The organism is Mesorhizobium sp. 1M-11, assembly GCF_001303895.1.
Taxonomy (GTDB): Bacteria; Pseudomonadota; Alphaproteobacteria; order Rhizobiales; family Rhizobiaceae; genus Mesorhizobium.
In genome coordinates, this window is record NZ_LJSD01000076.1 from 55,957 (window position 1) to 110,989 (window position 55,033).

The window sequence follows — 55,033 nt, forward strand, 5'->3', positions numbered from 1 at the left end:
ATCTGAAACCCGTTGCAGACGCCCACCACCATCACGCCCTTGGCCGCTTTCTCAGCCACCGCCCGCATCACCGGCGAGCGTGCCGCGATCGCGCCGCAACGCAGATAGTCGCCGAACGAGAAGCCGCCGGGAATGGCGATCAGGTCGACATCGGGGATTTCCGTATCGGTCTGCCAGACCGTGGCCGGTGCGGTGCCGGAAATCTTGGTCAGTGCCGCGATCATATCGCGGTCGCGATTGAGGCCGGGGAGAAGGACGACGGCTGTTTTCATGGTCTATCGCACAATCTGGGGAGCAATTTTCTGAAAAGCGAGGGCACCGACACGTTTGGCCTCTGCACGGCTGCTGGCAATGCAACGCATGAGCAGCAACTGGTGATCCTGATAAAGCGTGTAGGTGTTGGCATAGATGTTGTCGGAGATCTTCACGTCACTGACAAAACCGACGGCATTCTTGAGGTTCGATTTTTTCAAGCTGTAGCATTCAGTGCCGCTTTTGGCGGCATTTTTCTTGCATATGTCCAACATTGTCTGCGCCGTTGTCTTGCCGGTGCGGACGCGATCCTCCATGCCAAGCGGCGCTTTCGAGAGCTGGACATCGATTGCCGTGAACCCTTTGCAATCGCTGCAGGACAGGACGAGCCGCTTGCCCTGGGGTTTCGTCGACCATTTGCCGGCAAGCGCCTTGGTATCGACCTTGCTCAGGTCGGTAAGCTGCATCGCAATTGCCGGCCCTCCCAGCGACATCGATGCGAGGAGCGTCGTTGCGATAAGCTTCTTCATACGATTGCTCATCGCCACCTTTGTCACGGCTAGACGAAGCTCACCGAATAATTCTCGATCACAGTATTCGCCAACAGCTTGTCGCACATGGCCTTGAGTTCGTTCTCGGCCTTGGCCTTGTCGGTCCCATCGAGTTCGATGTCGAACACCTTGCCCTGGCGCACCTGGCCGACGCCGTCGAAGCCGAGGCCGCCCAAGGCATGTTCGATTGCCTTGCCCTGCGGGTCGAGCACGCCATTTTTCAGGGTTACGGTGACGCGGGCTTTAATCACGCTATGCAATCCTCGTTGTAGTCGTCCGGATGGTCGTTTGGTCGGCTCCGGCGGAAGCTGCCCCAGGAACCGGATGCGCCGACTTCGGGTAAGAGGCCGGCGCGGGGTGTCGTCTCAGTGCTTGGTGTCCTTCGGGCCGCTTGAGGCGACCAGAACCGGCCCGGTCGGGCGCATTGGCTCGTTCTCGTTCATGATGCCGAGGCGGCGCGCCACTTCCTGGTAGGCCTCGACCAGCCCGCCCATGTCGCGGCGGAAACGGTCCTTGTCGAGCTTGTCCTGGGTGGCGACATCCCACAGGCGGCACGAGTCGGGTGAAATCTCGTCGGCCACGACGATGCGCATCATGTCGCCTTCGAACAGGCGGCCGCATTCGATCTTGAAGTCGATGAGCTGGATGCCGACGCCGAGGAACAGGCCGGAGAGGAAATCGTTGACGCGGATGGCCAGCGCCATGATGTCATCGATTTCCTGCGGGCTTGCCCAGCCGAAAGCCGTGATGTGTTCTTCCGACACCATCGGATCGTCCAACGCATCGGCCTTGTAGTAGAATTCGATGATCGAGCGCGGCAGGACGGTGCCTTCCTCGATGCCAAGCCGCTTGGCCAGCGAGCCTGCGGCGACGTTGCGCACCACCACTTCCAGCGGAATGATCTCGACTTCCTTGATCAGCTGCTCGCGCATGTTGAGCCGACGGATGAAGTGGGTCGGGATACCCATGCGGTTGAGATGGTTGAAGATGTGCTCGGAGATGCGGTTGTTGAGCACGCCCTTGCCGTCGACCACTTCGTGCTTCTTCTTGTTGAACGCGGTGGCATCGTCCTTGAAGAACTGGATCAGTGTTCCGGGCTCGGGCCCTTCATAGAGGATCTTGGCCTTGCCTTCGTAGATGCGGCGGCGTGACTTCATCTGGTTTTTTCTCTGGTTGGAAGGGCAGGCGGCAATGACCGGTCCCTTTCTTTCGCGGCACGTGGCGGCGGCTATGGGTCTCAATCGCGGTCTCTACCGCAATCGTGGGCGTCGCTCAATCGGCAAATCGGTTGAATCACTGCTTTCCGGGCCGAAATGCCGCAACGCAACAAGCAAGCGATAGGTAAGATCACATATTGACCGCGCGCCAGCCATTTGGTTTGAGAAATCCCGATAGCGATATATCGACCACCAACCGAATCGGTTCCACCGGAGGATTTGCGATGAGCAGCATGAAGGACCGTGAAGAGGGCTTCGAGCGCAAGTTCGTCTTCGACGAGGAACTGCGTTTCAAGGCGAACGCGCGCCGCAACAAGGCACTCGGCCTGTGGGCAGCCGAAAAGCTGGGCAAGACCGGCGCCGATGCCGACGCCTATGCCAAGGAAGTTGTGGTCTCGGACATCGAGGAAGCGGGCGACCATGACGTGTTCCGCAAGATCCGCAAGGATTTCGATGCTGCCAATATCGACCAGTCCGATCACCAGATCCGTCGCACCATGGATGAACTGATGGCCCAGGCCATCGAGCAGATCAAGAACACCTGATCACCGGGCGCCGGAACGACTGGACCAATGGACCGCCCGGTTTTTCCGGGCGGTTTTTCTTTGCCTTTTCCGTCATTTCCGGCTGAAACTGGATTCAAATCGAGCGTTCCCGTTTTCACGGAAACGCTCCTGCTTTTTGTTTTTATGCAGTTCCGGACGCAAAGGCGCTTCGCGCTTTTGTTGGAATTGCTCTGGAGAGGAAATCGCCGATGTCCCTGAAAGCCCGCCTGGAAGCCGATGAAACGCTGTGCACCGCCTGGTCCGGGGTGCCGGATGCATTGACCGTCGAGATCGTCGCCAGGCAGGGGTTCGACGCGGTGACGCTCGACATGCAGCATGGCGGCCACAACGAGGACAGTGTGCTGCGCTCGATCGCGCCGATTCAGTCCGTCGGCAAGCCGGCCTTGGTGCGCATTCCGGTCGGTCGTTTCGACATGGCCAGCCGCGCGCTGGATTTCGGCGCCGAGGCGGTGATCGCGCCGATGGTCAATTCGGTGGCTGACGCCAAGTCTTTCGCCGCGGCGATGAAATATCCGCCGCTTGGCGAACGTTCCTGGGGTCCGACCTATGCTTTTCCGCGCCATGGCAAGGGCACGCAGGCCGACTGGCTGAAGGAGAGCAATCAACGCACGCTGGCTTTCGCCATGGTCGAGACGCGTGCGGCGCTCGCTGCATTGGACGGCATTCTCGAAACGCCCGGTATCGACGGCATTTTCGTCGGCCCCTCGGATTTCTCGATCGCCTGGAGCAATGGCGCGGTCGTGGACTCGACGCTCGAGGACATGATGGAGACCGTCGCGCTGATCGCCGAGCGCAGCCGCAAGGCGGGCAAGCATGCGGCGATCTACGTTCTGGATGCAGGCCTCAGCGGACGTCTCGTCAAGATGGGCTACCGGCTTCTCGCCATGGGGTCCGAACAAGCACTGGTTGGGCTTGGTGCCAAGTCGCTGCTTGCGAGCGTGAAAGCGTCGATCGGTGAATAGTGAGTAGCGAGGTAGTGAGTAGTGATAGGCTAATCCACTCACTACTCACTACCTCGCTACAATCTCGACAGGAAATGCGCGAAGGTCATCGAGCCTTCCGGCCATGGGCCGTGACCGGATTCCGAATTGAGATGGCCGGTTTCGCCGGCGTCGATGAACAGCGAACCCCATGCACCGGCAAGGTCCTCCGCGATCTCGAAATCGCAGAACGGGTCGTTGCGGCTGGCGATCACCATTGAGGGGAATGGCAGCGGGTCGCGCGGGTAGGGGCCGAAGGTCATCAGGTGCTTGGGCTTGATCTTCGGATTGGCGACATCCGGCGGCGCCACGAAGAAACCACCGGCAATCGGCTTCTTGCACAGCGGCAACGCCTGGATCGCGGTCGGCACGCCGAGCGAATGCGCGACCAGCACGATCGGCTTGGTAGCCTCATTGACCGCTTCGGCGACGCGAGCCGTCCAGTCTTCGCGAACGGGTTTCGACCATTCTGCCTGTTCCACGCGCCGCGCGGTCGATAGTTTCGCCTCCCAGCGGCTCTGCCAGTGGTCAGGCCCCGAATTGGTGTAGCCGGGTACGATGAGGATGTCGGTGTCCTTGACTTTCATGGCTCCGATGTAGCGAGCGGCGTCGCCCGGCGCAATGGTGCGGCATCGTCGTCGCCATGTGAACGACGTGTTCGATTTTTGCCGCCTTGTGTGAACGATGGAAATCTTCCATTTGCTTGGTGACACAATCACCGCCGCGTACCTTCGGAGATAGGATTTTGCGACTGACGCGACGTACAATGATGGGCGCAACCGGTGCGCTGGCTCTGGGAGCCATCACCGCTGCGGCTCGCTCGGAGACCAGGATGAGCACTTTGCCCTTTGCCGCCACCACACCGGTCAGCGTCGCTCGCGTAGGGTTGAAAGCCCGCGACGCCGACAGTCTCGCCGCGTATTACCGAACTGTCGTTGGTCTGGAAGAACTTGGCCGCGATGGAGAAACGATCACGCTGGGCGCGGCAGGCCGCCCACTCCTGGTGCTGGAGCGTGACCCGGCCGCCAAGCCGGATGATCCGCGCAGCGCCGGCCTGTTCCATACTGCGTTCCTTCTGCCCAGCCGCGCCGATCTCGGTCGCTGGATCAACCACGCCATCGAAAACAAGATCGCCGTGGAAGGCGCCTCCGACCATCTGGTCTCGGAAGCCGCCTATCTCACCGATCCGGAGGGCAACGGCATCGAGATCTATGCCGATCGTCCGCACGACACGTGGAAGTGGAACGGGCCGACCGTCGAGATGGCGACGATGCGCATGGACATCCCCGGCGTGATCGGTTCCGTGCCCGCCGGCGATACCGGCTGGAAGGGCGCACCGGAAAACACAGTCGTCGGTCACGTCCATCTGCGGGTCGGCGATCCGAACGAGGCCGAGGCCTGGTGGAACACCGAATTCGGCTTCGATACGGTCACGAAATACGGCTCGCAGGCGGTATTCCTGTCGTCTGGCGGCTATCACCATCATATCGGTGCCAATACCTGGCAGAGCGCGGGCGCCGGCAAACGTGACGCCGGCCGTTCGGGACTGTCCTGGGTCGAGATGCGCTCGTCGGAAGCCAAGGCGCCATCGACCTATGTCGATCCCTGGGGTACGGTGATCCGCGCAGTGCCCGGAGTTCCTGCATGAAGAGTTCCTGCATGAAATGCTGATCCGGTCGGAAATGCCCGCTGATCACGACGCGATCCATGAGCTTACATGGACTGCGTTCAAGCCTATAGCCTACAGCGACGACACGGAGGCCGATATCATCCGTGCGTTACGCGCGGACGGCGACCTGGCGATATCGCTGGTTGCTGAGGATGGTGGTGAGATCGTCGGCCACGTGGCGTTTTCGCCTGTTACGATCGACGGCGTCCACGACAACTGGTTCGGGCTCGGCCCGATATCGGTCAAACCCGGCAGGCAGCGCCAGGGCATCGGCAAGGCGTTGATTGCTGCCGGATTGAAGCTGCTGGATGAGCGGGGTGCCAGCGGATGCGCGCTGATTGGAAATCCTGACGTGTATGGCCATGCGGGCTTCGTGAGCGACGGACAACTGACATATCTGGGTGTCGATACCAAATATGTGCAGCGGCTCGTTCTGCGCGGCCCCGTGCCACGCGGTACGCTCAGGTTTGCTCGAGCTTTCGGAAGCTAGGTTCCCAGTCGGGGGCAGCCAGTCTTCCTGTGGCCCCCAGGGGCGGCCTGATTTAGTCAGCTATCGATGGCGTCGGCAGCGAAGCCGGTCGCAAGCCCATGCGCCCAATTGGCGAAGCCGCTGGCTTCCGCACGGCGCGCAGCCTCTGCCCAGTCATAATCGATGGCGCGCAGCTCGAACGACCACCTGCCGTTCTGGCGCGTGGCGATCGCATAGCGGGCATGCGGGCTGCCGGTCGCGGTAAGGCCAGGAAACGCCTGCACGCCGATGCTGCCCGGATTGAGGACTGTCTGGCGTTCAGAGACGAAGACGACGCGTGGCGTGTGTGAGTGGCCGCACAGCACGAGTTCCGCCGTGACATTGCCGAGCTTGCGCCGAACTTCTCTTTCCGTGGACGGGAAGAAGTGGTTGCCGCCGTCGTCCTCGACCAGGAATATTTCATCGCTCGACGGGCTGCCGTGGCAAAGGAAGATTTCCGACTCCAGGCTGATCGTGGCGGGCAATTCTCCAATCCATTCCTTCGCGGTTTTGGAAAGGTGCCTATAGACAAAGGCGTCAGGCTCACCAAGTTCGGCCACCGGTGTTTCGGCGAGTATCCGATCATGATTGCCGCGCACGGTCGGCCAGCCTTGGGCGACCAGATATTGCGCGGTCTCCTCCGGCCAGAGCGGGCCGGACAGGCAGTCGCCCAGATTGACGATCAGGTCGGGCGCGGCTGCCTTGATTTCACGATGCACCGCTTCCAGCGCGCGCAGATTGCCGTGGATATCGGAAATGACCGCCAGCCGCATGAACGTTATCCAAATACGCGCTTGAAGATCGTATCGACGTGCTTGGTGTGGTAGCCGAGATCGAATTTCTCGCGAATTTCGGCTTCCGAAAGTGCTGCCGTCACGTCCTTGTCGCCAAGCAGTTCCTCAAGGAAATCAGCGCCCTGTTCCCAGACTTTCATGGCGTTGCGCTGGACAAGCCGGTAAGCGTCCTCACGAGAAACACCTGCTTGTGTCAACGCCAGAAGCACACGCTGCGAGTGCACCAGGCCGCGGAACTTGTTGAGGTTACGGTCCATGTTTTCAGGATAGACAAGCAGCTTGTCGATGACGGTGGTGAGGCGCGCCAAGGCGAAATCCAGCGTGACGGTAGCATCCGGTCCGATCATGCGCTCCACCGAGGAGTGCGAAATGTCGCGCTCGTGCCAGAGTGCCACATTCTCCATCGCCGGCAGTGCCATGCCGCGAACCAGCCGGGCGAGGCCGGTGAGGTTTTCGGTCAGCACCGGGTTGCGCTTGTGCGGCATCGCCGACGAACCCTTCTGACCGGGCGAGAAATACTCTTCCGCTTCCAGCACTTCGGTGCGCTGCAGATGGCGGATTTCGATGGCGAGCCGTTCCACCGACGAGGCGATGACGCCGAGCGTGGCAAAGAACATGGCATGGCGGTCGCGCGGAATGACCTGTGTCGACACCGGTTCCGGCTTCAGGCCAAGCTTTTCAGCCACATGCTCTTCGACATAGGGTTCGATGTTGGCGAAGGTGCCGACGGCGCCGGAAATCGCGCAGGTGGCGATGTCTTCGCGCGCATGGACAAGCCGTTCGCGGCAGCGACTGAATTCGGCGTAGGCCTGCGCCAGCTTGACGCCGAAGGTGGTGGGCTCGGCGTGGATGCCGTGGCTGCGGCCGATGGTGACGGTGTCCTTGTGCTCGAATGCGCGCCGCTTCAGCGCTGCCAGCAACGCATCGATGTCGGCCAGCAGGATGTCGCTGGCGCGGGTGAGCTGCACGGCAAGGCAGGTGTCGAGCACGTCGGACGACGTCATGCCCTGGTGGATGAAGCGCGAATCCGGTCCGACGAATTCGGCGAGGTGCGTCAGGAAGGCGATCACGTCATGCTTGGTGACGCGTTCAATCTCATCGATCTTGTCGACGTCGAACTTCGCAGCGCCGCCTTTCTCCCAGATGGTTCTCGCCGCTTCCTTTGGAATGACGCCCAGTTCCGCCAGTGCGTCACAAGCATAGGCTTCGATCTCGAACCAGATGCGGAAGCGTGTTTCCGGTGACCAGATGGCGACCATTTCCGGCCGGGAATAGCGTGGGATCATCGGTCCGTCCTGATGTCTCGGGAAAACTTACGCCGCGTCCTAACAGAGCGGGAGAAAATGCTCAACGCGGCTGACGGACAAACCACAGCGCAGCGGCAAACAGCGCGACGAAGCCGAGTGGAAAATAAAAGCGAATGCCGAGAATGGCGAACTGGTAGAGAGCGCCGGCACTGGTGAAGGCGAATTGGAAGAACCAGCGCACGCTGAAAGGGGGGCCGTGCCATTCGGCATAGTAGGAGCGGTATTGCAGTGCGTAGAGCCCGCCGGTGAAGGCGATCGTCGCCGCGATGAGGCAGGCCAGAAAGGCAGCGAACGCGACTTCGCCTGATCGACCGAGGGCAATGAGCCGCGCCGTGTACAAGCCAAGCGGAAAGGCAAGCGCTCCTCCGGCGGTGAATAGCAGCACGACTGCCACGATGCCGCCGGGCGTCTGCCAGTCGGCAATCAACAGCCTGGCATAGGCGCTGGCACCCATTGAAAGAGCCCAGGCGAAGGTGCCGAGAAGGGCCGTATGCAATGCAGGGAGAGCCAGACGCAGGCGCGTCGCTGTTGCCCCGCCGGCGCGGACTGTCGAAGCTGGTGAAGCGGAGGCCGTCACAGCCGCCCGGTCACCGCGATCCAGCGATAGTCCGGACCTTCAAAACCGTAACCGCGTGTCCAGATCAGTACGGCGTAGGCCGACAGGCTGTCGCCAGCGTAGGTCTGCACCGCTCCAATGCCATAGCCATTGGGGCAGCCGCGGCTTTTCGGGATGGATTTGTCTTCATGCAGCAGCTTCGTCGTGCCGTTGGGGCTCGCTTCGATGCGCAGGAGACGAAAACCCTTGGTCTCGCCCTGGCTGGCGCAGACATCGTCACCACTCAGCGCGAACTCGTTCAGCCTGAACTCCAGCGCTTCGTCGATCGCCGGAAAGACCGGGCGTGGATTGACGACCATGCGCTGTGGATCGGCTGAGAGCTCGGTCGCCGGATTGCTGCCGGCCGTGAAGCCTGGATTGGCGTCAAGTTCGGCCTGCTTGACGATGGCTTCGCCTTGTTCGCGGGCCTTGCTGCGGGCCGCTTGCAACGTGGCGGCTTCGTCATCGAGCCGCACACGCACCGGCGTGCCTTTGACGAACGTATCGGTCGCCGTATCGATGTAGTAGCGGTTGGCATAGGGAAAACCGGAGCCATCCTGGACGCCATATTCTTCGAAGGCGAAGACACCGCCGCTCTTGCTGAAACCGAGGATTTGCAGTTGTGCGATATCGCCGGCCCATACGCCGCCCGCCGCGATGCACAGCGCGCTTGTCAAAGCTGTCAGTTTCACCAGCCGCATCATTCGCCCCCTCTCGAATTCCTCTGCCTAATATGCCCGCTAACTCGCTTCTGTGCACTCAGCCTTTCAGCGAAGACCAGGTGGGAAAAAGATCGCTTTCCGACGGCGTGGCTTCGAAGACGGCGCGAGCGATCGCCCGCGCCATGGTGGCGCCCGCAGCCGCATAAAGGTCTATGGCCTCGACCGGCGAGGGTACGATACCGCTCTCGCCTGTCGCCAGGCCGAACACGAGGTCTCCATCCACCGGCGTATGTGTCGGCCAGATGGCACGCGTGAAGCCGTCATGCGCCGCGATCGCCAGCCGCTTGGCCGCGGCCTTGGTCAGCACCGCATCCGTTGCAATGATTGCGATGGTGGTGTTGGCGCCAACCGGATTGTCGCGGAATTTCAGCCGGATATGTCGGCTGTCTTCGGGGAGAGGGGAAGGATAGCCCAGCCCTCCAAACTCATCGCCGATCTCGAAGGGAGCTGCCCAGAAATGCCGGCTACGGCCGACGGTCACCGAACCGGTCGAGTTGGCGGCGACCAGCGCGCCGACCGTGATGCCGTTGTCCAACACAGTCGAAGCGGAGCCGAGCCCACCCTTGATCCCCGAAGTCGTTGCGCCGATGCCGGCGCCGGCACTACCGATTTCGAAATCTACCGAAGCGGCACTCGTGGCTTCGTACCCAAATTCGCGATAGGGCGGATAACGCCCCCAATTCTTGTCGCCATTGTTCGGAAGGTCGAACAGAATGGCTGCCGGCACGATCGGAACGCGAAAGCCGGCCACCTCGAAGCCGATGCCGTGTTCGCGCAGCGCCGCCTGCGCGCCGGAGGCGGCGTCGAGGCCGAAGGCGGAGCCGCCCGAAAGCACCAGCGCGTTGATGGTTTCGACCGAATTGTGCGGCTCGAGCAGGTCGGTCTCGCGCGTGCCCGGCGCGCCTCCCAGCACCTGCACCCCGGCCACAGCCGGCCTGTCGCAAACCAGAACGGTGGTCCCCGATTTCAGCTTCGCGTCTCCGGCATTGCCGACACGCAGGCCAGTGACGTCGGTGATCAGATTGCGTTGGCCAGTACGGAACATCATTGCTCCTCGAGAGGCATGAAGCGTGTGCCGTCAAAGCGGAAGGCGCGATAGGGATTCTGGGTCAGGTCACCCTTGGCGTCGAAGGTGATCGGGCCGATGGACGTCGTGAAGATCCGCGCAGACAATATTGTCGCCATTGGCTTCCCGTCGGCTGCGGCCGCCTTCTTGGCTGTGTCCGCGATCTCGACCGCGGCAAAGGCAGGCAGCGCGTAACCCTCGGGGAGGATCTTGCCGACGGAAAAGAGGTCAAGCGTCCTCTTGTCCGCGACATCTGCCCATTCCGGCATGGCGATCATCAGCGTGCCTGCGGCGTAAGGTACGTCGTTTCCGGCTCCGCGCAACGCTTCGCCACCGGCAAACACCATCTCGGAGCCTAATTTGGCCGCATCGCGCGCCATGATGGCAACGTCGCGGCCATCGCCGCCGACAAAGACGGCATCGGCACCGGCTTTGCTGAGACGTCCAATCAAGCCGACCTGGTTGTCGAGCTCAGGGCGGAACGTGTCCGTGAACACCGGTTTCAGCGCCGCTTGCTGGGTTGTCGCGCGAACCGCCTCGGCCAGTTCCCGCCCGTAAATGGTGCCGTCATCCACAACGGCAAAGGATACGTCGCGCCACAACTTGGACAGGATTGTGCCCGCGGCATCACGTTCTGCATCTCCGCGCGGACCGAGCCGGAACACCGGCCAGCCGGTCTTGGCCCGCCGGTCGGTGAGACCCTCGGTGCGTACGCCAAGTGTGATGACCGGGATGCCGGCTTGTTTGAGGATCGGCATCGCTGCCTCGATTGCCTCCGTGCAGAGGAAGCCGACAACGGCGTCGACCTTGGCCGACACGAATTGCGTGGCGGCCGCAGCACCGCCTTCCGCGCTGCATTTATCGTCGACAACGACGGTTTCAGCGTCAAGGGCGCCGGCGCTCAGCCTCGCGCCATATTCGATCTGCTTGCCGAGGATCGTGGAAGGGCCGGATAGCGGCGCCGCGACGCCGATATTGAGTGGTGCGGCAGCGGCGCCACCGGTCAGGATCAGCCCTCCGATCAGGCCCCCAATTTGGGCTATGAGTGCGTGCGGCAGTCGCATACCGGTAAACTGTCTCCCCCATCGGTTTCCGAACCGGTTTCGATCCAGACCGAGAGCATGATCCCGAAAAGCGGATACCGGTTAAAAGATCATGCTCCAACAAAGAGTTAGATCAGGATGACGATTCAACCAAACGTCATCCTGATCTAACGGCTGCCAGGTCTTGGTGCAACACGGCAATTTCGGTGGCTGCATCAACCACTTCGCTTGTGGTGCGCGGGATACGGCCATATATAGCGGTAGGGGTTTGGTGTCTGGAAAATCGCCCGTGTTGATGAAGAATGATGTCGAGCCGCAGGCCTATCGCGACGCGATGAGCCATTTTGCCGGCCATGTTCACGTGATTACCACCGACGGCGTCGCAGGCAAACGCGGCGCAACCGTCATTGCTGCCTGTTCGGTGTCGGACACGCCGCCGATGGTGCTGGTATGTCTCAATCGGGTTAATCCGAAGAACGAGGCATTCATCCAGAACGGCAATTTCGCGCTGAATACGCTGTCTTCGCATCACCAGTCCTTGTCGGCTGGCTTTTCGGGCATAACGGGTCTGTCGGTCGAGGAGCGTTTCGCTCTCGGGCAGTGGGACACGATCTCGACAGGTGCTCCGACCTTGTCCGACGCGCTTGCGGTTTTCGACTGCGAACTCTTCGATACCAAGGACTTGGCAACCCATCGTGTGCTTTTTGGCAAGGTGACAGGCTTGCGCATCGGCGATAATTTGAAGCCGCTGATCTACCACGATCGCGGCTACCGCATCCTGCAGGACTAGGCCGCGGGCATTCACGGAGCCAGAATGACCGAACTGAAACCGTGCCCCGTGCCGGCGACGATCGACGAAACGCTCGATCTCCTGACCGGCGCGGATTACGTGGCCGACCGGTCGCTGGCGACAGTGCTGTTTCTGTCGCTCCGCATGAAGCGGCCGCTGTTTCTCGAAGGCGAAGCCGGCGTCGGCAAGACCGAGATCGCCAAGGTGCTGGCGTCGGCGCTTGGCCGGCGCTTGATCCGTCTTCAGTGCTATGAGGGGCTCGACGTTTCCTCGGCGGTCTATGAATGGAATTACGCCGCCCAGATGATCGAAATCCGCATGGAAGAGGCCGCGGGCAAGGTCGAGCGCTCGACCATGGAACGCAACGTCTTCTCGGAAAAATACCTGATCCGCCGCCCGGTGCTCGATGCCCTGACCGGGAAGGAAGGGGCGGCCCCTGTCTTCCTGATCGACGAGCTTGACCGCACCGATGAGGCGTTCGAAGCCTTCCTGCTTGAAATCCTTTCCGATTTCCAGGTGACGGTGCCCGAACTCGGCACGATCAAGGCGGAAGAGCCGCCAATCGTCATCATCACCACCAACCGCACCCGCGAAATCCATGACGCGCTGAAGCGTCGCTGTCTTTACCACTGGGTCGATTATCCGAATGCCGCACGCGAGCTGGAGATCGTCAGGCGCAAGGTGCCGGGTGCCAACAGGCGCCTGTCGGCTGAGGTCGTCGCCTTTATCCAGAAGCTGAGGCAGATCGAATTGTTCAAGGCGCCGGGCGTGGCGGAAACCATCGACTGGGCTGGCGCGTTGACTGAACTCGACAAGGTGGCGCTCGACCCGGAAACCGTGTCCGACACGATCGGCGTTCTGTTGAAATACCAGGACGACATCGCCCGTATCGAGCAGGGGGAAGGGCGGCGCATCCTCCAGGAGGTCCAGGCGGAACTCGCGTCGGCGGCGGAGTAGGGTGAAATGACAGGCAGCCAGCCGGAAGGCCGGATCGCTGACAACATCGTCTATTTCGCGCGTGCGCTACGCAAGGCGGGCATGCGGGTCGGGCCTGCCTCGGTGAAGGACGCCATCGAAGCGGTACTCACCGCCGGCATCGGTAGCCGGGACGACTTCTACTGGACCCTGCACGCGGTGCTCGTCACACGCCACGAGGATCACGCCACGTTCGACGAGGCCTTCCGCCTGTTCTGGAAATCGCGCGAACTCGTGGAGAAGCTGCTTGCCATGTTCTCGCCCGTGGCACTGGAGAACCGCGAGCGGCAGAAGCCGCGCGCTGCCGAGAGCCGGGTCAGCGATGCGCTGTTGGAGGGACATCAGAACGCGGCGCCGCCGCGCGAGATTCCGGAAATCGAGATCGACGCACGTTTCACTGTCTCCGGCAATGAAATGCTGCGCGGCAAGGATTTTGCGCAGATGAGCGCAGCCGAACTCACCGATGCCCGCAAGGCGATCTCGCAACTGCGATTGCCGTTCGACCTTGTGACGACGCGGCGCTTCAAGGCCGACGCGGCCGGCCGACGTATCGATCCGCGTGCCATGATGCGGGCATCGGCGCGTACCGGCGGGGCGCTGATCCTGCCGAAATTCCGATCGCCGCGTGAAATCCACCCGCCGCTGGTGGTGCTGGCCGATATTTCCGGCTCGATGAGCCAGTATACGCGCATCTTCCTGCATTTCCTGCACGCGTTGACGGAGAAGCGCCGGCGTGTCCAAGCCTTCGTGTTCGGCACGCGTCTCACCAATCTGACGCGCCAGATGCGACACCGCGATCCGGACCAGGCGCTGGCCGATGCCTCCAGTGCCGTGAAGGACTGGTCGGGTGGCACCCGTATCGGCGAGACGCTTGCCGAATTCAACCGGCTGTGGTCGCGACGGGTGCTGGGTCAGGGTGCTGTGGTGCTTTTGATCACCGACGGGCTTGAACGCGACCATGTCTACGGGCTTGCCAGCGAAATGGAGCGTTTGCACAAATCCTGCCGGCGTCTGATCTGGCTGAACCCGTTGCTGCGCTTCGATGGCTTCGAGGCCCGTGCGCGCGGTGTGCGCGCGATGCTGCCGCATGTCGACGAATTCCGGCCCGTGCACAATCTGAACGCGCTTACCGATCTTTGCGTGTCGCTGGTTCGTAGCCCGATGCGTGAGAACGACCCGCGTCGATGGCTCGACGCTGGCATTGCAAAAGCGGCGTAGCCATATGTCTGGAGAAATGGCCATGCATGACAGCACTTATCTCGATGAAGCCCGCGATCCGTTGATCATCGCGGAAGACTGGATGAAGAACGGCAAGGATGTCGCTCTGGCCACGGTTGTCGAAACCTGGGGTTCGGCACCGCGCCAGGCCGGCAGCCATCTGGTGATCGATGCGGACGGCAATTTCCACGGTTCGGTTTCCGGCGGCTGCGTCGAAGGGGCGGTGGTGGCCGAAGCGCTGGACGTCATCGGTTCCGGCAAGGCCAGGATGCTCGAATTCGGCGTCGCGGACGAAACGGCATGGCAGGTCGGCCTTTCCTGCGGCGGACGCATCAAGGTCTATGTCGAACGGCTGGGATAAGGGTATCGAAGCATGGATCCCTATGTTCTCAAGACGTTGAACGCCGAGCGTCGCGCACGCCGCGCCGCCGTTCTCGTGACCGATCTTGGTGACGGGCGTGACCGTGTCGTGCGCGAGGGCGATACGGTTGCCGGAGAACTCGGTGCCGCCATCGGAAGGGCCTTCCGCACCGGGCTTTCCGGTTCCGTCGAGGCCGAGGGGCGCACCTTCTTCCTCAACGCGCACCTGCCGCAGCCGCGCCTGGTGGTGATCGGTGCCGTCCATATCAGCCAGGCGCTTGCGCCGATGGCCAGGATCGCGGGCTATCCGGTCGAGATCATCGATCCGCGTACCGCTTTCGCAACGCCGGATCGTTTTCCCGACGTGCCGCTCCATGCCGAATGGCCACAAGATGTTTTGGCGCGGCGGCCGCTCGATAGCTACACGGCGCTCGCTGCCGTCACCCATGATCCCAAGATCGACGATTTCGCGCTGAAGGCGTCGCTCGACGCGGGCTGTTTCTATGTCGGTGCGCTCGGCAGCCGCAAGACGCACGCAAAGCGAGTCGAGCGCCTGCTGGCCCTGGGTGCGGGTGCCGAGGATATCGCACGCATCCATTCGCCGATTGGCGTCGACATCGGGGCGGCGAGCCCGGCCGAGATTGCGGTGGCGGTGCTGGCTGAGGTGATCAGCGCCTTCCGTTCGCGCGGTCTGGAACGCAAGGGCGAAGCAGCGTGAAATTCGGGCCGGTGCCGCTGGAGGAAGCCGAAGGCGCTATCCTGGCGCATTCGACCGTGGTCGGCGGAAAGCGCTTCCGCAAGGCGCGCGTGCTTTCCGCCGAAGACATCGCCGCGATGCGCGGTGCAGGCCTGAAGGACGTCATCGTCGCCGTGCTCGCCGCCGATGATGTCGAGGAGAATGTCGCTGCCGAGCGGCTGGCCTCCGGGCTTTCTTTCGCCGGCATTGAGGCGAAACCTGCAGCCACCGGTCGGGTCAACCTCCATGCGACCGTTTCCGGTGTTTTCACGGTCGACAGGCAACTGATCGATTCCATCAATCTGGTCGATCCCGACATCACCATCGCCACCATGCCGCCTTTCGCGCCGATGGTAGAGGGGCAGATGGTGGCGACAATCAAGATCATCCCCTTTGCCGTCCCGGAAGGCGTGCTGGAGCGTGCGCTGGAGCTCGGGCGCGGAGGGGACGCCTTCCGCATGCATCCTTACAAGCCGTTCAGGGTAGGCGTGGTGCAAACCGTGCTGCCCTCGATCAAGGGCAGCGTGCTGGACAAGACCCTCCAGGTCACCGAGGAACGTCTGGGGCGTACCGGCAGTACGATCTCGGGCGAGATCCGCACGCCGCATTCCGCACCGGACGTTGCCCGCGCCATCAAGCAACTGGCCGATAACAGCGACATGGTACTGGTGTTCGGAGCCTCGGCGATGAGCGACCCCGATGAGGACGTTATCCCGGCGGCCATTCATGCATCCGGCGGCATCGTCCACCGCTCCGGCATGCCGGTCGATCCGGGCAATCTTTTCGTGCTGGGCGAGCGGCAGGGCAAACCCGTGCTCGGAGCGCCGGGTTGTGCGCGCAGCCTGAAGCTGAATGGCTTCGACTGGGTGCTGGATCGGTTGATGACCGGCATTCCGGTGACAAAGGAGGATATCGCCGGCATGGGCGTGGGTGGGCTTTTGATGGAGATACCGACCCGGCCGCAGCCGCGCGAGCTCGCCTCCGCCAAGGGAGAAACGAAGGCGCCTGCGCAGAAGGTGCCGGTCGTGTTGCTGGCGGCCGGCCGCTCCAGCCGTATGGGCGGGCCGAACAAGCTGCTCGCGCTCTTCGGCGGCAATCCGTTGGCGCGACTGAGCGCGGAGCGCGCACTGGGCTCGAAGGCGGACGGCGTGATCGTGGTCACCGGTCATCAGGGCGAGCGGGTGAAAAGCGCGCTTGCGGGCCTTGAAGTCACTTTCGCCGAAAATCCGCATTTCGCCGAAGGTCTGTCGACCTCACTCAAGGTCGGGGTCTCCGCACTTGCAGATGACGCAGCCGGAGTGCTGGTGATGCTGGGCGACATGCCGGGCGTATCGTCAACGGATCTTGACCGGCTGATCGACGCTTTCCGCACTTCCGGAGGGCGTTCGGTGGTACGCGCCTCGCATGACGGGCGGCGCGGCAATCCCGTGATCCTGCCGCGCTCTCTGTTTGCTGGCGTCAGTCATCTGGAGGGCGACACCGGCGCACGCCATCTCGTCGAAGCCGAGGGACTGGACGTCATCGATGTCGAGATCGGAGCGGGTGCCTTCGTCGACGTCGACACGCGCGAGGCGCTGGCCGACGCTGGCGGCGTGTTGCAGGATTGACAAAAGGGCTTGCGACAACGCAACGCTCTTTCATGATCCCGATTGTTTTTTCCCATCCAACTTCCAGCCTTGTGCGCCGTCTTCGCTTTCCGCTGGCGCTTCTGCTGTCGCTTGCCTCGACAGTGATTTTCGCCGAAGCGCAAACGCTGAAACCCTTCAAGGATGAGTTGTTTGCCTACCCCGGCATACTTTCCGCCGAGAAGGGCGACGTCTATCGCGTGGTCGACTATCGCGAAATGCGCGACATCAACGAGCGCGATGCCGTGTCGGAACGGCGCGTACAGCCCCGGTACACGTCGACCGGCGTGCGCAGCGTGCAGCAGGATCTGGCGCTGAAGACCGATGCGGGAACGCTGCGCCATGTCGCGGTCGGCAAGACCGAGAAAGCTGCCATCATCGTGCTCTATCTGCACGGGCAAGGCGGTAGCCGCAAACAGGGTGTGGACGATTTCACGTTCGGCGGCAATTTCAATCGCATCAAGAACCTGATGGCCGACAATGGCGGCTTGTATCTGTCGCCGGATTTCACCGATTTCGGAGACAAGGGCGCAGGCCAGGTGGCGGCGCTGATAAGCTATTATGCCGAGCGTTCGCCGGGCGCGAAGATCTTCGTGGCCTGCGGCTCGATGGGCGGGGCGCTGTGCTGGAAACTGGCTGGTCGCACCGACACCGGAAGCCGCCTCGATGGGCTGCTGCTGCTGGGGTCGCTGTGGGACGAGAGTTTCTTCGCGAGCCCGGCCTTCAAGCGGCGCGTACCTGTATTCTTTGGGCAGGGCAGCAAGGATCCGGTCTTTCCGGTCGAGAACCAGGAAGCCTTCTTTCGCTCGATCCTTGCCAAATCAAAGGCTTATCCAGCCCGCTTCGTGCGCTTCGAAACCGGGACCCATGGCACGCCGATCCGCATGACGGATTGGCGCGAGACGCTGAACTGGATGCTGTCGCGCGCCAAGTAAGCCGGCTTCGTCGGTGGTCAGGGCGCGGTGTTGTAGTCGATCACCGTTTCGGGGTTGATTTCGCCATCGTAGCTTGCATCGACATCGTACTGTACCAGGGCGAACATTCCGTTGCGGAAAAGGTAGGTGCCGCTTGAAGAGGCATCGCCCGGACCGCGCCATTTGTCATTGGAGACGAGCGTGTGGGCATTCTCGTCATAACCGGCGTTTATGAGCCGGTCGACGGTACGGAACCCGGTGATGCCGACATGCTCGACCTTGCCTTCCGTGTTGCCGTTTTCATACTGGATATCGAGTTCCGGCACGGCGAACTGCAGCTGGTTTACGCTCTGCTCGGCCTCCGAGAAATAAAAGATCGAACTCTCATTGTAGGCGGCCATCGAGCAGAAGAACTGGAACAGCCGTACCGTCTTGTCCGGCTGATCGTCGGAGGGCTTGTAGCTGATGCTGTAGACCGTAGGGTCGCCGATCTGGCGACCATCAGGGCCTTCCGGATCGCATTCATCGGCATAGCTGGCGAGAAAGGCTCTTTTTGCCTTGTCCAATTCCGCATCCTTTTTCGGAATTGGAGGGCTGTCGCCGCAACTTTCCGGCAAAGCCTCTCCGAGGTCCTTGTCGGAAGGCTTCAGCGCGCCTTTCTCGATGCGGATCGGACTGAAGGGCGGTGCCTGAATCTCGGCATTGACCTGGCGCAGCGTATAGCAGCCGGCGAAGACCTTGCCATTGCCGCCCTTGTCGACGGCGCGGATAGCGACAGGAATGGTATAGTAGATACTGCCGGCGGCCCCGTCGCTGCCCGCATTTCCAGTCACCACCTCGACCGTTTCGGTGCCTTCATAACCTTTGGTGAAGCTGTCGAAATCCTTGGCCGGCTTGGTGTCGCCGAAGTAGTCCCAGGCACGCGCGTATTCATGGCGGCTGATGGCGTTGTAGAGTGAACGGATGACCGCGGCGGCATCGGTCCGGTCGTCGAGATAGGGTGGTTCGGCGGCTCGGGCGGCTTGACCCAACAGCGTAAGGCCGATGGCTGCAGTCGCGGCGAAAAGGGCACTTTTCATCGAAGAATCTCCACTCGACGCGACCAGCATCGATGTCGAATGAGGCAGGCGCGTGACGGCTTGGCGACGCTTGAAGAATCGTCGGTGAAAGCGCTACGTCTTGGTTGGGGCAACAGGGAAGACGGCTATGGCGATATCCATGTATGACGCATCGGTTGTGGTGTTTATGGCGAGGCTGAAGGCACTGGCCGGCGTGTTGAACGCTGCGGAGCAAAACGCTGTGGAACGCAAGATCGACCCGGAAGTCTTCCTTTTCGCGCGGCTTGCTCCTGATATGTTTCCACTGACCAGGCAGGTTCAGATCGCAACCGATCATGCCAAAGGTGCGAGTTCCAGGCTCGCGGGGCGCGACGCGCCTCGTTTCGAGGATGACGAGTTGACCTTCGACGATCTGCACGCGCGCATCGGCCGCACCACGGACTATCTGGCCACCTTTTCAGCCGATGACATCCATGGTTCGGAAGACAGGAACATCGAATTGAAGCTTGGTGGTCGGCAGATCGCGATGCCCGGCCTGCAATATCTGCTGCATTTTGCCATGCCGAACTTCTATTTCCACGTGACGACCGCCTACGACATCCTCCGGCACAACGGTGTGCCACTGGGCAAGACAACCTTCATAAGCGGCGGGCAGAAGTCCTGAATTTCCGCTGCGGGGCCAGGCTGCTGGGCCTGTCGAACGCTGGGGCCTAGCGTAGAGCAGGCGTGCGGGCGATACGCGGGAAATCCGCCGGCTTGATGCCGGCTTCGGCGCGGTCGGCACGGCTCATCGCATAGATGAGCGCCAGCGAGGCGCGATAGAGCGCCTGCTCTTGCGGGCGCGGACGGGCGAACATCTCGGTGAAGAACCCCATGGTTCTCGGCTCCGGTTGATCCTCCCGCCTTCCATATAGGTGATTCATGACCGCTGTTGCAGTGCAGCATCGCCACATCGGTCGGTTTTATGCTGCGTTGCACAATATGTCGCACCTCATTGAAAATACGGAAGAATGGCATCGGCGGATGTTTGGAGAGGTAGGGCCAACCGCTAAAAAATCCGTCGTCGATGGCATGCATTCTTAACGAGCCGGATGTATCGTCCGCGCACATAGGGTTGGGCGCGCATCGCTGGGAGGCTGACATCGCTACCGGAGCCAAGCGGGATTTCGCATCCCTGCTCGACGATCTCTTTGTCGCTTCCGGAGAAGCGGACGAGGTCGGCGCCAAACCGACCATTCCCTTCGACTATCTTTCCGTCGTCGACGAACTGCATTCCGGCCGCATCAAGGTCTCCGGCGAGGCGGTAGCAGCCGAATATCGCGAGAGCGGGGCTGATCTGGCCGCTGAATTCTCGACTCTGCTCGATCAGGCGCGCATCGTGCTGGCCGACGAGCATCCCGAACCGGAAGAAGTCCTGCCGCCCATCGATCCTGAAGCCATCGCTTCAGAACTCGGCCTTGGCCGGATCGCGAAGGCTGCTGATCTCGCGCGCCTTCGCCGCGATTTCGCTTTCGCCAATCATCCGGATCGGGTCGCGCCGCACCTGAAGCAACGCGCCATGATCCGGATGCAGGTGGCGAATATGCTGATCGACGATGCCAGAAAAACGGCCCTGGCCGCAACGCGCCGCCGTTAGCTTTGCGGTTCCGGACATCAGACATACAGAACGCTGGCTTCGTGCATCAGCGGGTCAGCACTTCTGTCCCTAGTTGTGCTCTCCCTGGCACGGCATGAAGAATGGGCAGACAGAGCGAGGACAGGATGGATTTTCCGATCGAATTCGTGCGTGGTGCGTTTCCGGCGCTTTCGCTGACAGATAGCGGCCGCCGCCGCATCTATCTCGACAATCCGGCTGGAACCCAGGTGCCGAAATCGGTTGCCGATGCGGTGTCGCAATGTCTCCTGAACACCAATGCCAATCTCGGCGGTTTCTTCGAGACGACCCTGGCTGCCCAGAAGGTCGTCGACGATGCCCACTCTGCGATGGCGGATTTCCTCGGCGCGGAAACGGCCGAGGAGATTGTCATCGGCGCCAACATGACGACGCTGACCTACCACATGTCGCGCACGCTGGGTCGTGATTTCGCTCCGGGTGACGAGATCATCCTCACCCGCATGGACCATGAGGGCAATGTCTCGCCCTGGTTGCAACTGGCCGAGGATCGTGGGCTTGTCGTGCGCTGGCTGCCTTTCGACCAGGAAAGCTGGCAGGTCGAGCCGGCTGCGTTGTCCGCTCTTCTGAACGATCGAACGCGGCTGGTGGCGCTGAACTACGCTTCCAATCTCACAGGTTCCATCAACCGGGTGAAGGATCTCACCCGCATTGCCAGGGAGGCTGGCGCGCTGGTCTATGTCGATGCGGTGCAATTCGCACCGCATGGGCTTGTCGACGTCGCCGGGATCGGCTGCGATTTCCTGATCTGCTCGGCCTACAAGTTTTTCGGCCCGCATATGGGCATCCTGTGGGGCAGGCGCGCGGTCATAGACGCCCTCCAGCCTTACAAATGCCGGTGCTCCTCAAACGAACTGCCGGAGCGGTTCGAGCTCGGAACGCCGCAGATCGAACTGATGGCTGGGCTGACGGCAGCGATCGGCCATTTCGAGCGCTTGGGCGAAGCGGCCGGCGCGAAGGGTTCGCGTCGTGATAAGATCGCGGCGGCGTTCAGCGCTTCCATCGCCTATGAAAACGTGCTGGCGCTACAATTGATCGACGGGCTTTCGGCGATCGATGGGCTCACCATTCACGGCATTACCGATAAAGCACGGGTGCATGAGCGGGTGCCGACCGTCTCCTTCACCGTCGAGGGTATCGAGCCGGAAAGCATTGTCAGGCCGATGAATGCCGAAGGCATCTTCCTGTGGTCAGGGCACAACTACGCCTGGGAGATCGTCCACCAACTCGGAATTCCCGCCGACCAGGGTGTCGTGCGTATCGGCATCGCGCACTACAATACTGCCGCCGAGGTGGACGAAACGCTCGAAAGCGTGAGCCGCACCATCGCGATGCTGCGACAGCAGCGCTGACGCTACCGCGATTGACGATGGCTGGCGCCGAAGCCGCTGAGGAAGCTGGTCAGGTTGGCGCTGAGCGCATCGCACAGATAGCCGCCTTCCTGCACAATCACCGTCGGCAGGCCTAGCCTGCCGATTGCCTCGCCGATGCGGGCAAAGCCGGGCGTCGAAACCGACAGCCCACCGAAAGGATCTCCTTCGAAAGCATCGAGCCCGAGCGCGATGACAAGGGCATCCGGCGCGAAGCTGCGGATGCGGCGGAACGCGGTGTGGAGCGCTTCGAGGAATGCGTCGTCGCCGGATTTGCGGGGCAGGGGCAGGTTGAGATTGTAGCCGAGGCCGGGCCCTTCGCCGCGCTCGTCGGCATGTCCCCAGAAGAAGGGGTAGAAGCGCACCGGGTCGGCGTGGATCGAGACGGTGAGGACGTCGGGGCGTGTGTAGAAGATCCCTTGTGTGCCGTTGCCGTGATGCAGGTCGACATCGAGGATCGCCACGCGCGCCGCTCGGCTGCGGAGCACTTGCGCGGCGACGGCAGAATTGTTGATGAAGCAGAAGCCGCCGGCCACATCGGCGAAGGCGTGGTGGCCTGGCGGACGGCAGAGCGCGTAGGCGGCAGGTTCGCCCGAAAGCACGGCTTCAGCCGCGTCCACGGCGCTCCAGGCGCTCCACAGTGTGCTGTTCCAGGTGTCCGCCGAGATCGGGCAGGCGGTGTCGGCCATATGGTAACCGGCCTGGCCGACGGCGGATGCAGGGTAGGAGCCGGTGCGCGCAAGCGGGTGGATGTTCGGAATGACTTCCTCGGAGGCGCCTTCGATGCGTTGCCAGCGTTCGAAAATATGCTCGAGGAAATCGAGATATTCCGGCGTGTGCACGGCAGCTATCGGTCCAAGCCCATGGTCGCGCGGCCGCTCGATCGAACAGCCGGCGGCAAGCGCGCCGGCCTTCAGCCGTTCGACACGTTCCGGCTGTTCCGGATTGGGCTGTGGGGCGCCGCTGGAAAGAAAAGCCTTGGGATCGTGGCGCTTCTGTTCGTCGGCATAATAAGCTTTCACGTGTCGTCCCCGAAATCCTTGGCCGTGGCGAAGGCGAAGAGCGCATCGCCGATGATCCTGTGGACCTGGTCGTCGGCCTGATGGGCCATGCCGATGCGTTCGTAGAAGCGTTGCGCGCCGACATTGCCGGTGTCGACCGCGAGTTCGAGGTAAACACCGCCTTCGCCGCTGACCTGCCGCGCCAGATGCCGCAGCAGCTTTTCACCGACCTTCATGCCACGGAAATTTTCTACGACAAAAAGGTCCTGAACAAAGGCGCCAGGCCGTCCTCTCCAGGTGGAATAGATGGGGAAATACAGGCACATGCCGGCGAATTCTGAATCGATTTCTGCAATCAGCACCTGGAAATGCGGCTTGTCGCCGAAACCGTCGCGGCGGATGTCTTCGGGCGTGGACTGCATCTTGTGGAGTTCACCGACCGTCTCGGCGATGCCCAGCAATGCCACGTGGATGTTCGCCACGTCTTCCACCTTTGCCGGGCGGATATGAACAGTCGCCTGTTTCAGGTCGGTCATCAGAATGCCACCCGGTCGCCACCCTTGAGCGCCAGCATCTGGCGCGCTTCGGCGGGCGTTGCGACCTCCAGCGACAGGCCTTCGAGTATTCCGCGGATGCGCTTGACCTGGTCGGCATTGGACTTCGCCAGCGCGCGGCCGTCATAGAGACTGTCCTCCAATCCGACCCGGACATTGCCGCCCATGGCGGCAGCCATGGAAATCAGCGGCATCTGCTGGCGGCCGGCGGCGAGTACGGAGAACCTGTAGTCACTGCCGAACAGCTTGTCGGCGATCCGCTTCATGTGGAGGAGGTTTTCCGGATCGGCACCGATGCCACCCAGGATGCCCAGAACGAACTGGATGAAGAGGGGGCCTTGCACAAGCCCGCGGTCACGGAAATGGGCGAGCGAATAGAGGTGGCCGACATCGTAGCATTCGAACTCGAAACGCGTGCCGCAACCCTTTCCGAGCTTGTCCAGGATGGTCTCCATATCGGCGAAGGTGTTCTTGAAGATGGTGTGGCGCGTTGCTTCCAGAAGCTTCTGTTCCCATTCGTGTTGCCAGTCGCGGGGCTTGTCCAACATCGGGAACAGCGCAAAATTCATCGACCCCATGTTGAGCGAGCACATTTCCGGTTCGGCCTGCAAAGGCGCGGCCAGACGCTCATCCAGGCTCATCAGCGAGGAACCGCCGGTGGTAATGTTCACCACGGCGTCGGTTGCCTGCTTGATGCGCGGCAGGAATTGCATGAACACGGCGGGGGCTGCTGTCGGTCGGCCATCCTGTGGGTCGCGCGCATGCAGATGCAGGATCGAGGCGCCGGCCTCGGCCGCTGCTATGGCATCCACGGCGATCTGGTCGGGCGTGACCGGCAGATGGGGCGACATCGACGGCGTGTGCACCGAACCGGTGATCGCGCAGGTGATGATGACTTTGTTCGGCGCCATGGCGATCCTCAGGAATTGACCGGCAGGCCGAGTTCGTCGGCCAGAGCTTGCAGGCTGTCGCCCAGCACGTCGATGATCTCGCCGATCTGTCCGCGCGTCACGATCAGCGGTGGGCAGACCATGAAATTGTCGCTCTCAGGGCCGCCGCGCACACGCCTTGAATAGATGATCAGTCCACGCTCGAAGGCAAGATCGATGAGTCGCACATTGGCATTCTGCTCGCGCGGCAAAGGCGTTTTGGCGACCGGGTCGGCATAAAGCTCGGCACCGAGCAGCAGTCCCTTGCCGCGTATATCGGCCACGAAAGGAAATCGCCCCGTCAGGGCCTGCAGTTCTGCTTTCAGAACTTCGCCCATGGCAGCTGCATTCTCGATGAGTCCGAGCCTGTCGATCTCGCCAAGCACGGCAAGGCCCGCAGCCGTGGCGACGGGATTGCCGCCATAGGTGTGGCCATGCAGGAAGCCGCCCATGGCAAGCACCGGGCCGACGACCGCTTCGGTCGCCACAATCGCTCCCAGCGGCGCGTATCCTGAGGACAGTCCCTTGGAGAGCACGACGATGTCGGGCCGGCAGTTCCAGTGATCGCCGCCCAGGAACCTGCCGGTGCGGCCTATGCCGGTCATCACCTCGTCGTGGATGAGCAGGATGCCGTGGCGGTCGCAGATTTCGCGGACGCGGGTGAAATAACTGTCAGGCGGCACCAGGGCCGCGGTCGCGGCACCCCCGATAGGTTCCATGATGAAGGCGAGCACGCTGTCGGCGCCTTCCTCGACGATCTTGTCCTCGAGCATGTCGGCATAGCGCCGTCCGCGCTCGTCGAGCGACAGGTTGTCTCTGTCTCGATGCACGAAGGGTGCCGGCACCAGGGGCATTGACTTGCCGATGGGCGTGAAGACAGGGGTCAGGACTTCGTCACCGGTCACGCCGAGCGAGCCGACGGTGATGCCGTGATAGGACGGCATGCGTCCAATGATTTTCCAGCGCTTGGGCTGGTCTGTGGCGACGGCCCATTGCCGCGCGAGCTTCAGGCTGGCTTCGACCGCCTCCGACCCGCCGGAGACGAAATAGACGCGGTTCAGCCCTGCCGGCAGGCGCTCCGCCAGCTCGCGCCCGAGTGCGAGTGCCGGCTCGCTCTCGAAATGAATGGTGTAGGCGAAGCTGACACGATCCATCTGCCGCTTCATCGCGTCGATTACGGCATGATTGCTGTGGCCGATGTTGACGTTCACGGCTCCGCTGGAGCCGTCGACATAGCGGCGGCCTTCCTTGTCCCAAAGGTAGATGCCGTCGGCGCGGTCGACCGTGGGGCGCGGCAAGCGGGTGAAATGGAAGAGGTTGGGTTTTGTCACAGGATTGATGGGGCTGGATGACTACTCCCGCTCATTTCGATCATCAGCTTGCCGGGCGTCAAATGGAAAGCATCGGGCCAGCTTGGTGCCGGCGCGTAAGTCGACTATCTAGGATGCACGGATGTTTTCCTGGGAGCGGCTATGCTGAGAGTGCAAAGGGTCAAGATCGACGACATCTACGTGCCGACGGCACGGCGCAAGACTTTGCATCCCGAAACCGTTCGCCACCTTGCCGAAGATATCCTGGAAAACGGCATGAAGATGCCGATCCAGGTTCGGCATGACGGCAAACGCCATGTGCTGGTCGAAGGGCTGCATCGGCTGGAAGCTGCGAAATGGCTGGGTGAGGAGACCATCGACGCCTATCTGGTCCAGGCGAGAAAGCATTGAAGCTTTCGCTTTCGCCCGCAAATGCCTGAAATGAATCCTGTTTTCACATCGCCCGCTGAAAATTTTCGAGGAGGATGTCGGGTCGCTGCAACATGATCCGTCCTTGGTGCGAAGACCGCAAATCAACGTATCAAGGAGAGGATTACCATGCCAACCAAGCTCGACATCGCACCTTCGTCGGAGAACGAACTGGTTCTTGCCCGCATCATCGACGCACCGCGTGAAGCCGTTTATCGCTGCTGGACCGACCCCAAGCTGATGACTCAGTGGTTCGCGCCGAAACCGTGGACAACGCCGCGTGCCGAAGTGGATCTGCGCGCCGGCGGCGCGTCACTTGTCGTGATGGCTGGGCCGGACGGCAGCGAATTCCCCAACGCTGGCCAATATCTGGAAGTGGTTCCCGGTCGAAAGCTGGTTTTCACTGATGCCTATGTCGGTGACTGGCAGCCTTCTCAGAAACCCTTCATGACCGTCGTGCTGACCTTCGAGGACGAAGGCACCGACAAGACCCGCTACATTGCCCGCGTGCGGCACTGGACAGCCGCCGACCGCGAGCAGCACGAACAGATGGGTTTCCACGAGGGTTGGGGCATCTGTGCCGATCAGCTCGAGGCGTTGGCTAGCGCATCGGCCCGAAAATCGTAATCGATTTTCGGAAAGCACGATGCGTAGATTCAAAAGTGTTAGAGCGTCCTTTGCGTGTCCGAACGGACACGCGGCGCTCTAAGACACTTTGATCGATGGCTCGAATAAGCCGCATCACGGCTTTTGATTTGACGGCACGGAGCGGCACACTACCGTGCCATTTCCCTTTTCGAGGATGCTGGAACGACGATGAAATACCAAGGTGGTTGCCTGTGCGGCGCGGTGCGCTATTCAGCCGAGGGCGAGCCGATCAACCAGCGCATCTGCCACTGCCGCCTTTGTCAGAAGGCGATCGGCGCGGCGTTCAATGCGCGGCTCCTGTTTCGTATCGATGCCGTGGCTGTCGAAGGGCCGCTGGCCATGGTCAGTTCTTCCGCGGAAATCAGACGCGGCTTCTGTCCGCATTGCGGCACGACCATGCTATCGCAACGTGACAAAGCCGGCATCGTGGGCGTGACTTCGGGGTCGCTCGACGATCCGACAGGCTTCGCGCCGGAGATGCACATCTTTGTAGCTTCGAAGCAGCCCTGGCTCGTCATCGACGACGGTCTGCCGCAATTCGAGGGTGCACCGCCTCCGGCATGAACAGCTGCTGCGCTATGGCCTGCCGCCCGTCGAGCGTGTGTGAAATACATCACTGACGCCGCCGCATTTTTTTCTTCAAATTCCTCGAAATAGCCGACGAACCATCATTGGGCTGCCATGTTTGGCGCCCTATCTATGTATCGCGGGTGGCTTTCGAAGAGGCGAGACATGAGTGAGCGCAGAGAGACCCTGGAAGAGCTGTTAGGCGACCAGATCGTGCAACTCGTGATGGAGCGCGACGGTTGGCGGCCGGAACATGTACGCCTGCTTCTCGAAAGGGCCCGAATGCGTTCCGGCATCGAGCCGACGATCCCGCCGGCGCATATCATCGCCAAGGCCTGCCTGCCGCAATGGATGGGCGGCTGAGAGTGAGATTTGCTGGCTAGCCATTTCTGAATGGCGTGACGACGCGGTCTCTTCGCAGGAACCTCGTCAGAAGTTTTAAACGGCCCCGCCAAAGAGCGGGGCCGTTTTCGTTGGAGCGGTTCCGTTTTTTCACGGAAACGCTCCAACTGTTTGTTTTACGCAATTCCGGACGGAAAACGCTACACACTTTTCCTGGAACTGCTCTAGTGACAGCTGCCGCAGCAGGTGACGACAAGCTTTTCATTGGCATAGCCTGCCTGCAGGATCGCAGCCGAAATCGCCTCCTCGTCGCTGGCGCCTTCCACCGATACGGTCGATGTGCCGAGATCGACGCTGACTTTGGCTTTGGGATCAATACCCTTCACCGCTTTCTCGACTGTGCTGGCGCAATGGCCACAGGTCATCTCCGGTACTTTCAGGTTCAGCATCGCAACACTCCTTTCGTGGATGACGAGGTGGTTGTGGGGCTTGCCATGCTGGGAAGGTCAAGCGCCTCGATACGACATGCTTGCGACACCCGGGAGCGATCCAGGCGACGATGAAATTCTTGAAAACAGACGCTTGACCTTCCAGTCACTGGAAACTCTATCTGCTTTGGCAACAACCGGAAGGGAGTTGCCAAAACCATGAAAAACTCTGCCTCGTCTGTCCGCGCCAGGGATGCTGCCCGATCCTGCCAAGAGGAGGCGGGTCGATGAATATCGGACAAGCGGCCAGCGCTTCCGGCGTTTCGGCCAAGATGATCCGCTACTACGAACAGGTGGGTTTGATCGCCAGCCCGGCGCGCACTGAAGCCGGCTATAGGGACTATTCACCCGATGAGGTGCACATGCTGCGCTTCATCCGCCGGGCGCGCGATCTCGGCTTTTCGGTTGAGCAGATGACGAACCTGCTGGCGCTGTGGAGCGACCGCTCGCGCGCCAGCGGCGACGTCAAGCGTTTCGCGATGGCGCATGTCGTGGAGCTCGAGCGCAAGATGCGTGAGCTGCATGCCATGGCGGAAACGCTGCGGCATCTGGCCAAGACCTGCCACGGTGACGAGCGGCCGAACTGCCCCATCATCGAGGAACTTTCGAGCGGCCATGAAGCAGCTCCGCCGAAGCCCAGGCGTTCCGCCTCGAGACGTTACGGCGCGCACTGAACCACAATTGATCAAGACCATCGCACGAGGAGTTCTCCAATGCATCGGCGCACCTTTCTGACGGCAAGTCTCGCCACGCTCGCCACCGGCGGCCACGCGCTGGCACAAATGAAGATGGACGATATGAACGCGATGCCGGGCATGGACCATTCCGGCCATGGCATGGCAACCGAACCAGCCAAGCCGGCGCTCGTCCTGAAGGAAGGTGAGGCGTTGCGTGAAGTGTCCAGATTGGCCAACCAATCCGACAAGGCGGGCCTTTTCCGCGCCAAGCTGACGGCCGCCCCGGCGACAGCCCGCTTCGCCGAAGGCGTCGAAACGCCGGTGCTTGCCTATAACGGCATGACGCCTGGTCCGCTGATAGAAGTCTTCGAAGGCGATCGCGTCGAGATCGACTTCACCAACGATATCCCTGGCGAGGACAGCACCATCCATTGGCACGGCATGCCGGTACCAGCCGATCAGGATGGCAATCCGATGGATCCCGTCGCTTCGGGCGCCAACCGCCGCTATGCATTCGATCTGCCGGCGGAGAGTGCTGCCTCTTACTGGTTCCACCCGCATCCGCACGGCAAGACGGCCGAACAGGTCTATCGTGGGCTGGCTGGTGTCTTCGTGGTCAAGCCGAAAGCCGATCCGGTTCCGGCGGTCTATGGCGATACCGTGCTGGTCTTCACCGATCTCCGTCTTGGTGCGGACGGCACCATCCCCGAAAATTCGATGGTCGACATGATGAACGGCCGCGTCGGCGATCATGTCCTGGTCAACGGCCAGAAGAACCCGACGCTCGACGTGCCGCTTGGCGCCAAACGCCGCTTCCGCCTCTACAACGCCACCAATGCGCGCTTCCTGAAACTCTCCTTCGGCGCGGCTGCCATGACGGTGATAGGAACGGACGGCGGTTTGCTGGAGGCCCCGGTCGTGGTCGACGACGTGTTGCTGGCGCCGGCGGAGCGCCTCGAACTGGTGGTGTCATTCGACAAGCCGGGCGCGGCACGGCTGGAAACGCTCGCCTACGACCGCGGCTGGATGGGACCGGGCAAGCCGGATGATGCCGGGCTTGCGCTGCTGACCGTCAACGTCTCCGAGACGGCAAGCGAGCCGATGCCACCGCTGCCCGAAAAGCTGCGCACCATCGCAGCCCTTGGTTCCCCGAAAATCAACCGCCGCTTTGTCTTCACCGAGAAGATGGGCATGGGTGCCGGCGGCATGGAAATGGGTTTCTTCATCAACGACGTGGCCTTCGACATGAAACGCGTCGATGTCGCTGCCAAGGTCGGCGAGGTCGAACTTTGGGAGGTGATCAACAAGGCCGACATGGACCATCCGTTCCATGTCCATGGCACGCAGTTCCAGGTTGTCGAGCACGAGCGCGACGGCAAGGTGACGCCGCCTGCCTATCGAGCGTGGAAGGACACCGTCAACGTCGCGCAGGGCGAAACCGTGCGGCTGTTGTTGAAGCAGGATCTGCCGGGGCAACGCATGTACCATTGCCATATTCTCGAGCACGAGCAGCTTGGCATGATGGGCATTGTCGACGTAACGGTCTGACCGGCACCAAAGACGGAAGATGGGTGTGGTTCTGGTGGAAGTACTCGCACCCTATGGCGCGTTGTTCGCAAGCGCCTTTCTCGCCGCAACGCTGCTGCCGGCGTCGTCCGAGCTGGTTCTGCTCGGATTGCTCGCCGCCGGCCGTGGCGATCCCGTTCTCCTCATCATCGCGGCGACCGTCGGCAATACAGCTGGATCCCTGGTGAACTGGGCGATCGGCCGTGGTGTCGAAGTGTTGCATGGCCGTCGCTGGTTCCCGGTTTCGCGCGAGCGCTATGAGCAGGCGATGAGCCTGTTCAGGCGCTATGGTGTTTGGACATTGCTTTTCGCCTGGTTGCCGATCATCGGCGATGCACTGACCGTTGCAGCAGGGGCGGCCCGCGTCGGCTTATGGCGGTTCATCGTGCTGGTCGGGACAGGCAAGGCTGCGCGTTATGTAGCAATCGTTGTCGGACACGCATGGGCTGCCGGCTGAGGGGTACCTGGAATGCGCGTGAAACGGTCAGGCCCTACCGGCTGGTGAGCATGCGCTCGAGCTGCGCTGGTGTGCTGCCGGTGAGGCGACGGCTTTCGCGGACCAGATGCGGCTGATCTGCATAACCGGCCTCCGCCGCCAGCATCGCCGTTGACGCTTGCGAGCTTCGCAACAGGCGTTGGAAGCGTTGATACCGCAGGACACGGTCGAGCGTTTTGGGACCGTAGCCGAAACTTTCGTCGAAGCGACGTCTGAGCGTGCGCTCGCTCATCACCAGAGCTCGTCCCAGCCAGGGAATGAGCGGCGCATCAAGGGGCGGGCCAGCCTCGATCAGTCGAAATGCGGCCCGCATGGTGTGATCGGCTACGCCGCGATGGGCATGATCCACTATGCTCTTCTCAATGGATAGGATCAGTTCGGCGAGATCCGGCTGATTTCGGATATTGGTGCCCAACAACCGACCTTTTCGGCCGAGCACGGTCTCGATCGCCAGCCGCTGTCCAAGCAGCTCATTCGCTGGAACGCCGAGCCAAGCCGCGGCGGCGGCTGGCTGGAAGCGGAAACCGATGACGGCCGCGCCGGCTGCGATCATTTCGGTTTGCGGATCTTTGTCGGGGCCAGCGACACGGAAGTGACCGTCGATCCATTGCAAATCGATTGTTCCGTCAGGCGCGACCACCACAGGCGGCGCCGCGGCTTCCGGCAACCGGTGGACCCACACGGCAGAGAACCAGTCGCGCAGGAAAGGCGCGACCGGACGCTCATGATAGTGGCCGGTTGCCTGTGCCGGCACCGCCTGCATGACAATCTCCCTGACCCTCGAATGTCTGGCCGGTTTCGTCTTCAACAGGTACGTCCGATAGGGCCGTGGTTCAACCGGCCAGCCATTCCAGCCGGCGAGATTGGCCGAAATGTTCAAGCAATGCGCTTCGTTTGAGTGCAGATAAGTCAAGAGCCGACGTTGCTCTCGCCGGCGACAACCGACGTCCATTAGGAAAGGCCATCATTATGAAACCCAGGATCAGCGTTATCACGCTTGGTGTCGACGATCTCGAGGCGTCGCTGAAATTCTATCGTGACGGTCTGGGGCTGCAGACGGAAGGTATCATCGGAACCGAGTTCGAGCACGGCGCCGTCGTGTTCTTCGATCTGCGAGGTGGGCTGAAGTTCGCCCTTTTCGCGCGCTCAAACATCGCCCATGACGCCGGGATCGCGAAGACCGGTCGCAGCCCGACCGAGCTCACGCTCGGCCACAATGTGGCAACGGAGGCGGAAGTCGATGCCGTCATGGAAAAGGCAATCGCGGCCGGAGCGCGGCTGGTGAAGCCGGCACAGAAAACGTTCTGGGGCGGCTATGCCGGCTATTTCCAGGATCCGGACGATCATCTTTGGGAAGTCGTCTACAATTCGGCATTCATCCCTGAGGAATGACCGTGTCGATCGTCTTTAGAGTGTTTTTCACGAAAACGCTCTAACTCTTTGTTTTTGCGTAATTCCGGACGGAAAACCGTTACACACTTTTCCCGGAATTGCTTTTGCGTATGTGTTTATTCGGCACTGTTGCCGCGATTCCAATAGGATACCACCAGATGCTCGTCTTTCTTGAGACCGAGTTCGGTGCGGCAATAGCTGCGGATCTGACGGAATGCAGCGAATTCGCAGCCGGCCCAGACATAGACGGATGATCCGTCGCGCGGCAGTACGCTGCTTCGCACGGCGTCGGTCAACAGCGACGTCGTGCCCGCGGCCGCACCATCACGATAAAGCCATGTGACTTCGATGTCGGCCTGGAAGGCGAGGTGCTGGACTTCGTCCTTGTCCGCAACTTCGATGAATGCTTCGCCGCGTGCCTGCGCGGGAAGGTGTTCCAGCATGCGAGCAATCGCGGGCAGGGCCGTTTCGTCTCCGGCGAAGAGATACCAGTCAGCTTCGACGAGGCCGCCGCCGCCCGGGCCGATGACGCCGATCTCGGCCCCGATTTGCGCAACCTCGGCCACCGCCGATCCAGGTCCGGCGTCGGCATGGAGTACGAAATCGATGTCGAGCCTGCCTGCGGCGACATCGAGTGAGCGCACCGTGTATTTCCGCAAGGTCGGGCGTCTTGCCGGATCTTCCCATTGGGCGAGTCCGTTGCCGCCGACCGTCGGCCATTGCGGTGCCGCGAGATCGCGATGCTGGCACAGGACATTGAGATGCAGCGCGTTCATTCCCGCGAAGCGGGCAACATTGTCGCCATGAAATGAGATGCGGCGCATGTGGGGCGTGACGTCTTGTACATCGGTTATACGCAAGATCTGGAAATTTGGCGGACGCGCCAGTTCCCCACCGTCGCCACTCCAGACGATGGTGGGGGCGGCAGGCTCGGAGAATTCCAGTATATGCGAGGCAACGGCAACCCTGACGAAATAGAGGTTTTCCAGGCTGTTGGCCTCGACATCCACCAATGTGCCGTCGTCGGTCAGGCGAAACCGCGCACGGGCCCCGGAAAATTCGAGGATGCGGACGCTGCCTTCCACGCGTGCGACGCCGCCATGTTCGAGCATATGCTCGCAGACAGGTGCGATGATCGACTCGGGATCGGACAGCGCCACACGGGTCCGGGCAGAAAATGTCATCATGATCAAAGCCTTGCGTTCAAGCTTGGATTCTGTCGCACACTAGAAATGTCGTGCTGCTGGATGCTTTCGAAAGCTGGTCATCTCATTGCGGCGTTACGGCAGCATCGTCCTTCAAACTGATCCAGAACGTGCCTTCGAGCGGTACGGCCATGAAGCGTTCGTTGATCTCGGCCAGGGTATGGTTGGGATCGAGGTCGCTGAAAAGCTCCGGATGCAGCCATTTGGCGAAGCATTCGAAAACGAGGAAGTTCAGGGAAGAGATCGAGAGCTGGTGTGACACGGCGTAGGCGCGACCGCTGCGTATCGCGGTTAGTTCGCCGCGGAAATCACGACCGATCGCCGCCTGTAGCGAGGCTCGGGCCGATTGCGCGCTCACGCCGCCTCCGACAACCAGACCACCCTGTCCGGCAAGGTGCGGACCGCCGGTTGCGATATAGACCTTGGGGTCCATGCCGAGGACAAATTCGGCGCTGAGCTGTCCATCGTAGCCGGGGATATCGGCGCCGATGCTGTGTCCACCCGCCATCTCTACGGCCTCGGTCATGCGGTTGCTCGCGCCCGGCGACGAGCAGCAGACAGCGCCGGCATGGGCGTCGATCAACACGCTCGGCCGATCTTTAGCGTCTTTCAGCCTTTCTTCGATCAGACGGTACCGTTCCTTGACGAAGCCGGCGTATTCACTGGCCTTGGCCTCCTGGCCGATCGCCTTGCCGAGCAGGGTCATAGAGGAACTGGTCACTTCGGCGGGGCTGAGGGTGCTGTTCCTAGGGCTGTCCAGGAAGATCGTGGGAACACCTGCCGATTTCAGGATCTCGACGATATCGCTCCAGCCTGGATCCCAGATGCTGACGACGAAGATATCCGGGCGCGCGCTCAAGATCGCCTCGGCGGAACTCTTGGTGGGCAGCACACCACCGACCTCGGGAATGTCCATGGCTTGCGGAAATCGTTTGCGGAAAGCGGCATAGACGCCGCTGTCGAGGCGCCTGGGTGCCGCCCATCCCGCGATTTTTGCCACCGGGTCGGGGTCGATCAGCGCCAGCGAAAGCAGAAGCAGGCTCTCGTTCGTCACGATCCTCGTTGCCGGTTTTTCCAGCCGGATCTCACGACCGGCCGCGTCTGTCAAAAGGATCTCGGCGCGTGCCGGCTGCCAGCCGAAGCTGCTGAATAGAAAGGCCAGGCCAAGCACCAGCAGCAAGTACGGCGCCTGGGTGGCACGCGTTCCTGCGATCCTGCAGTTCGACATCATCACCATGTGTAATTGATGCCTGCGGTGATCGTGCGCCCTGCGCCGTAGTTGCAGCTGCCGCCGGTCAGGTTCAGGCAGTGCGAGACGTATTTCTTGTCGAACAGATTGCTCACATTGACCTGCAGCTTGGTGCCTTCGAACGTCTTGTCGACAGCTCCGAAGTCATATTCGGCGCCGATATCCACGAGTGTGCGTGCCGGAATACGCAGTTGCGCCAGATAGGTGCTGTCCGTCTGGTAGGACGACATGGCGCGCACACCTGCGCTGAGGGCAAGGCCAGGCAGATAGGTCGGCCGGTAGATTGCCCAAAGGCTGGCCTGATGCTCGGGCAGCCTGAGCATTTCGCGACCCAGTTCCACGGCCCTGTTCGAACGCAGCACTTCCGAATGCGAGTAGGCATAGGCGCCGAGTACGTCGAGTTCGGGGGTGAGCTCCATCTTGGCTTCCAGTTCGACGCCGCGGACGCGCTGCTTGCCTGCCTGGACGGAGAAGCGCGTGTCGGTAGGGTCGGGGGTCAGCGCATTTTCGAGCGTCAGGTCGAACACTGAAAGGCCAACCATGCCGCGCGCGCCGACCGGTTCATATTTGACGCCCACTTCGAATTGCTGCGCGGTCTGGGCACGGAAGGGATTGTTCGATTTGTCCGTTCCCAGGGTCGGCAGGAACGAAGTCGTATAGCTGGCATAAGGCGCCAGGCCGTTGTCGAAAAGATAGGTGACGCCCGCGCGCCAGGTCAGTCGACTGTCGTCTGTTTCCACAGGCCGCGCGCCTGCCAGCATGCGGTTCGTGCTTTCAATGTTGGACCGATCGTATCGCAATCCAAACGTGCCGACCCACCGGTCGTAACGGATCTGGTCCTGTGCGTAGAAGCCGATCTGATCCTGCTTCTGCAGGCCGGAACGCTGTATCGGTGCGTTGGGAATCGGTAGCCCATAGACAGGATTGAGGAAATCGAGCGGCGGCACGCTCACGCCCGCACCCGTATTGCCGAAGTTGGTATCCGTGACGCTGTGAATGTAGTCGAGGCCGAAAAGGACTGTGTGGTTGAGAGCGCCGGTGTCGAATACCGCTTCGGCCTGGGTGTCGACCGCAAAAGTAGACAGCTTGTCGTCCGAAACGCCGGTGACCCTGTTCAGCTGGCTGGACGGCGCGCCAGGTGTGTAGGCGAAGGCCGGATTGACGAGGGCCAGGAACATGTCCTGCTCGGCGCGGGCGTAGCGGAGGTTCTGGCGCACCGTCCAGGTTTCGCTGAAGCGATGTGAAAACTCGTAGCCAGCTGCGAAGAAGTCGCGGTTGAACTGGTTCGCGTTGGGATCAGCCAGGAAGACGTCGCGCGGGATCTGCCCTGCGGGATTGGGCAGCAGCGTTCCGATTGCCGGGTAGAAGCGCGGGCTGAAGATGTCGCGGTCACGCTGGTAGTAGCCATAGAGCGTGAGCGAGGTATCGGTGGACGGGTTCCAGGTCAGGCTGGGCGCCAGCAGGATCTTGCGGTCACGCTCCATGTCGATCTGCGTATGCATATTCTTGGCCAGGCCGGTGAAGCGATAGAGCCATTCCCCATCCGGCGTGAGCGGCCCGGTCGCATCGATGGCACCTTCGATGCCGCCAAAGGCGCTCGTCCTGATCGAGGCTTCGCGATGCGCTGTTTCCTGCGGCCGCTTGCTCACCAGATTGACAAGTCCGCCCGGCACAGTGCGCCCATAGAGCACGGATGCCGGCCCCTTGATCACTTCAACGCGCTCGAGCGCGAAGGGATGGATGGTCGGCGTTGCATAGCCGGTCGGGTCACCCGGCAGGATCAGGCCATCCAGCCAGCTTGTGCCAAACGTGTTGAAGCCGCGAATGTAGAGCCAGTCGTAGCGCACATCCATGCCGTTCGGGTCGGGCAGTACGCCGGGCGTGTAACGCAGTGCGTCGGCAACGCTGTCTACGCCCTGAGCCTTCATCTGATCGCGCGTGACGACGCTGACGGCTTGTGGAGTTTCCTTGAGGGGCGTGTTGGTCTTTGACGCACTGGTGCTTTGCTTGGCGACGATGCCCTTGTCGGGACCGCGAGCGCTTTCCCCTTCGAGAGTGATCTTTTCGAGTTGGGTGGGCGCTGTCGCATCCTGGGCGTTCGCCGACAGAGGCAGCGCCAGCGCGGCACCAAAGGCGAGGACCGAGCCGCGCAACAGGCGACTGCGATAGGTTCCCCACCATGCTCTATCAACCGGATACGCCGTGACGCCCATTCGAACCATTCCAAGCCCCAAATAAATTTGACTACATTTGTCAAGTTAAAGTAGTGGATAGAGCAGCAAAGCATATGTGACAACGCCGGAACCTTTGCCGGACGTTCAGACACCTTTGCGCGGGAATGATTCTTCAGCCTTGCAGCACCGCTGAGTGGAATGCGGGCGGAAAGCGATGTCGACGGTGGCGCAAACCGATAAGGAAACAAGCTCCTCAGCGCTGGGCAAGCGGGTGCGCGTTCGCGATTTCATGGCCAGGGACGGGGTCGTGCTCGACAGTCCCGATGATCGCCTTGCCGCCGAAGATACGCTGATCGAGGGCAGGCTGCTGCACCAGGAGTTGAGAAGTGGCCTTTTTCTTCATGGCGGTGACGTCGTGGAAGAGCGTATGTTCACTGTAACTTCCCATCTCAAGGAAGGCTTGTCCTGCATCATCTTCCTCGATGGACAGGTCGATCTCGACATTGGTGACCGGCATTTCGAGTTCAAGGGAGACCCGAAAAGCGCCATGCGGGGTAGCGCCATCATGAGCGTCAACTCTGAAAGCTTCCGGCGCGTCTCTCGCGGCCGCCAGCATGTGCGCCATCTTGTTGTTTCGGCTACTCCTGAATGGTTCGACCGCGACGGACTGGAAGAGATGCAGGACACCCGGCTGGCGGACCGGTTCCTGAAGGATCATCTGGCGCATCAGGCCTGGACATTGACGCCGCGTGTCATCGACCTCGTTCAGCAGGTCATGGCGCCTTCGGGTCTCTCGCCCGCGCTGCATAAGTTGTATCTGGAGGGGCGTGCGATCGAGATCGTCCTCGAGACGCTCGCTGCTGTTACACAGTCGGGACGCAAGCTCTCATCCGGCGACGGTATGGCTCGCCAGGATATTGTTCGGCTGCAGCGTGCAAAGGAGCTTATCGACAGCCGTCCGGGCGGTTCACTGAGTGTGGAGGTGATCGCCCGTGCCGCCGGCATCAGTGCCAGTGGCCTGCAGCGGCTCTTCCGCCAGGCGGAGGGCGCCAGCGTGTTCGAATACATCCGCGACCGCCGCCTGGAACGTGCCTTCCTCGCCTTGCAAGCCGGCGAGGTGACCGTACAAGGGGCAAGCGACATTGCCGGCTACACAAGTCCCGCCAATTTCGCGACGGCATTCAGGCGCCGTTTCGGTGTGACGCCTCGTGGGATTGTGCCATCGCGGCAATAATCGTCTCTGACAGTTTTGGGATGCGATGGGACTTGATCTGATTCGTCAGCATGCGCATCATGCGCCAACTTCAGATTAAGTAATTGAATTAAAGAAGCTGGCCGTGACTCTCAAAGGCGATCAAAGCACGACACGGGCATTGAACCGGCGGCTGATTCTCAACTGCCTGCGCCGTGAGGGTGGGCTTAGCCGCGTCGAAATCTCCGCCATGACTGGGCTCAGCCCCGCAGCGGTGACCGGAGTCACCGCAGAACTCATCAACGAAGGTATGCTCGTTGAGGGGAAGGGGATGCAAAGCACCGGCGGACGCAAGCCGATCCCCCTCAATATCGACTATCGGCAACATTGGTCGGCTGGCTTCAAGCTTACGCCCGATGGGGTAGAAGGTACACTCACGGATCTATCCACTCAGCCGATCGGGACATGCAAGGTGCCGTTGTCCAGCTACGATCCCGCAACCGTTGCTGCTGCGGTGGAGAACGGCGTGGCAACGCTGCTGCAAATGCAGAACAGCAATTGGAACAAGCTTGTCGGCATTGGTGTCGCGATGCCGGGGCTGATCGATGTGAACCGGGGGCTTTGCCTTGAATTTCATGACTTTGGCTGGGACCATGTGCCGATTGCTGAACTGATAGCGGCACGCATCAGCGTTCCGGTGTGGGTGGACAACGACGTCAACGCTTTTGCGATTGCCCAGCAGCTGTTCGGGTACGGTCGCACGCGCGGGTCAGCTCTGGTGCTTGTCATAAGTGCTGGTGTCGGGGCTGCGCTGATCTTCAATGGTCAGATTCATCGCGGCGCCCGCTTTGCGGCGGGTGAGATCGGCTTCCTGCGTCACGACAAGGGTAATTGGGTGACGAGCGATCGGCTGAGCTGGAATCAGCGCCTTTCGGAGCCTGGGATCATAAGGGGATGGCAAGAGCTGCGAGGCAAAGGGCCGGGCAACGATTTGCAGGAAGCGGCCGCCAATGGCGACCCACTGGCGGTAGTCTATCTCGGCAAGGTCGGACGCGAAATCGGCGAGCGGCTGGTGAGTATGATCGACCTTGTCGATCCAGAAGTCGTCATCGTGGGTGGTGAAGCGGTCCGCTTCGGCAAGGCACTGATCGATCCTCTCGCCAGGGCGGTAAAGGAGAATTCCTTCGGAACGCCGCCGCCACTGGAAGTGGATTGGGACAATGATGTCTGGTTGCGTGGAGCGTCCGCGCTTGCCATCCAGAAGTTCTTCGATTTTGAAAGCGCTGCTGGGTATCAGCGAAAACTGGTCGGTTGATTGCCCGAGTTGCTGACAAACCCACGCGGCTTCATTCCGACCGCAACTCGTCGGCTGAGCGGATGACGAAGCGCCCCATATGCTGAAGCGCCGTTCGCAGTTGAGACGAAAGCTCCGGATCTTGGGCAATTCCAGCCGCATCGAGACCACGCCCCAGCAAGGGCATGGTGATCGACGCCTCTTCGATCAGGCGTGCCGACATCGTCTCCAGCGTTAGCCGCAAGGCCGCGTCAGCATGCGTCGACCTCTGCGAGGCGTTGATGACGGCAACGGGCTTGTCCGGAAATTCGAAGCAGCTGACCAGCCAGTCGAGCGCATTCTTCATGACGCCGGCAACGCCGCGCGCATATTCGGGGCTGCATATAAGCAGACCGTCGGCGCTGCCCACCGCTTCACGCAGCTTCAGCACTGGCGGAGGAGGCGTTTCCGTATCCAGGTCCGGATTGAAATACGGCAGCGCCTCCAGTCCGTCGAAGAGAATGATCTCCGTCATTTGCGGCGCGAGCAGTTTCGCTGCCTGGAGGACGGCAAGGTTGGAAGAGTTTGCGCGCAGGCTGCCGCAGATTGCCAGAATTTTCATCGTCTCCTCGCCCGGACGTGGCATCCGCCCAGCGGATCGCTGGCGGGGAATCGACGCAGCTTAGGCCGAAACCGAAGCCAGCAGCAGAGCGGAAAGGTAGAGCCCGACCCCAAAAGAGAAATGCGCCATCAGGCTGCGCAGGCGTGCGACAGCCGGCTTGGGTGTGCGCGAGGCTGCGATGCCGAAGCCGAAAGCCGGTTGCATCACGAAGAACGGGGCGACGATCGTAGCAAGGCCGACCGCCAATGCCGGCAAGGGTGTCGGGTCTTGAACCCAGCCGGTTCCCGAAAGCGCCATAAGCAGAGCGGCGAAGACAATGCCGATGGCATAGTGCGAGCCCCATCCCATGACGGCTTCACCTGGAACAGTGGCAGCCTGTCCGATGTTCGCATGCACAAAGCGCCCCTGCCGGAAATATCCGATCCAACGCCCGACCCAGGCATAGTCAAGGGAAGGAATGCCGAAGACACGCTTCAGGAACAGTGCCCACAAATCCATCACAGCTGTCGCGCCGACGCCGATCGCGATGGCCCGCAGGGCAAAGTCGAAACCGCTGTTCATTGTCCGCTCCCGGTAATCGTGCTGTCGGCTGCATAAAGCAATATGAACAATCATTCAATGGATTGATTGAATGATTGAGTGATGCTAGAGATCAGTCATGACGGACACTGACACCCATCATCCCATCTTCGACCTGTCGGCCGATATCGCCCGCACGCTCGGGCATGCTCATCGTCTCGTTCTGCTCAATCATATCGCCGAGGGTGAGAAGGCGGTGGAGCGGCTGACGGAACTGACCGGGCTTGGTGTCGCCAACACCTCCCAGCATTTGCAGCACTTGAAACGCGCCGGACTTGTGCAGACCAGGCGGGACGGCAAGCGGATGCTCTACCGCCTGGCAAGCGGACCGATCGAGATGGTGCTGGCCGCCTTGCGTAGCGTCGCGGAACACAACAACGCACAGCTGCGTGACTTGATTGAGGGCGGTACAGCCAGTTCGTCCGATCGGCTGGAGAAAATTTCGCGCGAAGAACTCCTGCGCCGCATGCGCGAAGATTCCATTGTACTGCTCGATGTGCGGCCGGTGGATGAGTTCGCAGCGGGTCGCCTGCCAGGTGCGATCAACATTCCGGTAGAGGAACTCGAACCGCGACTTGCCGAGCTACCGCGTGACAAGCTTGTCGTCGCCTATTGTGGAGGTGCCCGCTGCGTGCTGTCGGCCGACGCACTGGCGATCCTGCACGCCCATGGTTGGGTTGCACGCCGTTTGGAGCATGGTTTTCCTGATTGGCTAGATGCCGGATTGGGCGTTGAAGATGGGCACCACAGCTGTGCCTGACGATCGGCCTGCCTGAGCGATCGAAACGTCTTTTCCAGGAAGTGGACTGCAGGTTCGCGAACGGACCTGCGGATTTTTGGCATGGTTATGGCTGGGCTTTCGGAGCCGCTTGTCTGTCATCCTTGCGCTTGTGGCGGTCCGATCCGGCAGGCAGAGCGCATGTGCTGCCATGGCGGCACAGACGGCTCGCGGTTGATTGGCTGACACCCGGCAATCAAACCCGCAACACGGGCTATTGGCTCGGCTTCGGGCTGATGGGATGATCGCTTCGCGCGCTTTCCTTGGGAACGTGGGTATAGTCCGGCGTATTCGCGCCGTAGAGGTCGTTTTCGGCCATCTCGCGCCATTGGGCATCGGCGTCTTCCGGCGTCGATGCTTTTCGTCGTTGCCTCCTGTAACGCGTTTTGAGATGTCGTACCCAACGGGTCATCTGTCCGAACCGGCTGGCTGTATGTGACATTGGATCGCTCCTTTGATGTGCAGCATCGCTCCTGATGGGTCACGCGGGAAGGTCATGTCATTGCCCGCCATCGCTCCTGCAGGCTGACGACATTGCTGGTTTCGACGGGTTCGGCGATTCCGCCGAGTTCGACCTCGGCGCGCTTGCGCAGCCGTGCAGCGTCCAGGAGCATGCTGCCAGCCCAGCGGTAGACATTGTTGTCGCGCACGATCTCGCGCATGCGTTGCATCCGATATTGCTGTTCGTCGGAATCCATCGTCAGCGCATAGAGCAGCGTTTCTCCCATGGTCGCGGCATCGAACGGGTTGACGATCAGCGCCTCAAGCAATTCCTTGGACGCGCCAGCGAACATGGAGAGTATCAACACGCCCTGTTCATCGTCGCGTGCCGCGACGAACTCCTTGGCGACAAGGTTCATGCCATCGTGGAGACTGGTGACCATGCAGACATCGGCCGCGCGATAGATCTCATAGACCTGCCGCTGTGTATGATGTTCCGCCACGAACAACACGGGGGTGTAGCCGTCGTGACCGTAGCGCTGATTGATCTCTTCGGCGCAACGCGCGCATTCGCGATGCAGCCTTTCATAATCCGGCAACGTGCCGCGGCTTGGCGCCGCGATCTGCAGGAAGGTCACCTTGCCGATCCACTCAGGATGCCGGCTGAAGAGCTCGCCCAATGCACGGAAGCGATCGATGATCCCCTTGGTGTAGTCGAGCCTCTCCACGCCCACGCACAGCTTCACCCCGTCGGCGATGCCAAGCTGGCTACGGATGCGGTCGCGGCACTGCGCGACCGCCGGGACCTTGCCCAATTGCGCCGGTGGCCATTCGATCGAAATCGGATAGGCGTGAACCAGGCTGGTTTGTCCCTGGTAGGAAATTGCGGCGTCCTCACGTTCGATACGGGTTTCCAGGAATCGGTCGACGCTCTCTATGAAATTGTTGCAGTGGAATTGGGTGTGGAAGCCGATGATGGAGCTGCCGAGCAACCCGTCCAGAATGCGTTCACGCCACGGACAGATGCTGAAGACCTCGGAGTTCGGCCACGGAATGTGCCAGAAGGTGATGATGATCGCCTCCGGCAGTTGTTCTCGCAGCATGCGGGGCAGGAGCGCGAAATGGTAATCCTGGACAAGCACGATCGGCCGTTCGTTGCGGGCTTCGGCAACGACGGCATCGGCGAACTTCCGGTTGACGCTCTCGTAGGTCTCCCAGTCCGCCGTCCGGAAGTTCGGACGTGTGAAGGCGATGTGACAGAGCGGCCAGAGCCCCTCATTGGCGAAGCCCAGATAATAGCCCGCATGTTCTTCTTCGCTCAGCCAGACGCGCCGAAGCATGTAGGTTGGGTCATCGGGTGGTACCGCCACGCGATCGTGTTCGTCCACGGTGAGGTGGTCCGCCGAGCCGCCGCCATAGGCGATCCAGGTGCCCGTGCAGGCGCGCGTGATCGGTTCGAGCGCCGAGACCAGCCCGCTCGCCGGGACAACTAGCTCGACCTCATCGTCCTTGATGTTATGGATGTAGGGCTCGCGGTTGGAAACGACGATCACCTGTGCGTCGGGCAACTCGGTATCGAGAATTTTGCGCAGCGTGTCCGGTGACCATTTGACCAGGGCCGCGTCGGCCGAATGGCCGTTTTTTTCGAACTCCCGCAGCAGCGTCCGCATCGCGTCGGGGTTTGTTTCAGGAACAGCAGGGGCCTGTCTGGACTTCCAGGGACGTATCAAGGCCGCCGCAAGGGCCACTCCCGCCAGACAAAAGGTCGCTAGAACCGCAAGCCACAGGGCTGGAAGCGAATGAACAAAATCGCTTGGTGTCATCAATGGTTCAGCTTCCGACCCGTCAGTCGGTTGCACCTCCAATGCTTCGAGAAAAAATTGCCTGCTTGGCAGGTACGGTGCCAACGCGGCTCCGGCACGTTGGTTCCGATTTTCAACTGCGCACGATCAAGGGTACGAGCCCTTCATGCTGATCGGCGAGGAATGCGCCAATGCGGTCGCCGACGCGTTGAAAGGTCAAATCCACCGCGACGGTTCCAACCTGGATATGACGAACCATCAGGTTGTCGATGCCGATCGGCAGGCGAGGGCTGGTCACTTCGATTGAACCCGTCCATCCATCCACACGCAGGCCGAGACAGGCCTGCATCAGCATGAAAGCCGCGCCCGCCGACCACGCCTGCGGCAGGCAGGCAACCGGATAGGCGATCGGGGCCTCGCCAGGCGCGCGCGTAAAGCCGCAGAAAAGCTCGGGCAATCGCATGTTGAAATGCACCGCTGCCTCGAATGTGCCGCTGGTGAGCCGCACCACGTCGTCGCGGACACCGTAGCGGGCAAGCCCCGCGGTGCAGATCGCGGTATCATGCGGCCAGATCGATCCGTTATGATAGGACATCGGATTGAAGAACACCGCATCGTCGGCCAGCGTTCGCAGACCCCAACCGGAATGGAAGGAAGCCGACAGCAACTGGTCGGCCACCTTTGCAGCTCGTTCCGCACTCGGGAGCCCGACATAGAGCAGGTGTCCGGCGTTGGATGTGCGCACCCGGCACGGCTCACCATCGCCATCCAGGGCAAGGGCATAGTAGTCGAGATCGTCCATCCAGAACCGCTCCTCCACCCGTTCGCGGAGGGCTTGCGCGAGATGGTTCCATTCCGCCGCCTGTTCCTGTTCATCGCGACGCTCGGCAAGCCCTGCCAATCCTTGCAGCGCCGCAAAGACGTATCCTTGTACCTCCACCAAGGCGATCGGACCTTTGGGAAGACGCCCGTCCGCATGGAAGACGGAATCGAAACTGTCCTTCCATCCCTGATTGGCGAGGCCGGAGGCGGCGGCCCGCTGATAGGTCACGAAACCCGAGGCCTTGGATGCTTCGACTATCCAGTCGGCGGCGGCGCGCAGTGAGGGCCAGAGCCGCTCTATGAAGTCCATGTCGCCGGTTCTGTCGGCATATGCGCAAGCGAGCAAAATATAGAGTGGTGTCGTGTCGACGCCGCCATAATAGCGACCGAAGGGCAACTCGCTGAGTGCCACCATCTCACCCTTGCGGGTCTCGTGCATGATCTTTCCCGGCTGGGCATCGCTGAAAGGCGATGTCTCGGTTGCCTGATGCTGGGCGAGAAAGGCCAGCACGCCACGGGCCAAGCCAGGATTGAGCCAAAGCATCTGCAACGCCGACACCACGCCGTCGCGGCCGAAGGCCGTCGAGAACCAGGGAATGCCGGCATAAGGATAGGGCCCGGTTTCGAGTTCCGTGGTCAGAAGCGCGACGTCGGCGCGCGCCCGGTTGGTCCAGTCGTTGAACACCCGGCCCGAACTGTGAACCGTCGCGCCATGGCGGCGTTTGGCGCGCATGGCGAAACGGGCGCGGGCCGCGGCCGCCCGAAACCGTTCACGGTCCGGCGCCGCAACATCCGTGCCGACTTCCACGTACAGTGTCTGCTTGCCGCGCTTCGCGATCGTCAGGAAGAAATCAGCCTGGTCCGGCATCAACTGGTCCGGCATCTGTGAGAACGAGATCGCCGAAACGCGCTCGACATCGTCGAGGCCCTGATAGCGCAGAACGATGGAATTCTGCCCGGCCTCAGCGAGATGCGCGGTGCCGCGCTTTTGCCGGATCGATCCCCGAACTTCGAACATGTCGCGAAAATCAGCGGCAAACCTGAGCGACAGCATGACAGCGGACTGTTCCTGGCCATAGTTGGAAAGCGTCAGTCGCTCGTAAAGCCTGTCTTCCCAGATCAGCCGTACCCGTTCGATATGGATCGCTCCCTGACGGATCTCCTTGCCGTCAATGGCTTTCATCGGCAGATTCGTCAGGTTAGTGGAAAAGAGCACGTTATCCTGGCTGAGCGAGGCTCCAAGCAGGGAGGTCGAGCGCCCGCCCACTGTCAGCCGAAACTCCGACAACATGCGCATGTCGTCGCGGAAGAACCCGTCACCGATACCACGTATGTCACCATAGGCATCGGCAACGGCAAAACTGTCGCCATGCTTCAAGGCGTACAGGCGGTGCGGCTCTCTCGGCGCCGCCTCATCCAGTGAAGCCAGGGCGATGGCCGGATCGAGCTTGTGCTCGTCGAGCGGTACTGTGTTCAATGGAACGCTCCGAGGAGGTTTTCTTGATTGGAAGCGCGGCGTGCGGTCGCTGCCGAAGAGCCGAGCAACCGCCGATAGGCGGCTACGTAATCACGCGCCATGCGTGATGCCGAAAAGCGCTCCTCGAAGGTGGCGCGGACGCGACGCCGGTCAAGCGACAACAAATCCGGCATGGTCGTGATCGCGTCCTCCATGCTTTCCACCAGAATTCCGGTGACGCCATCGTCGATGACTTCCGGCATGGCGCCGCAGCTCCACGCCATCACCGGCGTGCCACAGGCCATGGCCTCGATGACCGCCAGCCCGAACGGCTCAGGCCAGTCGATGGGAAACAGCAAGCCTGCTGCGTTGCCAAGAAATTCGTTTTTGCTGTGTTCCGGGATTTCACCGACATATTCGATCTGATCGCCGTCGATCAGCGGCTCGACAACTTCATGGAAGTAGGCACGATCACCGTCGCCGATCTTGGCCGCCAGCTTCAGCTTGAGCCCGGTGCGGCGGGCGATCTCGATGGCCCGATCCGGTCGTTTGTCCCGCGAGAGCCTGCCGAGGAAAGCCAGATAGGTCCCATTCGCGCCGGCCTCTGAATCGAGCGTGTAGAGTTGCGGCGGGATGCCGTGATGGATGGTGGCGAGCCAGTTGGCATCGGGCAGGGCGGTTTTCTGGCTTTGTGAGATCGAAATCATCGGGAACTGCGGAAAACGCGCATAGGCGGGAGCCAGGTCCGCATAGTCCAGCCTGCCATGCGGCGTCGTCACGGTGCGCTCCGGCATGTCGTTGAAGAACGGAAAATGCTGGAAGTGGCTGATGTGGAAATGGATGACGTCGAACTCGTCGGCTCGTGCCCTGACATCGTGCAGCATGGACAGATGCGCGGCGATTTCCGATTTGAGCGGGTGAGGATCGAGCCTCAGCGCCTGCTCGCGTCCCGGCACGAGTGTTGCCGACGTTTTCGCATCGCCGGCCGCAAACAAGGTCACCTCGTGGCCGAGTTCGACAAGCGCTTCGGTGAGGTAGGAAATGATGCGCTCGGTACCGCCGTAGAGCTGCGGGGGAACGGACTCGAAAAGCGGTGCGACATGGGCAATTTTCATGGCCCGGCAGTCCTCCTATGGGTCGGTGATGAAAATCCAAATGCATCAGCACGGGGATCGTTCCGACAGAAATGCTGCGCCGGGATGCCGGGATTTGCGCTGCAGGCGCTGATGCCGGCTTGTTGTACTTCACAAAGCGGCCCCGCCGAGTGGCAATTAGCCTCTGGCCATTTTTCCAATCGCAACATCGTTTTTCGATGCATCCGCGATCGCGATATCGCCACGCAAGATATCGTCGATGATCTCCGCTACACCGTCCCCCATGGGGGCAAGGGTTACCCGATCCGCTGTTTTCTTGAGACTGGGCAGCGCGTTGGCGACTGCGGCACCGAAGCCTGCCCTGCGCAGGAAATGATGGTCGTTTTCGGCGTCGCCGATCGCCACGACGCCGTCGACCGGCAGGCCGAGGTCGTCCAACGCCGCCATTAGACCGGTCGCCTTGTTGATGCCGCTTGGCAGCACCATGACCGCACCCTTGTTGAAGATGATCTCCAATTCGAGACCTTGGCGCCGGATTTCATCGAGGACGATCAGTTCGTTCGGGACCAGTGTGCCGATCACGGACCGGCCGACGAGCAGCGGATCGACACCGCGTTTTCGCAAGCTTTCGACAAAGGCAGGCGGAGGAGCAGGCGCGAGAAGACGCTGCTCTTCTGTCGTCGGATCATGCAGGACAGCGCCATTCTCCGCCACGACCCTGTCGAAAATGCCGAGCTGGGGGAAAATCTGCTTGAGGTCGGGCAATTGCCGTCCGGACACCAGGATGAGTTTGCGGTGGCTTTCTTTCAGTTTCTGCAGCGAGGCAAAAGTTGTCGCCGAGACCAGGCCTTCTTCTGCAAGGGTTTCATCATAGTCGGTGGCAAGCGCCGTCACATCTATCAAGAGACCTCTCCTTTCGGTTCGGTTTCTCAACTATGCCGGCGCGGTATTGTTCCCCGTGTCGTGAGAGAACGGAGACGGTGTCGGCAGCATCCCCGCGACTTCAGGCTTCAGGGAAAGCTTCTTTCGGCCTTGGCCGTGCTCAGAAGTCTGCCGCTGGCATCGAGCGCCTGCAACGAGAGCTGATAGTGATGCGGTTGAGATGGATCGGGTGGGCAGGGGCCTTTGTAGGTGAAGGCGCCATAAGGCAGCGTTTCCTGGCCGTTGAACGCGACATCGCCGCCACCGTGGTTGAAATCTGCAGCATCAAGGTCCGTCAGCTTGAAGCGCAGCGTCACTGTCCCCTGGGGTACGTCGGCGACGGTTATCGGCGGCGAGTTGGGGTCGAAGCATTGGCTCGTCGGTCCCCAGCCAAATCCAAGTCCCATATTCGCGAATGCAGGCGAGACCGTCGTCAGCAGCAATCCCAATACCAACGCAGCACGCATCTTAGCCTCCCGCACGTCACTGCCCTTGTCGAGCCGAGGGGGCGACGATCATCGGCAAAACTGCGGAGGCGTGTGCAGGTTCCCACCTGTTCGCGCACATAAGCGTGAGTGGATGTCGGTCGGGTGCCCTTCTGCTTTGCTTCGAGATTCAGGCGCGCAGGGCCAGCGGTTCTTCCAGTGTGTAGATCAAACCCGGTTGGACGATCCATTCGCCGGGGCGAAGATTTTCTACGGCGAATCTGCCGGCGCGGGTGCGTGGCATGACACCGGTGAATCGATAGCGTTTCCCATCCTGATCGATGACGGCCTCGCGGATCGGCTTGCCCGCAAGATGTCCAACCACCGGACCGTCCGACCGCAGATTGGCGAGGATGAAATACTCGGTCGGTATGGCGTTTGTTCTGGTCAGAAACCGGAATTGGGAGACGGGTTTGAGCATGGCCAAGGTCACGGCATTCTGGCCGGGGTGGCAGCGATCCAATGCTGCGTCGGCCATCTAGAGATCTTTGCTCAATAGGCCTTGCCGGCATCAAAATTCGATTGGGGGTTTGTCTGGTGCAGGTCAAGAAAACATCAGGGTCGGTGGTTCGACTGTCCTGACAGGAGAAGCCAGACGATGTAGCCGAAACGTTGCAACTGCATAGGCTGTCCAATGAAGAAAACCGTTGCGCAGACCGGCTTGGTTTTGGAACAAAGTCTGCCTGTCAAAGGTCTTCTTCGGCGCCTATGTAACTGATCCGCGAGGATGGCTGCTCATCGGTCTGCCATCCGCCGATCCGATGGGAGCCCGACGATGTCAGAACAATCCGCATACACGCCGCCAAAAGTCTGGACCTGGAACAAGGCCAATGGCGGCGCCTTCGCAAGCACCAACCGGCCGATCGCCGGACCGACACACGACAAGGAACTGCCCATCGGCAAGCATCCGCTGCAGCTTTATTCGCTAGGCACCCCCAACGGGGTAAAAGTGACGGTGATGCTCGAGGAGTTGCTGGCAGCCGGCCATGGCGGCGCCGAGTACGATGCCTGGCTGATCAAGATCGACGGCGAACAGTTCGGTTCCGGTTTCGTCGACGTCAATCCCAATTCAAAGATCCCGGCGCTGGTGGACCGCAGCGGCAAGGAGCCGATCCGGGTGTTCGAGTCCGGCGCCATCCTCGTCTACTTGGCCGAGAAGTTCGGCGCGTTCCTGCCGACCGAACAGCCCGCGCGCGCCGAGACACTGTCCTGGCTGTTCTGGCAGATGGGGGCAACGCCTTTCGTCGGTGGCGGCTTCGGTCACTTCTACGCCTACGCGCCGGAGAAGATCGAATATGCGATCGACCGCTACGCCATGGAGACGAAGCGGCAACTGCACGTGCTCGATCGACAATTGGCTGAAACCGAATATGTGGCGGGTAGCGAATACACCATTGCCGACATGGCGATCTGGCCATGGTACGGCGGCATGGTGAAGGGCTGGAACTATGGCGCGGCCGAGTTCCTTGCGGTGCATGAATACAAGAATGTGCTGCGCTGGGCCGACCAGCTCTATGCGCGACCGGCGGTGAAGCGGGGGCGCATGGTCAACCGCGTTTCCGGCGATCCGGCCGGCCAACTGCGCGAGCGCCACGATGCCAGCGACTTCGAGACGAACACGCAGGACAAGGTGGCGGCGGAATAAGGGCATCGTATTTTGGCCGCCCCAGACCGATTTCCTGATGCCGCGCGGCGGAGAAGCCGGAATCTGGGTGCATGAATCCCGATTTATGACGCGTCATCGAAATAGCGTCCGGGCGTAACGCCGAAGGCCTTGCGGAAACCCGCGACAAAGGCGCTCGGCTGCTCATAACCCAACCGCTCCGCGATCTCGCCGACAGGCAGGCCGAGCGACAGCCATTCCACGGCTTTCATGAGCCTGGCCTGCTGCCGCCAGGCGCGAAAGCTCATGTCTGTTTCGGCGCGGAAATGGCGTTCGAAAGACCGCGCGGAGAGTGCAGCCTTCCCCGCGATTTCGGTGAGGCTCTCTGTCAATGATGGGTCGGCGGCAAGCGCGCCGACAGCGCGGCGCAGGCGGGTGGAAACAGGCATCGGCAAATGCAGCGGTGCCGCAGGCTCCGTCGCCAACTGGTCGAGGATGACGGCGCCGATGCGCGCCGCTGGGCCGTCAACGGCTGCTTCCCGGTCGTATCCCAGGAAGGCCACGATCAACTCGCGCAGCAATGGCGACAGGCGGATGACCGCGGGCACAAGCGGCAGATGTTCCACCGCTTCCGGGCGGAAGAACAAGAAACGCTGCTCGGTGTCCTGCAGGTAGGTCACCGCGTGGCCGACATCGCATGGTATCCACACCGCCCGCTCCGGCGGCGCCACGAAGGTGCCACGCTCGGTTTCCACGGTGACCGCACCCGATACGATGTGGAAGAGCTGCGCGCGGCGATGATGGTGCCGGTCGTAATGCGTGCCTTTCCGGATCGCGCCGTCATAGCCGACGATTGCTGCCGGATAGTCCTGATGCGCCGCCAGGCTGAGATCGGGATGGATGTGGTTGTCCGGATGGATCATCTGGCGGTTCGCAAACATAAGTCGGCGATATGACGATAACACGAAAACGCCGACCGCGGTAACCTCGGCACGAAATCGATCACGCGCTGCAAGAAACCGGCCGCCGAACCCTAGTTCGGCGGAAAGGTCCGCCTTTGCGCAAGGATCGATGCTCAGCAAGAGAGGCGACCATGAATTTCGCGAGCACGCAGAACAGGGGCCTGTTCAGGTGGACACTTCAAACGCAGGGCAGGCTGAAAGGGCAAGGCGCATGGGTTGCCGGCCTGGTCGCGGTTGGCGCCGGCTTTGCAACCTCGATATGGCGCTGGCGCGCGGTGCACCGTACCCGCAAGAGCCTTTCCGGACTTGACGACAAGGCGCTGGCCGATCTTGGCCTCTATCGCGACCAGATCGGGCTGGTCGCGCGCCGCGGGCGCTTGCCGCAATGGGATGAGATGTAGTGCAGCTTTGGATCGACTGTGCGGATCGGCCACAAGGCCGGTCCGCTGCTTTTGTCGTGACGTTCAGAGATTCGCGGTCTCGATCACGCCCAGGGATCGGTCGATCGCCTTGTTGAGGGATTGGCCAAGGGATGTGTCACCGAATTCCGAGACACTGACCGCGACCCGGGCAGCAAAGCCGAGGTGGAACTCGACGAGCCATTCGGGATGCGGTTCCGGCTCTGGGACAGGGCCCAGCCACGGAGGAAGCTTGAGCTTTTTCGGTCGCGTCGGGCACCAGTCGTCGAGATCATCGAAAACCTGTTTCAGATCCAGGGCGCTTCTGTCGGCCAGCCAGGCAGACCGGATGAACTCGGCTGCCACGGCTGCGCCCAGATGCCCCGGCGGCAATGGTTGCGGGTTGAGCGCGACATGGGACAGCCAGCCCTGCGGTCCACGCGGGATGACGTCATAAATGGCGGGAAAGCGCTTGCCGATAATGGCGAGCAGCTTTGCATTCAGTTTCATCGGAACCTCCTACCGCGAGCGGCATACGCGCCGACTTGGTGTTGGGGGCGGGGACCGTGGTCCACGTCTTGCCGCGCGGGGACAATGCAGGGCAGCAACAGCGTCATCTATGAACGGCATTACACAGCGCGGATGAAATTCGGCGCTGACCTTGCCGGCGGATCGACGCCTGTCAGGGGAGGGCGATCAGGGAATTGAGGTCGAGGGTGTGCCGGTTGTTCGCCACACCCTTGAAACGAAAACCCCGCCGATGGCGGGGTTCCGATTGAGACGGGCTGTTTATTGTACCGGTGCCGGTTGTGGCGTCGCTGTCGGCGCAGGCGTAGTCATCGTGCTCGGCGGGGGTGCGACTGTGGCGGAAGGCGTCTGCGAGGTTTGCGAATCCGTCTGGCTGCATGCGGCAAGCGCAAATGTCACGATTCCAAGCGCTGCAAGAAGGCGGGGTTTGGAGGTCATTATCATCCCTTCGACTATGCCCCCACGGGTGCGCATCATCGGGACTGAGCCCCTGAGGTCAACATTTGCGCGATCAAAGGTTCTTACGGAGTGTAAGAAGAGAGCTAATTTCGACGCGCGTCGGCGAGTTTTGACCGTTCTTTTGTCAATGCGTCGGCCATTTCGGCGACGATTCTCGACCTTTTCTGGTTGGGAAACAGCATAAGCGTTCGAAAGCTGACGGATGGCACCAAAGGCCGCAACGTGACGCCACGTTCGATGTAGCCCGTGGCTGTCACGGGATCGACGATGCCGCAGCCCAACCCCGCGAGAACCAATGCACAGACCGTGGACGAATAAGCGGTCTCCACGACCACCTGGGGTGCCACGCCATATTTCGCGAATATGGCTTCGGCTTCGTGGCGGGTCGTGTCCTCGGGTGCCAGTGCGACAAAGGGCAGGCGATCAAGATCGGCGGGATGCACGACGTCCTTCTGCGCCAGCGGATGCCCAGGAGGAATGGCCAGGGTCGCGGGGATTTCCGCAAACGGGATCGCTTCCAGGCCGTTCGTGTCGATCTCGTCCGCGGTGATCGCGATGTCGAGCTGGTTCGCAGCGATCATGTCACGGATGGAGGACGACCCGCTCACATAGAACGAGACCGCAACCTTGGGATTCCGCTGGCGGAACCGGGCTATGGCGCTCGGCAGCAAATTCGTGCTGAAGGCCGACAGGCAAGCCACACGGATGTCGCCCGAGCCATAGTCGCGAATGCGGGCCGCGGCGCTTCGCAGCTTGGCCAGGCTTGCAAGCGATATCTGGACCTCGCGGAAGAAAAGCTGGCCCTCGGCCGAAGGGATCATTCGCCCTTTTTCCCTGTCGAAAAGCCTGAACCCGATGGAGCGCTCCAGCGTCATGATCGCCTTGCTGACCGCAGGTTGGGACATGCCGAGAATCTCAGCGGCCCGAGAGGTGGTGCCGTAGGTCATGACGGCCTGATAGGTTTCGATCAACCGAACATCCATGGCAGCCTATAACCAAACTGAATTGAATACCGATGCTTTGATATTGGACAGAATACGCCCATGCGTGTCAACTCTGGCTCAACAGGAGACGAGTGGCATGCATGATGAGACAAGGTCGGTGTCAATCGGCCTGGAATGGGGACCCTGGATCGGCGCGCAAAAGGGACCCCTGTAGGGCACCACGGTTAGCGCTCGCCGGGCGAAGCTGGTCTGGGTTGCGCAGGCCGGCGAGCGCGGATCGGCGTTATGGGGTGATCAGGCGCGGTTCTTGAATCGCCAGGATTCGTTTCCGGTCTCGATGATCTCGCAGTGATGGGTGAGCCGGTCGAGCAGCGCCGTCGTCATCTTGGCGTCGCCGAAGACAGCGGGCCATTCGCCGAACGCCAGATTGGTGGTGACGATGATCGAGGTGCGCTCGTAGAGCCTGCTGATCAGGTGGAAGAGCAACTGCCCGCCGGCTTGCGCGAAGGGCAGATAGCCGAGTTCGTCGAGGACGACGAAGTCCAATCGGGTCAGGTAGTCAGCGATACGGCCCTGCTTGCCACCGCGGTGCTCGGTCTCGAGCCGGTTGACGAGATCAACGACATTGAAGAAGCGACCGCGCGTCCCGTTGCGGATGAGGGATCGGGCAAGGGCAATCGCCAGATGTGACTTGCCGGTTCCGGTGCCGCCGATGAGAACGGCGTTACGCTGGTCGGCGACGAAGGTGCCGTTGGCAAGGTCCCTGACCAGCACCTCGTTGACCGGCGTGCCGTCGAAGTCGAACTCCTCGATGTCCTTGGCGATCGGCAGCTTTGCGACGGTGAGCTGGTATTTGATGGAGCGCGCCTGCTTCTCGGCGATCTCGGCCGACAGCAGATCGCCGACGATCCTCGGCGGCTCGTGCTGGCGCTTGATGCCGGTCGCCATAACCTCGTCATAGGCACTGCGCATGCCGTAGAGCTTCAACGTTCCCATCAGATCCAGAACCTGCGTGCGTTCCATCAGCTTGCCCTCCTGAGGCTGTCGTAGCGGGCACAGTCGGCCTGCGGCTCATGGCGCAGGCGAAGAGCGTCCGGGGTGAGAATGGTGATGGCTGGCGCCGGATCGCGCCGCCGCGCCAGAATGTTGATGATGACAGCTGACGAGCAGACGTTCTGGTCGAGCGCCTCTTGGCAGGCGGCCTCCACGGCATCGATCCCGTCGGTCAACACCGCAGCCAGGATCGCCACCATCTGGCGATCACCGTCATCCGAGGACTTCAGTCGGCGCCGGGTCCGCTCCATCGCCGAGGGCAGAACCCAGTCCTGGAACGGCGCGCCATTGCGCAATGCGCCGGGCTTGCGGGCGAGCACGGGGACATAGTGCCAGGGATCGTAAATGGTCTCACCGCGCCCGAACGAACGGGCGTGTTCGGCGACGACAACGCCATCCTGCCGGATGACGATCCTGCTGGCATAGGCCTGGATCTCGACCGGTCGGCCCACGGCAGTCGACAGCACCGAGTATTTGTTGTTGTCGAAGCGCACCGTGCAGGTCTTCGATACCGAGGCGGGGACCGTGTGGAAGCCGTCGAAGGGGCCGCGATACTCGACAAGTTTGCCGCGCTCCTCCTCGAACACCTCCCAGATCGTGCGCTCC

Annotated in this window: 62 protein-coding genes and 1 pseudogene (2 of these 63 running past the window's edge); 27 read left to right on the plus strand and 36 right to left on the minus strand. The window is 61.4% G+C overall.

Annotated elements, in window-relative coordinates; genetic code table 11:
• The 4 genes from purQ to purC all read right to left on the minus strand — a co-directional run.
• Positions 1-272 carry the 5' end (the start) of a phosphoribosylformylglycinamidine synthase subunit PurQ gene (gene purQ / locus AO692_RS31695; RefSeq protein ID WP_054314034.1) on the minus strand. It extends 397 nt beyond the left edge of the window, so 272 of the gene's 669 nt are visible here — the first part of the coding sequence; its start codon is at positions 270-272; its stop codon lies beyond the left edge, outside the window.
• Between the two features lie 3 nt (positions 273-275).
• Positions 276-782 (minus strand): hypothetical protein, encoded by a 507-nt coding sequence (locus tag AO692_RS31700; RefSeq protein ID WP_054314035.1) that lies wholly within the window; start codon positions 780-782, stop codon positions 276-278.
• 29 nt (positions 783-811) lie between these two features.
• Positions 812-1,054: a phosphoribosylformylglycinamidine synthase subunit PurS gene (gene purS / locus AO692_RS31705; RefSeq protein WP_054314036.1), complete on the minus strand. Its 243-nt coding sequence runs from the start codon at positions 1,052-1,054 to the stop codon at positions 812-814.
• 114 nt (positions 1,055-1,168) lie between these two features.
• Positions 1,169-1,960, minus strand: a complete 792-nt coding sequence (purC, locus tag AO692_RS31710; RefSeq protein WP_054314037.1) for a phosphoribosylaminoimidazolesuccinocarboxamide synthase — start codon at positions 1,958-1,960, stop codon at positions 1,169-1,171.
• A 284-nt stretch (positions 1,961-2,244) separates the two neighbouring features.
• Here purC and AO692_RS31715 point away from each other — a divergent pair, with 284 nt between their 5' ends.
• The gene (locus tag AO692_RS31715; RefSeq protein ID WP_054314038.1) at positions 2,245-2,565 is read left to right on the plus strand and encodes a DUF1476 domain-containing protein; all 321 of its coding nucleotides are present in this window, start codon (positions 2,245-2,247) and stop codon (positions 2,563-2,565) included.
• Positions 2,566-2,774: 209 nt separating this feature from the next.
• The gene (locus AO692_RS31720) at positions 2,775-3,548 is read left to right on the plus strand and encodes an HpcH/HpaI aldolase/citrate lyase family protein (protein ID WP_054314039.1); all 774 of its coding nucleotides are present in this window, start codon (positions 2,775-2,777) and stop codon (positions 3,546-3,548) included.
• 56 nt (positions 3,549-3,604) lie between these two features.
• Here the strand turns inward: AO692_RS31720 and AO692_RS31725 are convergent, their stop codons facing one another.
• A complete protein-coding gene (locus tag AO692_RS31725) occupies positions 3,605-4,153 on the minus strand; it encodes an alpha/beta hydrolase (RefSeq protein ID WP_054314040.1) in 549 nt (182 codons plus the stop codon).
• A gap of 158 nt (positions 4,154-4,311) precedes the next feature.
• On the opposite strand from AO692_RS31725, the gene AO692_RS31730 reads away from it, so the two are divergent.
• A complete protein-coding gene (locus AO692_RS31730; RefSeq protein ID WP_244483573.1) occupies positions 4,312-5,214 on the plus strand; it encodes a VOC family protein in 903 nt (300 codons plus the stop codon).
• A 16-nt stretch (positions 5,215-5,230) separates the two neighbouring features.
• Positions 5,231-5,725, plus strand: a complete 495-nt coding sequence (locus AO692_RS31735) for an N-acetyltransferase (protein ID WP_054314041.1) — start codon at positions 5,231-5,233, stop codon at positions 5,723-5,725.
• 56 nt (positions 5,726-5,781) lie between these two features.
• Here AO692_RS31735 and AO692_RS31740 read toward each other — a convergent pair whose 3' ends face one another.
• The 6 genes from AO692_RS31740 to AO692_RS31765 form a co-directional block, all read right to left on the minus strand.
• Positions 5,782-6,516, minus strand: a complete 735-nt coding sequence (locus AO692_RS31740; RefSeq protein ID WP_054314042.1) for a metallophosphoesterase family protein — start codon at positions 6,514-6,516, stop codon at positions 5,782-5,784.
• A gap of 5 nt (positions 6,517-6,521) precedes the next feature.
• Complete coding sequence (gene purB / locus AO692_RS31745) at positions 6,522-7,823, minus strand: adenylosuccinate lyase (RefSeq protein ID WP_054314043.1); 1,302 nt, start codon at positions 7,821-7,823, stop codon at positions 6,522-6,524.
• Between the two features lie 61 nt (positions 7,824-7,884).
• The gene (locus tag AO692_RS31750; protein WP_244483574.1) at positions 7,885-8,340 is read right to left on the minus strand and encodes a hypothetical protein; all 456 of its coding nucleotides are present in this window, start codon (positions 8,338-8,340) and stop codon (positions 7,885-7,887) included.
• A gap of 77 nt (positions 8,341-8,417) precedes the next feature.
• Positions 8,418-9,140 carry a DUF2259 domain-containing protein gene (locus AO692_RS31755; RefSeq protein WP_054314088.1) on the minus strand — a complete coding sequence of 241 codons (723 nt, stop codon included), beginning with the start codon at positions 9,138-9,140 and terminating at the stop codon, positions 8,418-8,420.
• 58 nt (positions 9,141-9,198) lie between these two features.
• Positions 9,199-10,206: a P1 family peptidase gene (locus tag AO692_RS31760; protein WP_054314045.1), complete on the minus strand. Its 1,008-nt coding sequence runs from the start codon at positions 10,204-10,206 to the stop codon at positions 9,199-9,201.
• Positions 10,206-11,291, minus strand: a complete 1,086-nt coding sequence (locus tag AO692_RS31765) for a branched-chain amino acid ABC transporter substrate-binding protein (RefSeq protein WP_054314046.1) — start codon at positions 11,289-11,291, stop codon at positions 10,206-10,208. Before AO692_RS31765 ends, AO692_RS31760 begins: the two co-directional genes overlap by 1 nt.
• A 268-nt stretch (positions 11,292-11,559) precedes the next feature.
• Between AO692_RS31765 and AO692_RS31770 the strand changes: the two genes are divergently transcribed.
• From AO692_RS31770 to AO692_RS31800, 7 genes are all read left to right on the plus strand, one after another.
• Positions 11,560-12,060 carry a flavin reductase gene (locus AO692_RS31770; protein ID WP_054314047.1) on the plus strand — a complete coding sequence of 167 codons (501 nt, stop codon included), beginning with the start codon at positions 11,560-11,562 and terminating at the stop codon, positions 12,058-12,060.
• Between the two features lie 24 nt (positions 12,061-12,084).
• Positions 12,085-13,017, plus strand: coding sequence for a MoxR family ATPase (locus tag AO692_RS31775; RefSeq protein ID WP_054314048.1), 933 nt, complete (start codon positions 12,085-12,087; stop codon positions 13,015-13,017).
• Between the two features lie 6 nt (positions 13,018-13,023).
• Positions 13,024-14,253 carry a VWA domain-containing protein gene (locus AO692_RS31780; protein WP_054314049.1) on the plus strand — a complete coding sequence of 410 codons (1,230 nt, stop codon included), beginning with the start codon at positions 13,024-13,026 and terminating at the stop codon, positions 14,251-14,253.
• Positions 14,254-14,275: 22 nt separating this feature from the next.
• Complete coding sequence (locus AO692_RS31785) at positions 14,276-14,614, plus strand: XdhC family protein (protein ID WP_054314089.1); 339 nt, start codon at positions 14,276-14,278, stop codon at positions 14,612-14,614.
• Positions 14,615-14,626: 12 nt separating this feature from the next.
• Positions 14,627-15,331 (plus strand): XdhC family protein, encoded by a 705-nt coding sequence (locus AO692_RS31790; RefSeq protein ID WP_054314050.1) that lies wholly within the window; start codon positions 14,627-14,629, stop codon positions 15,329-15,331.
• The gene (locus tag AO692_RS31795; RefSeq protein ID WP_054314051.1) at positions 15,328-16,956 is read left to right on the plus strand and encodes a molybdopterin-binding/glycosyltransferase family 2 protein; all 1,629 of its coding nucleotides are present in this window, start codon (positions 15,328-15,330) and stop codon (positions 16,954-16,956) included. Before AO692_RS31790 ends, AO692_RS31795 begins: the two co-directional genes overlap by 4 nt.
• Before the next feature lie 101 nt (positions 16,957-17,057).
• Complete coding sequence (locus AO692_RS31800) at positions 17,058-17,909, plus strand: phospholipase (RefSeq protein WP_054314090.1); 852 nt, start codon at positions 17,058-17,060, stop codon at positions 17,907-17,909.
• Between the two features lie 17 nt (positions 17,910-17,926).
• On the opposite strand, the gene AO692_RS31805 is transcribed toward AO692_RS31800, so the two are convergent.
• Positions 17,927-18,967 (minus strand): hypothetical protein, encoded by a 1,041-nt coding sequence (locus AO692_RS31805; protein ID WP_054314052.1) that lies wholly within the window; start codon positions 18,965-18,967, stop codon positions 17,927-17,929.
• A 127-nt stretch (positions 18,968-19,094) separates the two neighbouring features.
• Between AO692_RS31805 and AO692_RS31810 the strand changes: the two genes are divergently transcribed.
• Complete coding sequence (locus AO692_RS31810) at positions 19,095-19,610, plus strand: DUF1993 family protein (protein WP_054314053.1); 516 nt, start codon at positions 19,095-19,097, stop codon at positions 19,608-19,610.
• A gap of 46 nt (positions 19,611-19,656) precedes the next feature.
• On the opposite strand, the gene AO692_RS33475 is transcribed toward AO692_RS31810, so the two are convergent.
• The gene (locus AO692_RS33475) at positions 19,657-19,821 is read right to left on the minus strand and encodes a hypothetical protein (protein WP_162839680.1); all 165 of its coding nucleotides are present in this window, start codon (positions 19,819-19,821) and stop codon (positions 19,657-19,659) included.
• A gap of 299 nt (positions 19,822-20,120) precedes the next feature.
• Here AO692_RS33475 and AO692_RS31815 point away from each other — a divergent pair, with 299 nt between their 5' ends.
• Both AO692_RS31815 and AO692_RS31820 read left to right on the plus strand, forming a co-directional pair.
• Positions 20,121-20,582, plus strand: coding sequence for a hypothetical protein (locus AO692_RS31815; RefSeq protein ID WP_082407741.1), 462 nt, complete (start codon positions 20,121-20,123; stop codon positions 20,580-20,582).
• A gap of 125 nt (positions 20,583-20,707) precedes the next feature.
• Positions 20,708-21,970 carry a cysteine desulfurase-like protein gene (locus tag AO692_RS31820; protein WP_054314054.1) on the plus strand — a complete coding sequence of 421 codons (1,263 nt, stop codon included), beginning with the start codon at positions 20,708-20,710 and terminating at the stop codon, positions 21,968-21,970.
• 2 nt (positions 21,971-21,972) lie between these two features.
• Here AO692_RS31820 and AO692_RS31825 read toward each other — a convergent pair whose 3' ends face one another.
• From AO692_RS31825 to AO692_RS31840, 4 genes are read right to left on the minus strand one after another with little or no spacing between them, the layout of a single operon-like run.
• Positions 21,973-23,010, minus strand: coding sequence for a histone deacetylase family protein (locus AO692_RS31825; protein ID WP_054314055.1), 1,038 nt, complete (start codon positions 23,008-23,010; stop codon positions 21,973-21,975).
• Positions 23,007-23,525, minus strand: a complete 519-nt coding sequence (locus tag AO692_RS31830; protein ID WP_054314056.1) for a GNAT family N-acetyltransferase — start codon at positions 23,523-23,525, stop codon at positions 23,007-23,009. Before AO692_RS31830 ends, AO692_RS31825 begins: the two co-directional genes overlap by 4 nt.
• Complete coding sequence (locus tag AO692_RS31835) at positions 23,525-24,454, minus strand: 3-keto-5-aminohexanoate cleavage protein (RefSeq protein ID WP_054314057.1); 930 nt, start codon at positions 24,452-24,454, stop codon at positions 23,525-23,527. Before AO692_RS31835 ends, AO692_RS31830 begins: the two co-directional genes overlap by 1 nt.
• Before the next feature lie 8 nt (positions 24,455-24,462).
• Complete coding sequence (locus tag AO692_RS31840; protein WP_244483575.1) at positions 24,463-25,803, minus strand: aspartate aminotransferase family protein; 1,341 nt, start codon at positions 25,801-25,803, stop codon at positions 24,463-24,465.
• A 141-nt stretch (positions 25,804-25,944) separates the two neighbouring features.
• Between AO692_RS31840 and AO692_RS31845 the strand changes: the two genes are divergently transcribed.
• The 4 genes from AO692_RS31845 (at position 25,945) to AO692_RS31860 (ending at position 27,789) form a co-directional block, all read left to right on the plus strand.
• Positions 25,945-26,193 (plus strand): ParB N-terminal domain-containing protein, encoded by a 249-nt coding sequence (locus AO692_RS31845; RefSeq protein WP_054314059.1) that lies wholly within the window; start codon positions 25,945-25,947, stop codon positions 26,191-26,193.
• Positions 26,194-26,340: 147 nt separating this feature from the next.
• Complete coding sequence (locus AO692_RS31850; RefSeq protein ID WP_054314060.1) at positions 26,341-26,838, plus strand: SRPBCC family protein; 498 nt, start codon at positions 26,341-26,343, stop codon at positions 26,836-26,838.
• Between the two features lie 189 nt (positions 26,839-27,027).
• Entirely contained in the window at positions 27,028-27,423 is a 396-nt protein-coding gene (locus AO692_RS31855; RefSeq protein WP_054314061.1) for a GFA family protein, read from the plus strand.
• A gap of 168 nt (positions 27,424-27,591) precedes the next feature.
• Positions 27,592-27,789 (plus strand): hypothetical protein, encoded by a 198-nt coding sequence (locus AO692_RS31860; RefSeq protein ID WP_054314062.1) that lies wholly within the window; start codon positions 27,592-27,594, stop codon positions 27,787-27,789.
• 203 nt (positions 27,790-27,992) lie between these two features.
• On the opposite strand, the gene AO692_RS31865 is transcribed toward AO692_RS31860, so the two are convergent.
• The gene (locus AO692_RS31865; protein WP_054314063.1) at positions 27,993-28,217 is read right to left on the minus strand and encodes a heavy-metal-associated domain-containing protein; all 225 of its coding nucleotides are present in this window, start codon (positions 28,215-28,217) and stop codon (positions 27,993-27,995) included.
• A gap of 266 nt (positions 28,218-28,483) precedes the next feature.
• On the opposite strand from AO692_RS31865, the gene cueR reads away from it, so the two are divergent.
• Genes cueR through AO692_RS31880 form a run of 3 tightly spaced genes read left to right on the plus strand, consistent with a single transcriptional unit; the run spans position 28,484 to position 30,956 of the window.
• Positions 28,484-28,930: a Cu(I)-responsive transcriptional regulator gene (gene cueR, locus AO692_RS31870; protein ID WP_054314064.1), complete on the plus strand. Its 447-nt coding sequence runs from the start codon at positions 28,484-28,486 to the stop codon at positions 28,928-28,930.
• Between the two features lie 39 nt (positions 28,931-28,969).
• Positions 28,970-30,481 carry a multicopper oxidase family protein gene (locus AO692_RS31875; protein WP_054314065.1) on the plus strand — a complete coding sequence of 504 codons (1,512 nt, stop codon included), beginning with the start codon at positions 28,970-28,972 and terminating at the stop codon, positions 30,479-30,481.
• 19 nt (positions 30,482-30,500) lie between these two features.
• On the plus strand, positions 30,501-30,956 hold the full coding sequence (locus AO692_RS31880; RefSeq protein ID WP_054314066.1) for a YqaA family protein: 456 nt from the start codon (positions 30,501-30,503) through the stop codon (positions 30,954-30,956).
• 34 nt (positions 30,957-30,990) lie between these two features.
• On the opposite strand, the gene AO692_RS31885 is transcribed toward AO692_RS31880, so the two are convergent.
• Positions 30,991-31,758, minus strand: coding sequence for an AraC family transcriptional regulator (locus AO692_RS31885; protein WP_054314092.1), 768 nt, complete (start codon positions 31,756-31,758; stop codon positions 30,991-30,993).
• 206 nt (positions 31,759-31,964) lie between these two features.
• Between AO692_RS31885 and AO692_RS31890 the strand changes: the two genes are divergently transcribed.
• Positions 31,965-32,387, plus strand: a complete 423-nt coding sequence (locus AO692_RS31890) for a VOC family protein (protein WP_054314067.1) — start codon at positions 31,965-31,967, stop codon at positions 32,385-32,387.
• Positions 32,388-32,503: 116 nt separating this feature from the next.
• Here AO692_RS31890 and AO692_RS31895 read toward each other — a convergent pair whose 3' ends face one another.
• The 3 genes from AO692_RS31895 to AO692_RS31905 form a co-directional block, all read right to left on the minus strand.
• Positions 32,504-33,574 (minus strand): siderophore-interacting protein, encoded by a 1,071-nt coding sequence (locus AO692_RS31895; protein WP_054314093.1) that lies wholly within the window; start codon positions 33,572-33,574, stop codon positions 32,504-32,506.
• 82 nt (positions 33,575-33,656) lie between these two features.
• Positions 33,657-34,763: an ABC transporter substrate-binding protein gene (locus AO692_RS31900; RefSeq protein ID WP_244483579.1), complete on the minus strand. Its 1,107-nt coding sequence runs from the start codon at positions 34,761-34,763 to the stop codon at positions 33,657-33,659.
• Between the two features lie 59 nt (positions 34,764-34,822).
• On the minus strand, positions 34,823-37,054 hold the full coding sequence (locus tag AO692_RS31905) for a TonB-dependent siderophore receptor (RefSeq protein WP_152980050.1): 2,232 nt from the start codon (positions 37,052-37,054) through the stop codon (positions 34,823-34,825).
• Positions 37,055-37,238: 184 nt separating this feature from the next.
• On the opposite strand from AO692_RS31905, the gene AO692_RS31910 reads away from it, so the two are divergent.
• Both AO692_RS31910 and AO692_RS31915 read left to right on the plus strand, forming a co-directional pair.
• Positions 37,239-38,249 carry an AraC family transcriptional regulator gene (locus tag AO692_RS31910; RefSeq protein WP_161808159.1) on the plus strand — a complete coding sequence of 337 codons (1,011 nt, stop codon included), beginning with the start codon at positions 37,239-37,241 and terminating at the stop codon, positions 38,247-38,249.
• 103 nt (positions 38,250-38,352) lie between these two features.
• Positions 38,353-39,522, plus strand: a complete 1,170-nt coding sequence (locus tag AO692_RS31915) for an ROK family transcriptional regulator (RefSeq protein ID WP_082407733.1) — start codon at positions 38,353-38,355, stop codon at positions 39,520-39,522.
• A 31-nt stretch (positions 39,523-39,553) separates the two neighbouring features.
• Here AO692_RS31915 and AO692_RS31920 read toward each other — a convergent pair whose 3' ends face one another.
• Both AO692_RS31920 and AO692_RS31925 read right to left on the minus strand, forming a co-directional pair.
• Entirely contained in the window at positions 39,554-40,102 is a 549-nt protein-coding gene (locus AO692_RS31920) for an NADPH-dependent FMN reductase (protein WP_082407735.1), read from the minus strand.
• A 60-nt stretch (positions 40,103-40,162) separates the two neighbouring features.
• Positions 40,163-40,663, minus strand: coding sequence for a DUF2938 domain-containing protein (locus AO692_RS31925; RefSeq protein WP_054314072.1), 501 nt, complete (start codon positions 40,661-40,663; stop codon positions 40,163-40,165).
• Between the two features lie 97 nt (positions 40,664-40,760).
• On the opposite strand from AO692_RS31925, the gene AO692_RS31930 reads away from it, so the two are divergent.
• A complete protein-coding gene (locus tag AO692_RS31930; RefSeq protein ID WP_054314073.1) occupies positions 40,761-41,441 on the plus strand; it encodes a metalloregulator ArsR/SmtB family transcription factor in 681 nt (226 codons plus the stop codon).
• A gap of 232 nt (positions 41,442-41,673) precedes the next feature.
• Here AO692_RS31930 and AO692_RS33055 read toward each other — a convergent pair whose 3' ends face one another.
• From AO692_RS33055 to AO692_RS31960, 7 genes are all read right to left on the minus strand, one after another.
• Positions 41,674-41,901, minus strand: coding sequence for a hypothetical protein (locus AO692_RS33055; RefSeq protein WP_152980051.1), 228 nt, complete (start codon positions 41,899-41,901; stop codon positions 41,674-41,676).
• A 52-nt stretch (positions 41,902-41,953) separates the two neighbouring features.
• Entirely contained in the window at positions 41,954-43,570 is a 1,617-nt protein-coding gene (locus AO692_RS31935; RefSeq protein WP_244483576.1) for a trehalose-6-phosphate synthase, read from the minus strand.
• Between the two features lie 265 nt (positions 43,571-43,835).
• On the minus strand, positions 43,836-46,001 hold the full coding sequence (locus AO692_RS31940; protein WP_054314075.1) for an amylo-alpha-1,6-glucosidase: 2,166 nt from the start codon (positions 45,999-46,001) through the stop codon (positions 43,836-43,838).
• Positions 45,998-47,095, minus strand: coding sequence for a glycosyltransferase family 4 protein (locus AO692_RS31945; RefSeq protein ID WP_054314076.1), 1,098 nt, complete (start codon positions 47,093-47,095; stop codon positions 45,998-46,000). The genes AO692_RS31940 and AO692_RS31945 overlap by 4 nt, the downstream gene beginning before the upstream one ends.
• A gap of 156 nt (positions 47,096-47,251) precedes the next feature.
• Complete coding sequence (locus AO692_RS31950) at positions 47,252-47,968, minus strand: HAD family hydrolase (RefSeq protein ID WP_244483580.1); 717 nt, start codon at positions 47,966-47,968, stop codon at positions 47,252-47,254.
• A 116-nt stretch (positions 47,969-48,084) separates the two neighbouring features.
• Complete coding sequence (locus AO692_RS31955; protein WP_082407737.1) at positions 48,085-48,462, minus strand: YbhB/YbcL family Raf kinase inhibitor-like protein; 378 nt, start codon at positions 48,460-48,462, stop codon at positions 48,085-48,087.
• A gap of 148 nt (positions 48,463-48,610) precedes the next feature.
• Entirely contained in the window at positions 48,611-48,958 is a 348-nt protein-coding gene (locus AO692_RS31960) for a hypothetical protein (RefSeq protein ID WP_244483577.1), read from the minus strand.
• Between the two features lie 297 nt (positions 48,959-49,255).
• Here AO692_RS31960 and yghU point away from each other — a divergent pair, with 297 nt between their 5' ends.
• Positions 49,256-50,125, plus strand: coding sequence for a glutathione-dependent disulfide-bond oxidoreductase (yghU, locus tag AO692_RS31965; RefSeq protein WP_054314077.1), 870 nt, complete (start codon positions 49,256-49,258; stop codon positions 50,123-50,125).
• An 83-nt stretch (positions 50,126-50,208) separates the two neighbouring features.
• Here the strand turns inward: yghU and AO692_RS31970 are convergent, their stop codons facing one another.
• Entirely contained in the window at positions 50,209-51,006 is a 798-nt protein-coding gene (locus AO692_RS31970) for a helix-turn-helix transcriptional regulator (RefSeq protein ID WP_054314098.1), read from the minus strand.
• 170 nt (positions 51,007-51,176) lie between these two features.
• Between AO692_RS31970 and AO692_RS31975 the strand changes: the two genes are divergently transcribed.
• Positions 51,177-51,446: a DUF1127 domain-containing protein gene (locus AO692_RS31975; protein WP_054314078.1), complete on the plus strand. Its 270-nt coding sequence runs from the start codon at positions 51,177-51,179 to the stop codon at positions 51,444-51,446.
• A gap of 63 nt (positions 51,447-51,509) precedes the next feature.
• On the opposite strand, the gene AO692_RS31980 is transcribed toward AO692_RS31975, so the two are convergent.
• The 4 genes and pseudogenes from AO692_RS31980 to istA all read right to left on the minus strand — a co-directional run.
• Positions 51,510-51,953 carry a hypothetical protein gene (locus tag AO692_RS31980; protein WP_054314079.1) on the minus strand — a complete coding sequence of 148 codons (444 nt, stop codon included), beginning with the start codon at positions 51,951-51,953 and terminating at the stop codon, positions 51,510-51,512.
• Between the two features lie 560 nt (positions 51,954-52,513).
• Positions 52,514-53,401, minus strand: a complete 888-nt coding sequence (locus tag AO692_RS31990; RefSeq protein ID WP_244483578.1) for a LysR substrate-binding domain-containing protein — start codon at positions 53,399-53,401, stop codon at positions 52,514-52,516.
• A 267-nt stretch (positions 53,402-53,668) separates the two neighbouring features.
• Complete coding sequence (gene istB, locus AO692_RS31995) at positions 53,669-54,397, minus strand: IS21-like element helper ATPase IstB (RefSeq protein WP_054308547.1); 729 nt, start codon at positions 54,395-54,397, stop codon at positions 53,669-53,671.
• Positions 54,330-55,033: pseudogene (gene istA / locus AO692_RS32000) on the minus strand (IS21 family transposase) (it continues 863 nt past the right edge of the window). The gene istB and the pseudogene istA overlap by 68 nt, the downstream one beginning before the upstream one ends.

Coding starts and splice junctions, on each gene's coding strand:
- AO692_RS31700 (WP_054314035.1), bottom strand. CDS start 782: ATGAAGAAGCTTATCGCAACGACGCTCCTCGCATCGATGTCGCTGGGA.
- purC (WP_054314037.1), bottom strand. CDS start 1,960: ATGAAGTCACGCCGCCGCATCTACGAAGGCAAGGCCAAGATCCTCTAT.
- AO692_RS31715 (WP_054314038.1), top strand. CDS start 2,245: ATGAGCAGCATGAAGGACCGTGAAGAGGGCTTCGAGCGCAAGTTCGTC.
- AO692_RS31720 (WP_054314039.1), top strand. CDS start 2,775: ATGTCCCTGAAAGCCCGCCTGGAAGCCGATGAAACGCTGTGCACCGCC.
- AO692_RS31725 (WP_054314040.1), bottom strand. CDS start 4,153: ATGAAAGTCAAGGACACCGACATCCTCATCGTACCCGGCTACACCAAT.
- AO692_RS31735 (WP_054314041.1), top strand. CDS start 5,231: ATGCTGATCCGGTCGGAAATGCCCGCTGATCACGACGCGATCCATGAG.
- AO692_RS31740 (WP_054314042.1), bottom strand. CDS start 6,516: ATGCGGCTGGCGGTCATTTCCGATATCCACGGCAATCTGCGCGCGCTG.
- purB (WP_054314043.1), bottom strand. CDS start 7,823: ATGATCCCACGCTATTCCCGGCCGGAAATGGTCGCCATCTGGTCACCG.
- AO692_RS31755 (WP_054314088.1), bottom strand. CDS start 9,140: ATGCGGCTGGTGAAACTGACAGCTTTGACAAGCGCGCTGTGCATCGCG.
- AO692_RS31760 (WP_054314045.1), bottom strand. CDS start 10,206: ATGTTCCGTACTGGCCAACGCAATCTGATCACCGACGTCACTGGCCTG.
- AO692_RS31765 (WP_054314046.1), bottom strand. CDS start 11,291: ATGCGACTGCCGCACGCACTCATAGCCCAAATTGGGGGCCTGATCGGA.
- AO692_RS31775 (WP_054314048.1), top strand. CDS start 12,085: ATGACCGAACTGAAACCGTGCCCCGTGCCGGCGACGATCGACGAAACG.
- AO692_RS31780 (WP_054314049.1), top strand. CDS start 13,024: ATGACAGGCAGCCAGCCGGAAGGCCGGATCGCTGACAACATCGTCTAT.
- AO692_RS31785 (WP_054314089.1), top strand. CDS start 14,276: ATGCATGACAGCACTTATCTCGATGAAGCCCGCGATCCGTTGATCATC.
- AO692_RS31790 (WP_054314050.1), top strand. CDS start 14,627: ATGGATCCCTATGTTCTCAAGACGTTGAACGCCGAGCGTCGCGCACGC.
- AO692_RS31805 (WP_054314052.1), bottom strand. CDS start 18,967: ATGAAAAGTGCCCTTTTCGCCGCGACTGCAGCCATCGGCCTTACGCTG.
- AO692_RS31810 (WP_054314053.1), top strand. CDS start 19,095: ATGGCGATATCCATGTATGACGCATCGGTTGTGGTGTTTATGGCGAGG.
- AO692_RS33475 (WP_162839680.1), bottom strand. CDS start 19,821: ATGGGGTTCTTCACCGAGATGTTCGCCCGTCCGCGCCCGCAAGAGCAG.
- AO692_RS31820 (WP_054314054.1), top strand. CDS start 20,708: ATGGATTTTCCGATCGAATTCGTGCGTGGTGCGTTTCCGGCGCTTTCG.
- AO692_RS31830 (WP_054314056.1), bottom strand. CDS start 23,525: ATGACCGACCTGAAACAGGCGACTGTTCATATCCGCCCGGCAAAGGTG.
- AO692_RS31835 (WP_054314057.1), bottom strand. CDS start 24,454: ATGGCGCCGAACAAAGTCATCATCACCTGCGCGATCACCGGTTCGGTG.
- AO692_RS31845 (WP_054314059.1), top strand. CDS start 25,945: ATGCTGAGAGTGCAAAGGGTCAAGATCGACGACATCTACGTGCCGACG.
- AO692_RS31850 (WP_054314060.1), top strand. CDS start 26,341: ATGCCAACCAAGCTCGACATCGCACCTTCGTCGGAGAACGAACTGGTT.
- AO692_RS31855 (WP_054314061.1), top strand. CDS start 27,028: ATGAAATACCAAGGTGGTTGCCTGTGCGGCGCGGTGCGCTATTCAGCC.
- AO692_RS31860 (WP_054314062.1), top strand. CDS start 27,592: ATGAGTGAGCGCAGAGAGACCCTGGAAGAGCTGTTAGGCGACCAGATC.
- AO692_RS31865 (WP_054314063.1), bottom strand. CDS start 28,217: ATGCTGAACCTGAAAGTACCGGAGATGACCTGTGGCCATTGCGCCAGC.
- cueR (WP_054314064.1), top strand. CDS start 28,484: ATGAATATCGGACAAGCGGCCAGCGCTTCCGGCGTTTCGGCCAAGATG.
- AO692_RS31875 (WP_054314065.1), top strand. CDS start 28,970: ATGCATCGGCGCACCTTTCTGACGGCAAGTCTCGCCACGCTCGCCACC.
- AO692_RS31880 (WP_054314066.1), top strand. CDS start 30,501: ATGGGTGTGGTTCTGGTGGAAGTACTCGCACCCTATGGCGCGTTGTTC.
- AO692_RS31885 (WP_054314092.1), bottom strand. CDS start 31,758: ATGCAGGCGGTGCCGGCACAGGCAACCGGCCACTATCATGAGCGTCCG.
- AO692_RS31890 (WP_054314067.1), top strand. CDS start 31,965: ATGAAACCCAGGATCAGCGTTATCACGCTTGGTGTCGACGATCTCGAG.
- AO692_RS31895 (WP_054314093.1), bottom strand. CDS start 33,574: ATGATGACATTTTCTGCCCGGACCCGTGTGGCGCTGTCCGATCCCGAG.
- AO692_RS31905 (WP_152980050.1), bottom strand. CDS start 37,054: ATGGGCGTCACGGCGTATCCGGTTGATAGAGCATGGTGGGGAACCTAT.
- AO692_RS31920 (WP_082407735.1), bottom strand. CDS start 40,102: ATGAAAATTCTGGCAATCTGCGGCAGCCTGCGCGCAAACTCTTCCAAC.
- AO692_RS31925 (WP_054314072.1), bottom strand. CDS start 40,663: ATGAACAGCGGTTTCGACTTTGCCCTGCGGGCCATCGCGATCGGCGTC.
- AO692_RS31930 (WP_054314073.1), top strand. CDS start 40,761: ATGACGGACACTGACACCCATCATCCCATCTTCGACCTGTCGGCCGAT.
- AO692_RS33055 (WP_152980051.1), bottom strand. CDS start 41,901: ATGTCACATACAGCCAGCCGGTTCGGACAGATGACCCGTTGGGTACGA.
- AO692_RS31935 (WP_244483576.1), bottom strand. CDS start 43,570: ATGCGGACGCTGCTGCGGGAGTTCGAAAAAAACGGCCATTCGGCCGAC.
- AO692_RS31945 (WP_054314076.1), bottom strand. CDS start 47,095: ATGAAAATTGCCCATGTCGCACCGCTTTTCGAGTCCGTTCCCCCGCAG.
- AO692_RS31955 (WP_082407737.1), bottom strand. CDS start 48,462: ATGCGTGCTGCGTTGGTATTGGGATTGCTGCTGACGACGGTCTCGCCT.
- AO692_RS31960 (WP_244483577.1), bottom strand. CDS start 48,958: ATGGCCGACGCAGCATTGGATCGCTGCCACCCCGGCCAGAATGCCGTG.
- yghU (WP_054314077.1), top strand. CDS start 49,256: ATGTCAGAACAATCCGCATACACGCCGCCAAAAGTCTGGACCTGGAAC.
- AO692_RS31970 (WP_054314098.1), bottom strand. CDS start 51,006: ATGATCCATCCGGACAACCACATCCATCCCGATCTCAGCCTGGCGGCG.
- AO692_RS31975 (WP_054314078.1), top strand. CDS start 51,177: ATGAATTTCGCGAGCACGCAGAACAGGGGCCTGTTCAGGTGGACACTT.
- AO692_RS31980 (WP_054314079.1), bottom strand. CDS start 51,953: ATGAAACTGAATGCAAAGCTGCTCGCCATTATCGGCAAGCGCTTTCCC.
- istB (WP_054308547.1), bottom strand. CDS start 54,397: ATGGAACGCACGCAGGTTCTGGATCTGATGGGAACGTTGAAGCTCTAC.